The 54955-nt window shown below is 70.6% G+C and carries 54 protein-coding genes, 1 tRNA gene and 5 pseudogenes (2 of these 60 running past the window's edge); 25 read left to right on the forward strand and 35 right to left on the reverse strand.

Features of this window, described 5'->3' with window-relative positions:
- The 6 genes from ACIQAC_RS37990 to mscL form a co-directional block, all read left to right on the forward strand.
- Nucleotides 1–1221, forward strand: the 3' portion of a protein-coding gene (locus ACIQAC_RS37990) for a potassium/proton antiporter (protein ID WP_402199863.1). 357 nt of this gene lie to the left of the window's left edge; 1221 of the gene's 1578 nt are visible here — the last part of the coding sequence; its start codon lies beyond the left edge, outside the window; its stop codon occupies nucleotides 1219–1221.
- Nucleotides 1222–1514: 293 nt separating this feature from the next.
- Complete coding sequence (locus ACIQAC_RS37995) at nucleotides 1515–2807, forward strand: MFS transporter (protein ID WP_402199734.1); 1293 nt, start codon at nucleotides 1515–1517, stop codon at nucleotides 2805–2807.
- Nucleotides 2808–2874: 67 nt separating this feature from the next.
- Nucleotides 2875–3204, forward strand: coding sequence for an FmdB family zinc ribbon protein (locus ACIQAC_RS38000; RefSeq protein ID WP_402199737.1), 330 nt, complete (start codon nucleotides 2875–2877; stop codon nucleotides 3202–3204).
- A 193-nt stretch (nucleotides 3205–3397) separates the two neighbouring features.
- Complete coding sequence (locus ACIQAC_RS38005; RefSeq protein ID WP_402199740.1) at nucleotides 3398–4231, forward strand: S-methyl-5'-thioadenosine phosphorylase; 834 nt, start codon at nucleotides 3398–3400, stop codon at nucleotides 4229–4231.
- A 139-nt stretch (nucleotides 4232–4370) separates the two neighbouring features.
- Entirely contained in the window at nucleotides 4371–5015 is a 645-nt protein-coding gene (locus tag ACIQAC_RS38010; protein WP_402199742.1) for a hypothetical protein, read from the forward strand.
- A 138-nt stretch (nucleotides 5016–5153) separates the two neighbouring features.
- Nucleotides 5154–5630: a large conductance mechanosensitive channel protein MscL gene (gene mscL, locus ACIQAC_RS38015; protein WP_402199745.1), complete on the forward strand. Its 477-nt coding sequence runs from the start codon at nucleotides 5154–5156 to the stop codon at nucleotides 5628–5630.
- A gap of 70 nt (nucleotides 5631–5700) precedes the next feature.
- Here mscL and ACIQAC_RS38020 read toward each other — a convergent pair whose 3' ends face one another.
- Nucleotides 5701–5877 (reverse strand): hypothetical protein, encoded by a 177-nt coding sequence (locus tag ACIQAC_RS38020; RefSeq protein WP_402199748.1) that lies wholly within the window; start codon nucleotides 5875–5877, stop codon nucleotides 5701–5703.
- Between the two features lie 109 nt (nucleotides 5878–5986).
- On the opposite strand from ACIQAC_RS38020, the gene ACIQAC_RS38025 reads away from it, so the two are divergent.
- From ACIQAC_RS38025 to ACIQAC_RS38040, 4 genes are all read left to right on the forward strand, one after another.
- Entirely contained in the window at nucleotides 5987–7225 is a 1239-nt protein-coding gene (locus tag ACIQAC_RS38025; protein WP_402199750.1) for a low temperature requirement protein A, read from the forward strand.
- Nucleotides 7226–7281: 56 nt separating this feature from the next.
- Nucleotides 7282–8304: a P1 family peptidase gene (locus ACIQAC_RS38030; RefSeq protein ID WP_402199753.1), complete on the forward strand. Its 1023-nt coding sequence runs from the start codon at nucleotides 7282–7284 to the stop codon at nucleotides 8302–8304.
- Between the two features lie 215 nt (nucleotides 8305–8519).
- Nucleotides 8520–9734, forward strand: a complete 1215-nt coding sequence (locus ACIQAC_RS38035) for an Ig-like domain-containing protein (protein ID WP_402199756.1) — start codon at nucleotides 8520–8522, stop codon at nucleotides 9732–9734.
- Between the two features lie 217 nt (nucleotides 9735–9951).
- Nucleotides 9952–10701 carry a DUF6227 family protein gene (locus ACIQAC_RS38040; protein WP_402199759.1) on the forward strand — a complete coding sequence of 250 codons (750 nt, stop codon included), beginning with the start codon at nucleotides 9952–9954 and terminating at the stop codon, nucleotides 10699–10701.
- A gap of 30 nt (nucleotides 10702–10731) precedes the next feature.
- Here ACIQAC_RS38040 and ACIQAC_RS38045 read toward each other — a convergent pair whose 3' ends face one another.
- The 5 genes from ACIQAC_RS38045 to ACIQAC_RS38065 form a co-directional block, all read right to left on the reverse strand.
- Complete coding sequence (locus ACIQAC_RS38045; RefSeq protein WP_402199761.1) at nucleotides 10732–11007, reverse strand: hypothetical protein; 276 nt, start codon at nucleotides 11005–11007, stop codon at nucleotides 10732–10734.
- 110 nt (nucleotides 11008–11117) lie between these two features.
- The gene (locus tag ACIQAC_RS38050) at nucleotides 11118–13499 is read right to left on the reverse strand and encodes a fructose-specific PTS transporter subunit EIIC (RefSeq protein ID WP_402199764.1); all 2382 of its coding nucleotides are present in this window, start codon (nucleotides 13497–13499) and stop codon (nucleotides 11118–11120) included.
- Between the two features lie 76 nt (nucleotides 13500–13575).
- Entirely contained in the window at nucleotides 13576–14523 is a 948-nt protein-coding gene (gene pfkB, locus ACIQAC_RS38055) for a 1-phosphofructokinase (protein WP_402199766.1), read from the reverse strand.
- A complete protein-coding gene (locus tag ACIQAC_RS38060) occupies nucleotides 14520–15281 on the reverse strand; it encodes a DeoR/GlpR family DNA-binding transcription regulator (RefSeq protein WP_402199769.1) in 762 nt (253 codons plus the stop codon). The genes pfkB and ACIQAC_RS38060 overlap by 4 nt, the downstream gene beginning before the upstream one ends.
- 200 nt (nucleotides 15282–15481) lie before the next feature.
- A complete protein-coding gene (locus ACIQAC_RS38065; RefSeq protein ID WP_402199772.1) occupies nucleotides 15482–17056 on the reverse strand; it encodes an MFS transporter in 1575 nt (524 codons plus the stop codon).
- A gap of 62 nt (nucleotides 17057–17118) precedes the next feature.
- Between ACIQAC_RS38065 and ACIQAC_RS38070 the strand changes: the two genes are divergently transcribed.
- Nucleotides 17119–18096, forward strand: coding sequence for a helix-turn-helix transcriptional regulator (locus ACIQAC_RS38070; RefSeq protein WP_402199775.1), 978 nt, complete (start codon nucleotides 17119–17121; stop codon nucleotides 18094–18096).
- Nucleotides 18097–18440: 344 nt separating this feature from the next.
- On the opposite strand, the gene ACIQAC_RS38075 is transcribed toward ACIQAC_RS38070, so the two are convergent.
- Nucleotides 18441–19247, reverse strand: coding sequence for a TetR/AcrR family transcriptional regulator (locus ACIQAC_RS38075; RefSeq protein WP_402199778.1), 807 nt, complete (start codon nucleotides 19245–19247; stop codon nucleotides 18441–18443).
- Nucleotides 19248–19620: 373 nt separating this feature from the next.
- Nucleotides 19621–20619 carry an RNA polymerase sigma factor RpoD/SigA gene (locus tag ACIQAC_RS38080; protein WP_402199780.1) on the reverse strand — a complete coding sequence of 333 codons (999 nt, stop codon included), beginning with the start codon at nucleotides 20617–20619 and terminating at the stop codon, nucleotides 19621–19623.
- 181 nt (nucleotides 20620–20800) lie between these two features.
- On the opposite strand from ACIQAC_RS38080, the gene ACIQAC_RS38085 reads away from it, so the two are divergent.
- Entirely contained in the window at nucleotides 20801–21319 is a 519-nt protein-coding gene (locus ACIQAC_RS38085; RefSeq protein ID WP_402199783.1) for a GNAT family N-acetyltransferase, read from the forward strand.
- A 28-nt stretch (nucleotides 21320–21347) separates the two neighbouring features.
- Here the strand turns inward: ACIQAC_RS38085 and ACIQAC_RS38090 are convergent, their stop codons facing one another.
- Entirely contained in the window at nucleotides 21348–22139 is a 792-nt protein-coding gene (locus ACIQAC_RS38090) for a dioxygenase (protein WP_402199785.1), read from the reverse strand.
- A gap of 102 nt (nucleotides 22140–22241) precedes the next feature.
- Between ACIQAC_RS38090 and ACIQAC_RS38095 the strand changes: the two genes are divergently transcribed.
- Complete coding sequence (locus ACIQAC_RS38095; RefSeq protein ID WP_402199788.1) at nucleotides 22242–22757, forward strand: MarR family winged helix-turn-helix transcriptional regulator; 516 nt, start codon at nucleotides 22242–22244, stop codon at nucleotides 22755–22757.
- A 117-nt stretch (nucleotides 22758–22874) separates the two neighbouring features.
- On the opposite strand, the gene ACIQAC_RS38100 is transcribed toward ACIQAC_RS38095, so the two are convergent.
- Both ACIQAC_RS38100 and ACIQAC_RS38105 read right to left on the reverse strand, forming a co-directional pair.
- On the reverse strand, nucleotides 22875–24422 hold the full coding sequence (locus tag ACIQAC_RS38100) for an MFS transporter (RefSeq protein ID WP_402199790.1): 1548 nt from the start codon (nucleotides 24420–24422) through the stop codon (nucleotides 22875–22877).
- Between the two features lie 353 nt (nucleotides 24423–24775).
- Nucleotides 24776–25411: pseudogene (locus ACIQAC_RS38105) on the reverse strand (TetR/AcrR family transcriptional regulator); the annotation flags it as partial.
- A 338-nt stretch (nucleotides 25412–25749) separates the two neighbouring features.
- Here ACIQAC_RS38105 and ACIQAC_RS38110 point away from each other — a divergent pair.
- The 3 genes from ACIQAC_RS38110 to ACIQAC_RS38120 all read left to right on the forward strand — a co-directional run bounded on the left by ACIQAC_RS38110 (nucleotide 25750) and on the right by ACIQAC_RS38120 (nucleotide 28210).
- Nucleotides 25750–27045: a M6 family metalloprotease domain-containing protein gene (locus tag ACIQAC_RS38110; protein WP_402199793.1), complete on the forward strand. Its 1296-nt coding sequence runs from the start codon at nucleotides 25750–25752 to the stop codon at nucleotides 27043–27045.
- A gap of 122 nt (nucleotides 27046–27167) precedes the next feature.
- On the forward strand, nucleotides 27168–28037 hold the full coding sequence (locus tag ACIQAC_RS38115) for an intradiol ring-cleavage dioxygenase (RefSeq protein ID WP_402199794.1): 870 nt from the start codon (nucleotides 27168–27170) through the stop codon (nucleotides 28035–28037).
- Nucleotides 28038–28137: 100 nt separating this feature from the next.
- Nucleotides 28138–28210 (forward strand) — tRNA-Arg (locus ACIQAC_RS38120).
- Between the two features lie 122 nt (nucleotides 28211–28332).
- On the opposite strand, the gene ACIQAC_RS38125 is transcribed toward ACIQAC_RS38120, so the two are convergent.
- The 12 genes and pseudogenes from ACIQAC_RS38125 to ACIQAC_RS38180 all read right to left on the reverse strand — a co-directional run bounded on the left by ACIQAC_RS38125 (nucleotide 28333) and on the right by ACIQAC_RS38180 (nucleotide 35244).
- Nucleotides 28333–28641, reverse strand: coding sequence for a tyrosine-type recombinase/integrase (locus ACIQAC_RS38125; protein WP_402199865.1), 309 nt, complete (start codon nucleotides 28639–28641; stop codon nucleotides 28333–28335).
- A 476-nt stretch (nucleotides 28642–29117) separates the two neighbouring features.
- A pseudogene (locus ACIQAC_RS38130) lies at nucleotides 29118–29249 on the reverse strand (site-specific integrase); the annotation flags it as partial.
- On the reverse strand, nucleotides 29222–29434 hold the full coding sequence (locus ACIQAC_RS38135) for a hypothetical protein (RefSeq protein ID WP_402199797.1): 213 nt from the start codon (nucleotides 29432–29434) through the stop codon (nucleotides 29222–29224). The pseudogene ACIQAC_RS38130 and the gene ACIQAC_RS38135, both read right to left, overlap by 28 nt.
- Nucleotides 29434–29646: an excisionase family DNA-binding protein gene (locus tag ACIQAC_RS38140; protein WP_402199799.1), complete on the reverse strand. Its 213-nt coding sequence runs from the start codon at nucleotides 29644–29646 to the stop codon at nucleotides 29434–29436. The genes ACIQAC_RS38135 and ACIQAC_RS38140 overlap by 1 nt, the downstream gene beginning before the upstream one ends.
- Complete coding sequence (locus ACIQAC_RS38145; protein ID WP_402199802.1) at nucleotides 29639–30949, reverse strand: replication initiator; 1311 nt, start codon at nucleotides 30947–30949, stop codon at nucleotides 29639–29641. Before ACIQAC_RS38145 ends, ACIQAC_RS38140 begins: the two co-directional genes overlap by 8 nt.
- 177 nt (nucleotides 30950–31126) lie before the next feature.
- On the reverse strand, nucleotides 31127–31372 hold the full coding sequence (locus ACIQAC_RS38150) for a SpdD protein (protein ID WP_402199805.1): 246 nt from the start codon (nucleotides 31370–31372) through the stop codon (nucleotides 31127–31129).
- Nucleotides 31373–31396: 24 nt separating this feature from the next.
- Nucleotides 31397–31600: a hypothetical protein gene (locus ACIQAC_RS38155; RefSeq protein ID WP_402199807.1), complete on the reverse strand. Its 204-nt coding sequence runs from the start codon at nucleotides 31598–31600 to the stop codon at nucleotides 31397–31399.
- A 15-nt stretch (nucleotides 31601–31615) separates the two neighbouring features.
- Nucleotides 31616–31807, reverse strand: coding sequence for a mobile element transfer protein (locus tag ACIQAC_RS38160; RefSeq protein WP_143638785.1), 192 nt, complete (start codon nucleotides 31805–31807; stop codon nucleotides 31616–31618).
- A gap of 31 nt (nucleotides 31808–31838) precedes the next feature.
- A complete protein-coding gene (locus ACIQAC_RS38165) occupies nucleotides 31839–32465 on the reverse strand; it encodes a DUF2637 domain-containing protein (protein WP_402199810.1) in 627 nt (208 codons plus the stop codon).
- A gap of 94 nt (nucleotides 32466–32559) precedes the next feature.
- A pseudogene (locus tag ACIQAC_RS38170) lies at nucleotides 32560–33947 on the reverse strand (FtsK/SpoIIIE domain-containing protein).
- Nucleotides 33947–34302 (reverse strand): annotated as a pseudogene (locus ACIQAC_RS38175) (hypothetical protein). Before ACIQAC_RS38175 ends, ACIQAC_RS38170 begins: the two co-directional pseudogenes overlap by 1 nt.
- 156 nt (nucleotides 34303–34458) lie before the next feature.
- A complete protein-coding gene (locus tag ACIQAC_RS38180; protein WP_402199813.1) occupies nucleotides 34459–35244 on the reverse strand; it encodes a GntR family transcriptional regulator in 786 nt (261 codons plus the stop codon).
- A gap of 105 nt (nucleotides 35245–35349) precedes the next feature.
- Here ACIQAC_RS38180 and ACIQAC_RS38185 point away from each other — a divergent pair, with 105 nt between their 5' ends.
- From ACIQAC_RS38185 to ACIQAC_RS38205, 5 genes and pseudogenes are all read left to right on the forward strand, one after another.
- A complete protein-coding gene (locus ACIQAC_RS38185; protein WP_275317496.1) occupies nucleotides 35350–35757 on the forward strand; it encodes an NUDIX hydrolase in 408 nt (135 codons plus the stop codon).
- A gap of 46 nt (nucleotides 35758–35803) precedes the next feature.
- Nucleotides 35804–36204 (forward strand): annotated as a pseudogene (locus tag ACIQAC_RS38190) (ATP-binding protein).
- Entirely contained in the window at nucleotides 36183–37061 is an 879-nt protein-coding gene (locus tag ACIQAC_RS38195) for a hypothetical protein (protein WP_402199815.1), read from the forward strand. Before ACIQAC_RS38190 ends, ACIQAC_RS38195 begins: the two are co-directional and overlap by 22 nt.
- A 44-nt stretch (nucleotides 37062–37105) precedes the next feature.
- Entirely contained in the window at nucleotides 37106–38896 is a 1791-nt protein-coding gene (locus ACIQAC_RS38200) for a hypothetical protein (RefSeq protein WP_402199816.1), read from the forward strand.
- A gap of 1128 nt (nucleotides 38897–40024) precedes the next feature.
- Nucleotides 40025–40591: a Uma2 family endonuclease gene (locus tag ACIQAC_RS38205; RefSeq protein ID WP_402199818.1), complete on the forward strand. Its 567-nt coding sequence runs from the start codon at nucleotides 40025–40027 to the stop codon at nucleotides 40589–40591.
- A gap of 144 nt (nucleotides 40592–40735) precedes the next feature.
- Here ACIQAC_RS38205 and ACIQAC_RS38210 read toward each other — a convergent pair whose 3' ends face one another.
- From ACIQAC_RS38210 to ACIQAC_RS38220, 3 genes are read right to left on the reverse strand one after another with little or no spacing between them, the layout of a single operon-like run.
- On the reverse strand, nucleotides 40736–41371 hold the full coding sequence (locus ACIQAC_RS38210) for a response regulator (protein ID WP_402199867.1): 636 nt from the start codon (nucleotides 41369–41371) through the stop codon (nucleotides 40736–40738).
- Between the two features lie 50 nt (nucleotides 41372–41421).
- Entirely contained in the window at nucleotides 41422–42615 is a 1194-nt protein-coding gene (locus ACIQAC_RS38215) for a sensor histidine kinase (protein ID WP_402199819.1), read from the reverse strand.
- 27 nt (nucleotides 42616–42642) lie between these two features.
- Nucleotides 42643–43431 (reverse strand): hypothetical protein, encoded by a 789-nt coding sequence (locus ACIQAC_RS38220; RefSeq protein ID WP_402199822.1) that lies wholly within the window; start codon nucleotides 43429–43431, stop codon nucleotides 42643–42645.
- A gap of 243 nt (nucleotides 43432–43674) precedes the next feature.
- On the opposite strand from ACIQAC_RS38220, the gene ACIQAC_RS38225 reads away from it, so the two are divergent.
- Both ACIQAC_RS38225 and ACIQAC_RS38230 read left to right on the forward strand, forming a co-directional pair.
- Complete coding sequence (locus ACIQAC_RS38225; RefSeq protein WP_402199824.1) at nucleotides 43675–44544, forward strand: oxidoreductase; 870 nt, start codon at nucleotides 43675–43677, stop codon at nucleotides 44542–44544.
- Between the two features lie 121 nt (nucleotides 44545–44665).
- Nucleotides 44666–45160: a nitroreductase/quinone reductase family protein gene (locus ACIQAC_RS38230; protein ID WP_402199826.1), complete on the forward strand. Its 495-nt coding sequence runs from the start codon at nucleotides 44666–44668 to the stop codon at nucleotides 45158–45160.
- 70 nt (nucleotides 45161–45230) lie between these two features.
- On the opposite strand, the gene ACIQAC_RS38235 is transcribed toward ACIQAC_RS38230, so the two are convergent.
- From ACIQAC_RS38235 to pqqA, 6 genes are all read right to left on the reverse strand, one after another.
- Entirely contained in the window at nucleotides 45231–46340 is a 1110-nt protein-coding gene (locus tag ACIQAC_RS38235; RefSeq protein ID WP_402199827.1) for a PQQ-dependent sugar dehydrogenase, read from the reverse strand.
- A gap of 100 nt (nucleotides 46341–46440) precedes the next feature.
- Entirely contained in the window at nucleotides 46441–47538 is a 1098-nt protein-coding gene (gene pqqE, locus ACIQAC_RS38240; protein ID WP_402199829.1) for a pyrroloquinoline quinone biosynthesis protein PqqE, read from the reverse strand.
- Nucleotides 47535–47798, reverse strand: coding sequence for a pyrroloquinoline quinone biosynthesis peptide chaperone PqqD (gene pqqD / locus ACIQAC_RS38245; RefSeq protein WP_402199831.1), 264 nt, complete (start codon nucleotides 47796–47798; stop codon nucleotides 47535–47537). Before pqqD ends, pqqE begins: the two co-directional genes overlap by 4 nt.
- Nucleotides 47795–48523: a pyrroloquinoline-quinone synthase PqqC gene (gene pqqC, locus ACIQAC_RS38250; protein ID WP_402199833.1), complete on the reverse strand. Its 729-nt coding sequence runs from the start codon at nucleotides 48521–48523 to the stop codon at nucleotides 47795–47797. Before pqqC ends, pqqD begins: the two co-directional genes overlap by 4 nt.
- Nucleotides 48520–49410, reverse strand: a complete 891-nt coding sequence (gene pqqB / locus ACIQAC_RS38255) for a pyrroloquinoline quinone biosynthesis protein PqqB (RefSeq protein ID WP_402199834.1) — start codon at nucleotides 49408–49410, stop codon at nucleotides 48520–48522. Before pqqB ends, pqqC begins: the two co-directional genes overlap by 4 nt.
- 10 nt (nucleotides 49411–49420) lie before the next feature.
- Nucleotides 49421–49555: a pyrroloquinoline quinone precursor peptide PqqA gene (gene pqqA, locus ACIQAC_RS38260; RefSeq protein ID WP_402199837.1), complete on the reverse strand. Its 135-nt coding sequence runs from the start codon at nucleotides 49553–49555 to the stop codon at nucleotides 49421–49423.
- A 246-nt stretch (nucleotides 49556–49801) separates the two neighbouring features.
- Here pqqA and ACIQAC_RS38265 point away from each other — a divergent pair, with 246 nt between their 5' ends.
- On the forward strand, nucleotides 49802–50563 hold the full coding sequence (locus ACIQAC_RS38265; protein ID WP_402199839.1) for a PP2C family protein-serine/threonine phosphatase: 762 nt from the start codon (nucleotides 49802–49804) through the stop codon (nucleotides 50561–50563).
- A 116-nt stretch (nucleotides 50564–50679) separates the two neighbouring features.
- Here ACIQAC_RS38265 and ACIQAC_RS38270 read toward each other — a convergent pair whose 3' ends face one another.
- The 3 genes from ACIQAC_RS38270 to ACIQAC_RS38280 form a co-directional block, all read right to left on the reverse strand.
- Nucleotides 50680–51096 (reverse strand): DUF5955 family protein, encoded by a 417-nt coding sequence (locus ACIQAC_RS38270; RefSeq protein ID WP_402199841.1) that lies wholly within the window; start codon nucleotides 51094–51096, stop codon nucleotides 50680–50682.
- Between the two features lie 10 nt (nucleotides 51097–51106).
- Nucleotides 51107–53401, reverse strand: a complete 2295-nt coding sequence (locus tag ACIQAC_RS38275) for a hypothetical protein (RefSeq protein WP_402199844.1) — start codon at nucleotides 53399–53401, stop codon at nucleotides 51107–51109.
- An 81-nt stretch (nucleotides 53402–53482) separates the two neighbouring features.
- Nucleotides 53483–54682: an MFS transporter gene (locus tag ACIQAC_RS38280; protein ID WP_402199846.1), complete on the reverse strand. Its 1200-nt coding sequence runs from the start codon at nucleotides 54680–54682 to the stop codon at nucleotides 53483–53485.
- A 69-nt stretch (nucleotides 54683–54751) separates the two neighbouring features.
- Between ACIQAC_RS38280 and ACIQAC_RS38285 the strand changes: the two genes are divergently transcribed.
- A protein-coding gene (locus ACIQAC_RS38285) for a transcriptional regulator (RefSeq protein ID WP_402199848.1) crosses the window boundary here: on the forward strand, nucleotides 54752–54955 show its beginning. 798 nt of this gene lie beyond the right edge of the window; only the first 204 of its 1002 coding nucleotides appear in the window; it begins with the start codon at nucleotides 54752–54754; the stop codon falls past the right edge of the window.

Consider the following 54955-nt stretch of genomic DNA (forward strand, 5'->3'; position numbering starts at 1 on the left):
GCGGCGGCGCACTACCTGGTCGGACTGGACTGGCGGCAGGCACTCATCATCGGGGCGGTGGTGTCCTCCACGGACGCGGCCGCGGTCTTCTCCGTACTGCGGAAAATCCCCCTCCCCGCGCGCGTGACGGGCACGCTTGAGGCCGAGTCCGGCTTCAACGACGCCCCGGTCGTCATCCTGGTCGTCGCCTTCTCCACGGCAGGCCCGGTCGACGACTGGTACGTCCTGCTCGGTGTCATAGCGATGGAGCTGGCCATCGGCGCCGCCATCGGCATCGCGGTGGGCTGGCTCGGGGCGTGGGGCCTGCGGCACGTGGCGCTGCCCTCGTCCGGCCTCTACCCGATCGCCGTGATGGCCATCGCGGTGACGTCGTACGCCGCGGGCGCGCTCGCACACGGCAGCGGATTCCTCGCCGTCTATCTGGCCTCGATGGTCCTGGGCAACGCCCGGCTGCCGCACTGGCCGGCCACCCGCGGCTTCGCCGACGGACTCGGCTGGATCGCCCAGATCGGCATGTTCGTGCTGCTCGGGCTGCTCGTCACCCCGCACGAACTGGGCGACGACATCCTGCCCGCCCTCGTCATAGGGCTGGTGCTGACGATGGTGGCCCGCCCCCTGAGCATCGCGCTGTGCCTGACGCCGTTCCGGGTGCCCTGGACGGAACAGGTCCTCATGTCCTGGGCCGGACTGCGCGGCGCCGTGCCCATCATCCTGGCGACCATCCCCATGGTGAACGGCGTCGAGGGCAGCCGCCGCATCTTCAACATCGTGTTCGTCCTGGTCGTCGTCTACACCCTCGTCCAGGGGCCGACCCTGCCGTGGCTGGCCCGCACGCTGCGGATCGGCGGCGAGTCCGAGGCGGCCGACCTGGGTATCGAGTCCGCGCCACTGGAGCGGCTGCGCGGGCATCTGCTGTCGGTCGCGATCCCCGAGGGGTCACGGATGCACGGCGTCGAGGTGAGCGAGCTGCGGCTGCCGGGCGGCGCCGCCGTCACACTGGTGGTCCGCGAAGGAAAATCGTTCGTTCCGCTGCCCACGACCGTGCTGCGGCGCGGCGACGAGCTGCTGGTCGTCACCACGGACCCGGTCCGGGACGCCGCCGAGGCGCGGCTGCGCGCGGTGGGCCACGGCGGAAAGCTGGCCGGGTGGCTGGGCGAGAACGAGGTACGCAGGCGGTCACCGGGACGGGGCGGGGAGCGGCCCGCGGGGCGGGGCGGGTGAGCGGGGCGCGACGCGCGTTCCGCAAGGCGGTGAGGGCTCCGTTCAGGCCCCCGTCAATCGCAGGTCACCCCCTGCATGGTGCTCACTTTCACAAGGTCACCGCCGCTCATCGCCTGTACGATGAAGGCCGACCTGATCGAACCAACTCTGTCTGACGCAGAGCTGGCGCGACCGTATGGCGGCCGAGAAGCCCTTCTGACCTGGGCGCCGGTATCTACCGCAGTTCCGCGCAAGAGGACAGCTCTCGGCGCCCCCGCACGGGCGCGCTACCAGGCGGCAGAAAGGCACGGGCCGTGGTTTCCGCGGTCACCAACGAGCCGTCGAAGAACTCGCCGGAAATCCCCCGCCCGGGATACGGGCGCCTGCTGCGCACGCCGGGCGCGTGGACGTTCCTGCTGCCCGGCTTCGCGGCACGCCAGCCGTTCGCGATGCTGACGATCTCCATCGTGCTGCTGGTGCAGCACACCACCGGCTCCTACGGCGCGGCAGGCGCCGTCGCGGCCGTCACCGGCGTCTCCATGGCGCTGTTCGCGCCGTACAGCGGCCGTCTCGCGGACCGCCTCGGCCAGCGGGCCGTCCTGATCCCCGGCGTGCTGGTGCACACCTTGTCGGTGCTCACCCTCACCGGGCTCGCGCTGGCCGACGCCCCGCTGTGGGCGCTGTTCGCGGCGGCCGTGCCGACCGGCGCGTCGGTGCCGCAGATCGGGCCCATGGTGCGGGCCCGGTGGGCCACCAAGGTCCAGGGCACGCCCCTGATGACGACCGCGGCCGCCTTCGAGTCCGTCACCGACGAACTCACCTTCGTCGTCGGCCCGCTGCTGGCGACCGCGCTGTGCACGGCCGTCGACCCGGCCGCGGGACTGGTCGCCGAGGCGTCGCTGACGCTGGTCGGCGGAGTGCTGTTCGCCGCGCAGAAGGGCACCCAGCCGCGGGTGTCGAGCCGTGGGCACGCGCGCGTGGAGCACGTTTCCGCGCTGCGGGTCCCCGGGGTGCGGGTGCTGATCGTGGCGTTCCTCGGCATCGGCGCCGTCTTCGGCGGTATGCAGGTGTCGCTGACCGCGTTCGCCGAGTCGATCGGCGAACCCGGCCTGAACGGCGTCCTGTACGGCACCTTCGCCGCCGGCAACATGATCTCCGGCATCGCCTGCGGAGCGATCGCCTGGAAGTCCGCCCCGCAGCAGCGCCTCCTCGTCGGCTACGCCGCCCTCGCGCTGACCGCCTCCGGACTGTGGGCCGCACACTCGGTGCTCGTCCTGGCGGGCCTCGGCCTGCTGGTCGGCATGAGCATCGCGCCCGCGCTGATCAACGGCTACACCCTCGTCGACGGTCTGGTTCCGGCGGGGGCCCGCACCGAGGCGTTCACCTGGCTCACCGGCGCGGTCGCGCTCGGCCAGGCGGCGGCCGTCACGGTCGCCGGTCAACTGGAGGACCGCTTCTGGGACGGTGCCGGATTCCTGGTGCCGATGGGCGGGACCCTGCTGGCCCTCGGAACCGTCCTGGCCTTGCGTTCCCGGCTGTCGACGCCCTCGCGCGCCCGCACCGTCGCACGTGGCGTGGGTCACCGCACACCGGTCGCAGTGGACTGATCCCGAGGAATACGTCACTATGGACCGTCGTTAGCACTCATCGAGTAAGAGTGCCAGGAGGAAGACAGTGCCGACGTACCAGTACCAGTGCACCGAGTGCGGCGAGGGCCTCGAGGCGGTGCAGAAGTTCACCGACGACGCCCTGACCGAGTGCCCCAACTGCGGTGGCCGCCTCAAGAAGGTGTTCTCCGCGGTCGGCATCGTCTTCAAGGGTTCCGGCTTCTACCGCAACGACAGCCGCGGCTCCTCGTCGAGCAGCAGCACGTCGTCCTCGAAGCCCGCCGCGGCGTCCTCGGACTCCAAGTCGACGTCGACGTCCTCGTCCTCGGACTCGAAGTCGTCCAGCTCCAGCGGTTCCAGCGGCTCGGGCAGCTCCACCAAGAGCTCCGCGGCGTAAGGCCGCCGGGCCGGGTCCGCGCCGGTCCAGATCTGCTTGCAAGACCCCGCCGTCCTCCCGACGGCGGGGTCTTCGCCGTCTCCGGACGCCCGCGGGGGGCCCGCCGGGGGGCGCGCGGCGGTGGGACGCACCCGGGGGCACGCGCGGCGGCCGGGCCGGTTCCCGCTCACGCGTGGCGGCTAATGTGCTCGGCATGGCGAACGCAGAGATCGGTGTCATCGGCGGATCCGGCTTCTACTCGTTCCTGGACGACGTGACCGAGGTGCGGGTCGACACGCCGTACGGGGCCCCCAGCGACTCCCTCTTCCTCGGCGAACTCGCCGGCCGGCGGGTCGCCTTCCTGCCCCGGCACGGGCGCGGCCACCATCTGCCGCCGCACCGCATCAACTACCGGGCCAACCTCTGGGCCCTGCGGTCGGTCGGCGTACGGCAGGTCCTCGGCCCGTGCGCCGTCGGCGGCCTGCGCCCCGAGTTCGGGCCCGGCACGCTGCTGGTCCCCGACCAACTGGTGGACCGTACGAAGTCCCGGGCGGGCACCTACTTCGACGGGTCGGCGCTGCCCGACGGGAGTGTGCCGAACGTGGTGCACGTGTCCCTGGCCGACCCGTACTGCCCGAACGGCAGGGCGGCGGCGCTCAAGTCCGCACGCGGGCGCGACTGGGAGCCCGTGGACGGCGGCACGCTGGTCGTGATCGAGGGGCCGCGCTTCTCCACCCGTGCCGAATCGTTGTGGCACCAGGCACAGGGCTGGTCGGTGGTCGGTATGACCGGGCACCCGGAGGCCACGCTCGCCCGCGAGTTGGAGCTCTGCTACGCCACGCTCACCCTGGTCACCGACCTCGACGCGGGCGCCGAGACCGGCGAGGGCGTCTCGCACGAGGAGGTGCTGCGGGTCTTTGGTGCCAACGTCGACCGGCTGCGGGGCGTGCTGTTCGACGCCGTGGCAGCGCTGCCGGCGACCGAGGACCGCGACTGCCTGTGCGCGAACGCGCTGGGCGGGATGGACCCCGGGTTCGCGCTGCCGTAGGGCCGGCGCAGGCGCGGAACTTCACGTTCGGGTGAGGGAGTTGTCCACAACCGGGCGGTAACACACCGGCCGCGGCAGGAATCGGCGGGAGGCCTCATCGTGGGCTGACCAGCCGATTCCGTCGCAGGTGGTGATCGCCGTGTCCGTCCTCCCCCGTTCCTCGACCTCCGCTCCCCCACATCTCCTCCCCCATGTCTCTCCGCCCGCAGCTCCCGAGCCCGCGGCGCCGGGTCCGCCCGGCACCGACGCCCCGCCGACCTGCGAGGTGCCGCACTTCGACCCCGTGCGGGTGCGGGGCGCGGGGTATCAGGTGCGCCGGCTTCTGCGGCACCGGCAGCGGGCGCTGGCGGCGGGCCTCGCCGTGACCGCGGCGGCACTGGTGGCGGCGGGACCTCGTGGGCCGGCGGACACCGGGCACGGCGAGCGGGCCCGCGGGCATCCGGTGGCCGAGCGCGGGTCCGAACGCCGGGACGGGCAGACCGTGACGGCCCCGGTGCGGATCGCCGAGGCCGCCACGGTCACGCTGCTGCGGCCCGGTGACCGGGTCGACGTCATCGCCGCGCCGGAGACCACGACGGGCGGGGACGCCGAGGTGGTGGCACGGGGCGCGGTGGTGGCCGGGGTGCCCGGATCCGGGGCCGGGGCGTCGGACGGTGCCCTGGACAAAGCCGGGGATGAGACCGGTGTCGGCGGGGCACTTGTTGTGCTGTCGGTGCCACGGTCGGCGGCGGCGCGGCTGGTCGGTGCCGGCGCCACGGCGCGGCTGGCGGTGGCGCTGTGGTGAACCAGGGACTTCTGACAGTGCCCCAGCGCGTGTCAAGTCCCTCGTTCGAGCTAAGGAATTGGACAGGACGGCGTCGCCCTGACGTAGGTTGCGGAGCGGTCTGCTCCACAACGTGCGCGTGCGAAGGAAGGCTCCGAGGTGAGCGAGAAGAAGGAACCGGGTGTCTGGGACGGCTTCAAGGCCTTTCTGACACGCGGAAACGTCGTCGATCTGGCAGTAGCGGTGGTCATCGGCGCCGCCTTCACCAACATCGTCAACTCCGTGGTGAGGGGTGTGATCAACCCGCTCGTCGGCGCGATCGGCACGAAGAACCTCGACAGCTACAGCTCCTGTCTGAAGGGCCCGTGCGAGCAGGCGGCCGACGGCACCGTCTCCACCGGGGTGATGATCCTCTGGGGCTCGGTCCTGGCTTCGACGCTCAGCTTCGTGATCACGGCGGCGGTCGTCTACTTCCTGATGGTCCTGCCGATGTCGAAGTACCTCGCGCGGCAGGCGGCCCGCCAGAAGGCGAAGGAGGGCACCCAGGAGGTCATCGAGATCACCGAGCTGGAGGTGCTCAAGGAGATCCGCGACGCACTGGTCGCCCAGCGCGGCTCCGGGCACAACGAGCAGTAGCGCGAACGGCCGGCCGGGTCCTGCGGGCGGTACTCCGCGGGGCCCGCGCGGCACCGTGGCGGGACGCGGCTCAGATGTGGTGGGGCGGCTTCTCGTCGAGGAAGCGCTTGAGGTCGTCGGCGCTCTCCGCGCTCGGCCGGTCGCCCCAGCCGCGGTCCGTGTCGTCCGAGGACTGCGCGTCCAGCGGGTCGTCGAAGACCAGCGTGGGCTTGGGTGCGGTCGGCTCGGGGTCGGGGGCGGTACTCATGCCTCCAGCGTACGGCCCCGGGAGGACGGCCCGCCCCGATGCGCCCGGCACGGCTCCCGGGCGGCCTCCGCGCAGGATTTTCCGGCCGGTATCTGCTGTGCTGGATGTCATGACATCCAGTGCGACACCGCCGGCGGCCCCGTCCGGCCCGCCGGCGCCCCGCAGACCACTGCGCCCGCTCACCGCGCGGGGCCGTGAGGAGGCGCACCGCGCCTCGACCCCGCTAGAGCTCTTCTTCGACCTCTGTTTCGTCGTCGCCGTCGCCCAGGCCGGCGTCCAGCTGGTCCACGCGCTGGCCGAGGGACACGTGGGCGAGGGCATCCTCAACTACGCGATGGTGTTCTTCTCCATCTGGTGGGCCTGGATGAACTTCACCTGGTTCGCCTCGGCGTACGACAACGACGACGTGCTGTACCGGGTGGTGACCCTGGTCCAGATCGCGGGTGTGCTGGTGCTCGCCGCCGGTATCTCGCGCGCCTTCGACGAGCACGACTTCCTGCTCGTCTGGCTGGGCTACGTGATCATGCGGGTGGCGATGGCGACCCAGTGGCTGCGGGTGGCACGCAACTGCGAGGGCCCGGAGAGAACAACGGCCCTGCGGTACGCGTCCGGGGTGCTGTTCTGCCAGATCGGCTGGCTGGGGCTGGTGGTCCTGCCGGAGGGCGCCCGCGCGTGGGTGTTCCTGGTGATGGTGGTCGTCGAGCTGGGGGTGCCGGTCTTCGCGGAGCGGAAGTTCACCACCACCTGGCATCCGCACCACATCGCCGAGCGGTACGGCCTGTTCACCATCATCGTGCTCGGCGAGACGATCGCCGCGGCCACCGTCGCCGTGAAGTCGGGCGTCGACGAGCACGAGGCGCTCGGTGATCTGCTGCCGATCGCGGCGGGCGGCCTGCTCATCGTGTTCTCGGCCTGGTGGATCTACTTCGTCGTCCCGATCCACGGCCATCTGCGCGGCAACCGGCAGGCGTTCCTGTGGGGGTACGGCCACTACCTCGTCTTCGCCTCGGCGGCCGCGATCGGCGCGGGCCTGGAGGTGGCGGTCGAGCAGGCCGTCCACGAGGCGCACATCTCGACGCTGGCCGCGTCCGCGGCGGTGACGCTGCCGACGGCGCTGTATCTGCTCACGGTCTGGGGGCTGCACTCGCGCTACTTCAAGGTGGGCATCGCCCAGCAGCTGGTGCTGCCGACGGCGGCGCTGCTGGTGATCTGCTGCACGTTCCTCGGCCACTGGGCGGTGCTGGTGGCCGGCGTCGTGACCACGGTGGCGGTGGTGGCCGGCGAGACGCTGACCACCCGCCGGGTCTACCGGCAGCGGTCGCCGAGAACGACCACCACCCCGGCCTGACGCCCGCGCGGCGCGCGCCACCGCGGGGAGTGTGCGGGGCGGGCGAGACTTGGGGCATGACAGTTGACGCTCTGACGGATGTGGCGGGGGTGCGGGTCGGGCACGCGACCCGCACCGGGGACGGCCGGCTCACCGGCACGACGGTGGTGCTCGCGCCGGAGGGCGGGGCGGTGGCCGCCGTGGACGTGCGCGGCGGCGCCCCCGGCACCAAGGAGACCGACGCCCTCGATCCACGCAACGTGGTGCAGCGGGTCGAGGCGATCGTGCTGACGGGCGGCAGCGCGTACGGGCTCGACGCGGCGTCCGGTGTGATGGCCTGGCTGGAGGAACGGGGGCGCGGGGTGCGGGTCGGGGTGGACCCGTCGCACGTGGTGCCGGTGGTGCCCGCGGCGTGCCTCTTCGACCTGGGGCGCGGCGGCGACTTCCGGGCCCGGCCGGACGCGGCCACCGGACGCGCCGCCGTCGAGGCCGCGGCGGCGACCGGGCCGGGCGCGCCGGTACCCCAGGGGTGTGTGGGGGCCGGTACGGGGGCCGTGGCCGGCTCGTTGAAGGGCGGGATCGGCACGGCGAGCACGGTGACGGAGTCGGGGTTCACGGTGGCGGCGCTGGTGGCGGTCAACGCGGCGGGCTCGGTGCTGGATCCGGAGACGGGGGTGCTGTACGGGGAGCTGTTCCAGGGGCGGGTGAATTATCCGCGGGCGGAGATCCACGAGGCCGCGCGCCGGCGGATCGCCGAGACCGAGGCGCGGCACGCCCTGCCTCCGTTGAACACCACACTGGCCGTGGTCGCGACGGACGCCGTCCTCTCCAAGGCCCAGGCGCGGATGCTGGCGGGCACGTCCCACGACGGCATCGCACGGGCCGTGCGCCCGGTCCACCTGATGCACGACGGCGACACGGTCTTCGCGCTGGCGACGGGCACCCACCCGCTGGAGCCGGCCGACCCCGTGGTCCTGAACGAAGTCCTGGCGGCCGGCCCGGACATGGTGATGCGGGCGATCGTCGAGGCGGTACGGGCGGCGACGCCGGTGGACGGGCCGGGAGGAGCCTGGCCGTCGTACGGAGAGCTCTACGGGTGAGCGGCGCCCGACGAGTGAAGTGACACAGGCGGCGGCACCGTTGAAGTGACACCGGCGGCGCACCGTCCCGGCGGCCGGGCCCGCGTGGGCGATTGTCGCGGTTCTGTCACGCGACGGTACGGCTCGGCGACGGGCGGAACCCCACCCGGCCCCGGCCCCCTCTTTCCCCACGCAACGGAGCGGATCACACACTTCACACGAACCTGGAGCAGCCCGTGACAACGCCGGACATAGCAGCGCGGCGCGCACTCGTGGCCTGTGCCGCCCTCGTGGTCGGCGGCCTCGCCCTGACCGCCTGTGGTGGAAACGCCAACGCCAACGACGACAAGGGCGGTGCGGACAAGCCCGGGAACGCGGCGGCGAAGCTCGTCATCTCGGCGAAGGACGGTTCCACGGGCGCGTCGATCAACGCGACCGGCGTGAAGGTCACCAACGGCACGCTGACGTCCGTGAAGATGACGGACGCGGCCACGGGCGAGGCGGTGGCCGGCGCGACCACCGCCGACGGCCGCGGCTGGAAGCCGAAGGAGCAGCTGGAGCGCGGCACGAAGTACCGGATCTCGGCGACGGCGAAGGGGACCGACGGCCAGACCGCGACGGCCAACTCGATCTTCACGACGGTCAGTTCGGCGAACAGCTTCATCGGGACGTACACGCCGGACGACGGGTCGACGGTCGGGGTGGGGATGCCGGTGTCGTTCACGTTCGACAAGGCGATCGGCGACAAGAAGGCCGTGCAGTCGCACATCTCGGTGACGTCGAGCGACGGACAGCCGGTGGTGGGGCACTGGTTCGGCGAGCAGCGCCTGGACTTCCGGCCGCAGGAGTACTGGAAGGCCGGTTCCAAGGTCACGATGAAGATCGACCTGGACGGTGTGGAGGGCGCGAACGGTGTCTTCGGGGTCCAGAAGAAGACGGTGGAGTTCACGATCGGACGTTCGCAGGTCTCGACGGTGGACACGAACACCCAGACCATGACGGTCGTACGGGACGGCAAGGTCGTGAAGTCGCTGCCGATCTCCGCGGGCAGCGCGGACAACACGACGTACAACGGCCAGATGGTGATCTCGGAGAAGTTCGAGCAGACGCGGATGGACGGCTCGACGGTCGGCTTCGGCGGGGAGTACGACATCCCGGACGTGCCGCACGCGATGCGGCTGACGTCGTCCGGCACGTTCCTGCACGGCAACTACTGGTACGACAAGGGCAATCCGCCGTTCGGCGTCAAGGGCACGAGCCACGGCTGCGTGGGCCTGGCGGACGTGCGGGGCGCCCAGGGGGACACACCGGCCAAGTGGTTCTACGACAGCTCGATCGTCGGTGACGTGGTGATCGTGAAGAACTCGCCGGACACCACGGTGGCGCCGGACAACGGACTCAACGGCTGGAACATGTCCTGGAGCGAGTGGCAGGCGGGGAGCGCGGTCTGATCCACGGGGAGCACGGGCGGTCCGCCGCGAGCCCCCTTGATCTCTCCAAGGCCTTGGTGACCAGCTATTTTTGACGGATCTTCGGGTCGCGCGGGAACATCTCGCGCGACCCGCCCGTTTTCCCGGCGTACGTTTTCTCGGTTCCCGGACATGATGTCCGACCGAGGGGCTACGGTATGCACCCACAAGGTGACATGCAGCAACGCCGGGAGAAACCTTGAGCGTTCCGTACGAGACGGCAGCGTACGAACCACCAGAGTCGCCGGAGTCTCCGGAGGAGCACCTCGCGCGACTGCTCGGCCGCGCCCTGAACTCCTTCGAGCTGCCCGACGACACGATACGGCGGCTCGACTGCGCGCTGGCGCACGACAGTTCGCTGCACTCCGCGCACCACAGCGCGGGCATGCACCGCGAGACGTACCGCCACACCTGGCTGCTGGCCGACGGCTCGGCGCAGACGCTCTGGGAGCTGGTGCACAACACCGCACCGGCCGGCGGGCCCCAGCACGAGGTGTACGTCGACGAGGAGGAGCTGCGCGCGGCGACGTCCCGGCTCCCGCTGCCCCCGGACACCCCGGACTTCGAACTGCCGGTGCAGGTGCGGCTGGCGCCCGTCCCGGCCCGCCGGCACTCGTACGTGCCGGACGACTCCGCGGATCACGCGCGCCGGCTGCTGCGCCGCGCGGAGAACCCGGACCGGCCGAACAGGGAGATGGCCGCGCTGCTCGCGACGGCGTTCGCGCACCAGATCACCCAGGCCTTCGGGCGCCCGTGCCGGGCGGGCCGCGCGGGACTGGGCTACTCGCTCTACGAGCACGCGTTCTTACTGCGCGACGGCAGGGAGGTCTCCCTCTGGGAGGTCGAGCACACGGTCACGCCCGACGGGCGGCACATGTGCGAGGTCTACCCGAGCGAGAACGCGGCGCGGGAGGCCATGGAGCGAAGGGCCGCGCAGGTCTCGTCCTGAACGGGCCGCAAAACCAACGGGGTTGACCGCTCAGCGGCCGTCGGCCAGGTTCCGTACCAGGCCCGCGAAGGCGTCCTGTTCGGCCGGGGTCAGTTCGACGGACTCCAGCTGCGGCGCGGACTGGCGCTGGCGCGGGAGGGCGAGCAGCGCACGGCGGTCCGCGTGCCCCGGGTGCCGCGCGCTGTGACCGGCACGGCCGGTGCGCCCGAAGCGCAGGACGCGTGCCACTCCGAACAGCCAGCCGACCGCGGCCGTGCCGAGGAGGACCAGGACCGTCCACTGGAGGGTCGAAAGGTGCTCAGGCATGCGCCCCAGTAGACACCACGGCCCGGGACTCTGCGCCCGGACCGTGATCTATCTCGCAGTTATCGCGAACAACTCACAGCGTCCTCAAAGGGACGGAACCACTCCCGGTGTTATGCCGCCACCGGCTGCTTCGCCTCCGCCGCGGCGGCCGCCTCGCCGCCCGCCGTCTCCGGGGCGCCGGTGCCCGGTGCCGGCTTGCGCATGCTCTTCAGTACGACGACCAGGGCCGCCGTGACGCCCACGCCCGCCGCGATGGCGACCAGGTAGAGGAACGGGTTGCCGATCAGCGGGACGACGAAGATACCGCCGTGCGGTGCGCGCAGGGTGGCGCCGAAGGTCATCGACAGGGCGCCGGTGACCGCGCCGCCCGCCATCGAGGCCGGGATCACGCGCAGCGGGTCGGCCGCCGCGAACGGGATCGCGCCCTCGGAGATGAAGGAGGCGCCGAGCACCCAGGCGGCCTTGCCGTTCTCGCGCTCGGTCCGGGTGAAGAGCCTGCCGCGCACGGTCGTCGCCAGGGCCATCGCGAGCGGCGGCACCATACCGGCCGCCATCACGGCCGCCATGATCTTCATCGCGGAGTCGCTGGGGCTCGCGACGGCGATCCCGGCGGTGGCGAAGGTGTACGCGACCTTGTTGACGGGGCCGCCGAGGTCGAAGCACATCATCAGCCCGAGGAGGCCGCCGAGCAGGACGGCGTTGGCGCCGGAGAGGCCGTTCAGCCAGTCCGTCATGGCCTCCTGGGCCTCGGCGATGGGCTTGCCGATCACCACGAACATCAGGAACCCGACGATCGCCGCGGAGATCAGCGGGATCACCACGACCGGCATGATGCCGCGCAGCGCGGCGGGAATCCGCACCTTCTGGACGGCGATCACCACACCGCCGGCGATCAGACCCGCGGCCAGACCGCCGAGGAAGCCGGCGTTGATGGTGAGGGAGATCGCGCCGCCGACGAAGCCCGGCACCAGACCCGGCCGGTCCGCCATGCCGTACGCGATGTATCCGGCGAGGACCGGGACGAGGAAGCCGAAGGCGACGCCGCCGATCTGGAAGAGCAGGGCGCCCCAGCTGTCCGCCTGGGTCCACACGAAGTGGTCCATCACGGACGGCGCCTTGTTGATCTCGTAGCCGCCGATCGCGAAGCCGAGGGCGATCAGCAGACCGCCGGCGGCGACGAACGGGACCATGTAACTGACGCCGGACATCAGCCACTTGCGCAGCCTGGTGCCGTAGCCCTCGCCGGAGTCCCCGGCGCGCTCGACGGGTGTGCCGGCGGGCGCGGGCGCCCCCGTGACCTCGCCGCGCGCAGCCTTCTCGCGTACCTCGGTGATGAGTTCGGCGGGCCGGTTGATGCCCGCCTTCACCCCGACGTCGACGGTCGGCTTCCCCGCGAAGCGGTCCTTCTCCCTCACGGGCACGTCATGGGCGAGGATCACGGCGTCCGCCGCCGCGACGACCGCCGGGTCGAGCCGGGTGAAGCCGGCCGAGCCCTGCGGCTCGACGACGAGTTCGACACCCGCCTCCCGCCCCGCGTTCTCCAATGCCTCGGCCGCCATGTAGGTGTGCGCGATACCGGTGGGACAGGAGGTGACAGCGACGATACGAAACGGACGCTCATCGCCGGCAGAGGAGGCCCCCGGCACCGGGCCGCCCACACCCTCGGCGCCCGCGCCCTCGCCGTCCGCGCGCCCGGCGCCCGCGCGCCCGGCGCCCGAATTCCCGACGCCCGCGCTCTCCGCGCCCGCGCCCGTCGCCGGGCCCGTGCTGCCCGCCGGGCCCGTGCTGCCCGCTGTGGCGCCGGAGGAGGCCGCCACCGGCGCCACAGCGGAGTCGTCCCCCGCGCCCTCGGGCCCGCCCGCCTCCGCACGCCCGATCACGTCCACGCCCGGGCCCTGGGGCACCTCCCCGCCCGGGCCCCGGGGCACCTCCGCGCCCCCGTCCTGGGGCGTATCCCCGCTCCCACCCCGGGTGACGTCCGTGTCCCCGCCCCGGAGCACCTCCCCTCCCCCGACCCCAGCCACATCCCGGCCCCCGGCCCCGGTCTCGTCCGCGTCCCCGCGGATCAGCGCCGCCGCCGACTCCGCGTCCCCCGCCGCCCGGAGCGCGTCCGTGAACGCGGTGTTCATGAGGTGCCTGGCGAGGGACGACAGGATCGTCAGGTGGGCGTCGTCCGCGCCGGCCGGTGCGGCGATGAGGAAGACCAGGTCGGCGGGGCCGTCCGGGGCGCCGAAGTCGATTCCGGCGGCGCTGCGCCCGAAGGCCAGCGTCGGCTCGGTGACGTGTGCGCTGCGGCAGTGCGGGATGCCGATGCCGCCGTCGAGGCCGGTCGGCATCTGGGCCTCGCGGGCGGCCACGTCGGCGAGGAAGCCCTCCAGGTCGGTCACCCGGCCCAGGGCGGCCATCCGCTCGGCGAGGGCGCGCGCCGCCGCGTCCTTCGTGTCGGCGGACAGGTCGAGATCGACCAGGTCCGCGGTGATCATGTCGCTCATCGCGGGCTCCTTCGCACGCGTATCGCCCGGGGGGACGGGTGGGTGGGGGTGGGGTGGGTGACACGGGCCCGGCGCCTCATGACACCGGCTCCGTCAGTGCGCGGCCGGCCGGGATGTCCTGCGTGACCGTCACCGCGGTCGGGTCCAGGTCCGCCGGCGTCGGCATCACGCTGCCGGGAAGCTGAACGGCGGCGGCGCCGTGCGCGGTGGCGGAGGCGAGGGCCTCCGGGCCACGCCCGCCGGCGATCAGGAACCCGGCGAGGGAGGAGTCACCGGCGCCGACGTTCGAACGCACCGCGTGGACGCGCGCGGTGGCGAACCACGCGCCCGCGTCGTCCACGAGCAGCTGCCCGTCCGCGCCCAGGCTCGCCAGCACGGCGACCGCGCCCATCGCGCGCAGTTCCTCGGCCGCCTTGACCGCGTCGCCGACCGTCGAAAGGGGGCGTCCGACGGCCGCCGCGAGCTCCTCGGCGTTGGGCTTGACCACGTCGGGCCGGGCCCGCAGCGCCTCAAGCAGCGCGGGCCCCGACGTGTCGAGCGCGATCCGCGCTCCCCCGGCGTGCGCCCGCGTGACGACATCGGCGTACCAGGACGGCGCGAGTCCGCGCGGCAGGCTGCCGCAGCACACGATCCAGTCGGCGCCCGCGGACCGCTCCCGCACGGTGTCCAGGAGCAACTCCTGTTCCGCGGCGGACAGTTCGGGTCCCGGCGCGTTGATCTTCGTCAGTACGCCGTCCGACTCCGCGAGCGCGATGTTGGAACGGGTGGCCCCGGCCACCGGGACCGGCGCGACCTCGATGCCCTGCGCGTCGAGCAGGTCCGCGACGAGCGCGCCGGGCGCTCCGCCCAGGGGCAGTACCGCGACCGTGCGCCGGCCGGCGGCGGCCACGGCCCGCGAGACGTTCACTCCCTTGCCGCCGGGGTCCATACGCTCACCGGTGGCGCGGATGACCTCGCCGCGCTCCAGGGCGGGGACCTCGTAGGTCCGGTCGAGGGAGGGGTTCGGGGTGACGGTGAGGATCATGCGCGTACTACTTCCGTGCCGCCGCGCTCGATGGCGGCCGCGTCCTCGGGGCTCAGCCCGCTGTCGGTGATCAGGAGGTCCACGTCGCCCAGGCCCCCGAAGCGGGCGAAGTGCTCCTGCCCGTGCTTGGCGGAGTCGGCGAGCAGCACCACACGCCGGGAGGCGCCGACCGCGGCGCGCTTGACCGCGGCCTCGGCGAGGTCCGGGGTGGTCAGACCGTGCTCGACGGAGAAGCCGTTGGCGGCCACGAAGAGCACGTCGGCGCGGATCTCGGCGTAGGCGCGCAGGGCCCAGGCGTCCACGGCGGCGCGGGTGCGGTGCCGGACGCGGCCCCCTACGAGGTGGAGCTGCATGCCGGGGTGGTCCGCGAGGCGGGCCGCGGTCGGGAGGCTGTGGGTGACGACGGTGAGGGAGGTCTCCAGGGGGACGGCCGCGGCCAGCCGGGCCACCGTCGTACCGGCGTCGAGGATCACCGTGCCCTCGGCGGGGAGTTCGGCGAGGGCCGCCCTGGCGATGCGGTCCTTCTCGTCGGCGGCGGTGGACTCGCGCTCGGTGAGGTCCGGCTCGAAGTCGAGCCGCCCGGCCGGGATCGCCCCGCCGTGCACCCGGCGGACCAGGCCGGCCCGGTCGAGGGCCTTCAGGTCCCGGCGGATCGTCTCCGCGGTGACCTGGAACTCCTCGGCGAGCGACACGACGTCCACCCGGCCGCCGTCACGGGCGAGCCGGAGGATCTCCTGCTGCCGCTCCGGTGCGTACATGTCCGTTCGCCTCCGACTGTGCCCGAACGTGTGGTTTCAGGGGGAGGCTACGCGCGGATTTCCGGAAAGTAAACAGGTTCGGGCTTCAACCAGACATGAACGGACTTCGCAGTCCACCTTCTCGGACGTACGCCGAAGGGCCCGGCACCATCCTCGGCGCCAGGCCCTTCATCGGAGACGTCCTGCGGGAAGTCACTCGGTCAGGAGACGAGCTCCCGCTCCGGCTCGACCGCACCCCGGTCCACCGGAGCCCCGGTCTCCCCCGCGGCCCCCTCCAGGTGCTGGACCGGGCGGCCCGGCAGCGCGAACATCACCAGGAAGATCACCGCCATCAGTCCGGCGACCCACCCGATCGCGTTCTGGAAGCCGTCCACGTACGCCGCGCCCGTCGCGGCGGCGCCGGCCGCACCCTCCGCCCCCGGAGGCACCCGGTCGTCGATCACCCCGAAGAAGACGACGGAGACCAGGCCGAGACCGAGCGCGTTGCCCATCTGGGCCACGGTGTTGATCAGCCCGGACGCCGAACCGGCGTGCTCACGCGGCACACCCGAGAGCACCGCGTCGGTCAGCGGGGCGACGATCAGACCCATCCCGGCGCCCATCACGACCAGCGGCAGCGCCATCTGCCAGGGCGCGATGGCCAGGCCGTACCGCTCGGACTCCCACAGGTACAGCAGCACACCGACCGCCATGGTCGCGGCGCCCGCCTGGAGCACCTTGCGGCCGAAGCGCGGGACCAGCAGCTGCACGGACAGCCCGGCCGCGACCGACACGGCGATCGAGAACGGCACCCCGGTCAGCCCGGCCTTCAGCGGCGTCCAGCCGAGGCCGGTCTGCATGTACAGCGTCCAGACCAGGAAGAACACACCCATCACCACACCGAACAGGGTCTGTACGGCGATGCCGGCCGCGAAGCTCTTCACCCGGAACAGCGACAGCTCGACCAGCGGGGACCCGTCACGCGCCGACTTGAGCCGCTCGTACGCCACCAGCGCGCCGAACACCACGAGCGCGCCCGCCATCGACACGTATCCCCACACCGGCCAGTCCAGCTCGCGGCCACGGGTCAGCGGGTAGAGCAGCATCAGCAGACCGGCGGTGACCAGAGCGACGCCCACGAGGTCCAGGCGCAGGGCGCGCGGGGCCTTGGACTCGGTGATGAAGCGGCTGCCGAGGATCAGGCCCGCGATACCGACCGGGAGGTTGATCAGGAAGATCGGGCGCCATTCGAGGCCGAACAGGTTCCACTCGGTGAGCAGCGCGCCCAGCAGCGGACCGGACACCGCGCCGAGTCCGACGACCGCGCCGAACAGGCCGAAGACCTTGCCGCGTTCGTGCGCCGGGAAGGTGGCGTGCACGATCGCCAGCACCTGCGGCACCATCAGCGCCGCCATACCGCCCTGGAGGATGCGCGAGGCGACCAGCATCTCCGGGTTGGCGGCGAACCCGCACAGCGCCGAGGCGAGCGTGAAGCCGCCTATACCGACAAGGAAGATCCGCTTGCGGCCGTGGATGTCGCCGAGCCGCCCGCCGGTGATCAGGCCGGCGGCGAAGGCGAGCGCGTAGCCCGCGGTGATCCACTGGATCTGGCTGAAGCTGGCACCGGCGTCCTGCTGGATGGACGGGATGGCGATGTTGACGATCGTGACGTCGACGAGGTCCATGAAGGCCGCGGTCATCACGATGGCCAGCGCGAACCACCGGCGCCGGTCACCGGTGCCGGCACCCGCACCCGCACCCTGCTGCGCACTGAGAGTCGTCTCGGAAGAGGTCATGGTTTGAAGCTACGGCCCCATTAGGTCAGATCGTGTCCTAGTGGTACGGCATCCTCGAACTCATGACGACGGACACCCCGGCACGGCTGCTGACCCTCCTCTCCCTCCTCCAGACGCCCCGCGAATGGCCCGGCGGCGAGCTCGCCGACCGGCTCGGGGTCTCCCGGCGCACGGTCCGCAGAGACGTGGACCGGCTGCGCGAACTCGGCTATCCGGTACAGGCCAGCATGGGCTCGGACGGGGGGTACCGGCTGGTCGCGGGCAAGGCGATGCCCCCGCTGGTGCTCGACGACGAGGAGGCGGTCGCGATCGCGGTCGGGCTGCGCGCCGGTGCCGGGCACGCGCTGGAGGGGGTCGACGAGGCGTCCGTACGGGCCCTCGCGAAGCTGGAGCAGGTGCTGCCGGGGCGGCTGCGGCACCGGGTCGCCACGCTTCAGTCCGCGACGACTCCGCTGACCAGCGGGGACGGGCCGAGCATCGCGCCCGAGACCCTGACCACGATGGCGTCCACGGTCGCCGGGCACGAGCGGCTGCGGTTCGCCTACCGCTCCGGCGACGGCGCCGAGTCCCGGCGGCTGACCGAGCCGTATCGCCTCGTCTCGACGGGACGCCGCTGGTACCTCGTCGCGTACGACCTCGACCGCGAGGACTGGCGCACGTTCCGTGTCGACCGGGTCAGCGAACCCTTCGCCACCGGGGCGCGGTTCTCCCCGCGGGAGCTGCCTACGGGGAGTGCGGCGGAGTATCTGCGGCGGTCGATCCGACGTCATCGGGAGACGTACGAGTTCGCGGTGACGTTCGCCGCGTCTGCGCCGGTTGTGGCGGCGCGGCTTCCTGAGTGGGTGGGGGTGCCGGAGCCGGTCGGGCCGGACAGTTGCCGTCTGCGGGGGACGACCGCGGATCCGGTGGAGTGGTTGGCGGTGCGGCTGGTGATGCATGGCTTTGAATTCACGGTTCAGGAACCGGCGGAACTTGTGGGGTGTGTGCGGGAGTTGGGGGGGCGGTTGTTGCGGGCGGGGGGCGGGGAGGGGGGCGCGTGAGCGGCGACGGGGCCTGTTCTTCGGCCGCGGGCCGGTGGTGGGCGGTCGCGCAGTTCCCCGCGCCCCTTGAGGTTCGTCCTCGGCCGCGGGCCGGTGGGGGCTCGTCGCGCAGTTCCCCGCGCCCCCAAAAGCCGTCGTCGGCCGCGGGCCGGTAGGGGGTCGTCGCGCAGTTCCCCGCGCCCCTGAGGTTCGTCTTCGGCCGCGGGCCGGTGGGGGCTCGTCGCGCAGTTCCCCGCGCCCCCAAGAGCCGTCGTCGGCCGCGGGCCGGTGGGGGCTCGTCGCGCAGTTCCCCGCGCCCCTAAAGGGCGTCGTCGGCCTGAAGGGATTCTTCGGGGTGGGGTGGGTCAGAGTGGCTGCCAGTGGAAGTTGCCTACTGCTGCGAGGTTGCGTATTGCCGTCTCGGCGGGGCCGTCCGGGCCCGCGGCCGGGGCGTCGCCGGCCGCCCAGGACTCGACGGCCACGCGTACGGCCGCGCTGGCGACGGCGGCGGCGAACCGCAGTCGTGGGGACACCACGGGTTCCGGGCCGTCACCCGCGCCGGGTCCATCACTACGAGTGTCTCCGGCAACGTTGTCGCCGCCTCGGGCCCCCGCGTCCGGTCCCGCTCCGGCGTTCCTGTCCGGTCCGGCGTTTCCGTCCGGGCCCGGCGTCATGCGGGCCAGTAGTACCACCGCCAGGGATGCCTCTCCCGAGCGGCAGACCTCTGCCCAGACTCTGCTCAGGGACGGGCTGGTCCCGGCCAGGCGGACCAGGGTGCGGACCCAGTCCCAGGACGCCGCCGAGATCCCGCCGCCGGGGGTGAGGGTGTGGCGGACCGCGTGGTCGAGGGCCTCGGGGATCGACATGTGCGGCGGGGCGACCCGGACGGCCTCGGCCCAGCGCTGGGCGCCGGCGGCGTACAGCGGGGCGATGGCCTCTTCCTTGGTCGCGAAGTACCGGTAGAACGTGCGCGGCGCGATCCCGGCGGCCTGTGCGATGTCCTCGGCCCGGGTGGCCTTCAGCCCGCGGCTCACAAAGAGCCCGGCGGCCGCGCGGGCGATCTCCATCCGGGTCGCCGCCTTGCGCCGCTCGGTGAGGGAGAGGGCGGGCCCCGGGGCGGAACCGGAATCCGGACCGGAGGGGCGATTATGCGCTGGAGTGGTGCTGCTCACGTCGGCAGGCTATGCCCATGTGGCAGAATCTGCCATCCGGCGGGCCACCCCGGGGTTCAGGTTCGGGGTGCCCCGCCTCTCCACGTGTGCCCGGGTCCGGGCAGAAGTGGAACCGGGCCCTGGCGCCAGGGGGGGAGGCGCCAGAGCCCGGCTCTGGGAGAGTCCCGGCGCAAGGGGGGAGTAGCGACGGGACGTGGCTCTGTGGGGGTTGATCGGGGTTGATCTCCGATCCGGGTGCCCTTCGGATCGGGCGTCGAAACGTCCTTCGACGCCGTCTCCGTAAGGTCTCACCTACTGAACTCCTGGGCCCTGAAGGTTTGTTCCCGAAGTCGGGACTGTTGAAGCGGCGTTACGAAGCCATGTTCGCGCGGGCTCACGCCGCCGCGTCGAACCCGGTGTCGCGGGCCAGCTTCTTCAGCTCCAGCAGGGCGTGCTTCTCGATCTGCCGGATCCGCTCACGCGTCAGACCGTGCTCCTTGCCGACCTCGGTCAGCGTGCGCTCCCGGCCGTCCTCGATGCCGTACCGCATCTTGATGATGGAGGCCGTGCGCTGGTCGAGGCGGCCGATCAGGTCGTCCAGCTCCTCGCTGCGCAGCAGCGTCAGCACCGACTGCTCCGGGGAGACCGCGGAGGTGTCCTCCAGGAGGTCACCGAACTGGGTGTCGCCGTCGTCGTCCACCGACATGTTCAGCGACACCGGGTCGCGGGCCCAGTCGAGCACGTCGGTGACGCGCTCCGGCGTCGAGTCGAGCTCGGCGGAGATCTCGTGCGGCTCCGGGTCGCGGCCGTGCTCGCGGTTGAACTCGCGCTGCACGCGCCGGATACGGCCCAGCTCCTCCACGAGGTGGACGGGCAGCCGGATGGTGCGGGACTGGTCGGCGATGGACCGCGTGATGGCCTGCCGGATCCACCAGGTGGCGTACGTCGAGAACTTGAAGCCCTTGCGGTAGTCGAACTTCTCGACCGCGCGGACCAGGCCCGCGTTGCCCTCCTGGATCAGGTCGAGCAGGGGCAGACCACTGCGGGGGTAACGGCGGGCGACCGCGACGACCAGGCGGAGGTTGGACCGGATGAAGACGTCCTTGGCGCGCTCACCGGCCGCGACCAGGGACTCCAGCTCGTCACGGCTGGCGTTGGTCTTCGTCTCCTCGAACCCTTCCAGTACCTGGCGGGCGAACACACCCGCCTCGATCGTCTGCGACAGCTCGACCTCCTTGGCGGCGTCGAGCAGCGGGGTCCGCGCGATCTCGTCGAGATACATGCCGACCAGGTCGCGGTCGGCGATCTCGCCGCCAGAGGCGCGAACGCTGCTGGGCCGGTCGACGGTCTCGCCGGCGGCGGACTTACGACGGGCGACGGCACGGGTTGCCATGCGTGCTCCCTTGCGATGGTGTGGTCAGCGGACGTTTCCGGGGATGCTCGGCTCTCTCGGCACTCTCTCCGGGTGCCCTGCATCCGATGGAAACAACGACTGGAATCCGGACAGAATTCCCAACCCGCACCCCGATTTTTCTGATCATGCAGTACCCTGTGCCGCCGCAGGGGGAGGCCGGATGTCGTGGGAACGTACAGAGGTGCAGGTCAGGCCGGGAGCCGAGGCTGACCTCGTAGCCCTCACCGAGCTCTACAACCACTATGTACGTGAGACGTCCATCACGTTCGACACAGAGATCTTCACTCCGGAAGAGCGCCGTCCTTGGTTGCTCTCCCACCCAGAAGACGGACCGCACCGCCTGATGGTTGCCACGGAGCCGACCTCACGGCGAATCCTGGGTTACGTCACATCCAGCTCTTACCGGGCGAAGCCCGCCTACACCACGTCGGTGGAGGTCACGGTCTACGTCGCCCCGGACGCCGGCGGCCGCGGCATCGGCACGCTCCTGTACAAGGCCCTCTTCGCCGCCCTCGCGGGCGAGGACGTCCATCGCGCGTACGCGGGCATCGCCCAGCCCAACGAAGCGTCCACGCGGCTGCACGAACGCTTCGGTTTCCGGCATGTCGGCACGTACCACGAGGTGGGCCGCAAGTTCGGCCGCTACTGGGACGTGGCCTGGTACGAGAAGGAACTCTGACGGGCGTCGCCGCGCCCCTCGGAGCGGGTCAGCCGAACTGCACGGACCGCTTCGCCATCCCCATCCAGAAGCCGTCGATCACCGACCGCTGCGCGTCGAGCTCGCCCGACACCTCCGCCGCGCCCATGGTCACGAACAGCGGGGCGAAGTGCTCGGTGCGCGGATGGGCGTAGCGCCCGGCCGGTGCCTTGTCGAGGAAGTCGAGCAGGGCGTCCCAGTCGCGGGTCTCCAGCGCGCGGTGGCCCCAGTCGTCGAACTCCGAGGACCAGGTGGGCACGCCGGGCCCGGTGTGCCGCAGGGCGGCGAGGTTGTGGGTGAAGAAGCCGGAGCCGACGATCAGCACCCCCTCGTCGCGCAGCGGCGCGAGCCGGCGGCCGATCTCCATGAGGCGGACCGGGTCGAGGGTCGGCATGGAGATCTGGAGGACCGGGATGTCGGCGGCCGGGAACATCTCGACGAGCGGCACGTAGGCGCCGTGGTCGAGTCCGCGGGCGGGGATGTCCTGCACCGGCGTGCCGGGGGCGCGCAGCAGTTTCCGTACGGAGTCGGCGAGTCCGGGGGCGCCCGGGGCCTCGTAGCGGACCTGGTAGTAGTGCTCGGGGAAGCCCCAGAAGTCGTAGACGAGCGGGACCGTCTCGACGGCGCCGAGGGCGAGCGGGGCCTCCTCCCAGTGGGCGGAGACCATGAGGATCGCGCGGGGGCGCGGGAGGCCGGCGGACCAGGCGGCGAGTTCGCCGGGCCAGACCGGGTCGTCGGCGAGCGGCGGGGCGCCGTGGCTGAGGTAGAGGGCTGGCATGCGCTCGGGTGCGACGGCGGTCATGGCGGCGACTCCCTTGAGATCTTGAACTCTAAAGCACTTCCCCAGGGGCACTCTACGGCGACTTTGTTCAACATTCAAGAACGACGGTCGTACAGTGGATCCATGAACACGGCCCCGGCATCCACCCCCGCCGCAGCACCCCAGTGGCTCACCGCGGACGAGCAGCGCGTCTGGCGGGCGTATCGGCACGCCACCACGCTCCTGGAGGACCATCTCGACCGTCAGCTCCAGCGCGACGCCGGCATGCCGCACATCTACTACGGCCTGCTGGTCCAGCTCGCCGACGCGCCCGAGCGGCGGCTGCGGATGACCGAGCTGGCCAGACACGCGAAGATCACCCGCTCTCGCCTCTCGCACGCCGTCGCCCGGCTGGAGAAGCACGGCTGGGTGCGCCGCGAGGACTGCCCCTCCGACAAGCGTGGCCAGCTGGCCGTCCTCACGGACGGCGGGTACGAGGTGCTGCGCCGCACCGCGCCCGGCCATGTCGGCGCCGTACGCCAGGCGCTGTTCGCGCGGCTCACCCCGGAACAGCAGAAGTCCCTCGGCGAGATCATGGAGATCGTCGCCGAGGGACTTCAGCCGAACGAAGCGGGTGCGGACCTGCCCTGGCTCCGCTGAGCCGCTCACTCAGCGGGAGCCCGGGCAGGTCCTGTGTGCCGTACGGGAGGGGCGTCCCCTCCCCCTCCGCACGACGGGCCCGAGGGGGGTACGACCCCTGACCGGTGGGTCAGCGGGTCAGTGGGCGACCACCGGCACCGGCAGCTCGTCCTCCGCGCCCTCGCCGTCGCCGGAGGCCACCGGGGTGGAACCCGGACGGCCCGCGTTGACGAAGGTGAACGCGATGAGCGAGGCGGCGAGCAGGATGCCGACCGCGAACCAGATGGCGCTGGTGTAGCCCTCGACCATGCCGCGCAGCTGGACCAGCTGCTGCTCGGACCGGGTGCCGGCGCCGGCGATGTTGTCGGCGACGTACGAGGTCGTCGCGGACGCGGCGATCGTGTTCAGCAGGGCCGTGCCGATCGCGCCGCCCACCTGCTGCGAGGTGTTGACCATCGCGGAGGCGACACCGGAGTCACGCGGCGCCACACCCTGCGTGGCCAGGGACATGGCAGGCATGAACGCCGTACCCATGCCGAGACCGAGCAGCAGCATCGCGGGCAGCAGCAGCGCCGAGTAGGAGGAGTCGATCTCCAGCTGGGTCAGCAGCAGCATGCCGACGGCCGCGAGCAGGAAGCCGGGGCCCATCAGCAGGCGCGGTGCGACCCGGGTCATCAGACGCGTACCGATCTGGGTGGAGCCCACGATCATGCCCGCGATCATCGGCAGGAAGGCGAAGCCGGTCTTGACCGGCGAGTACCCCTGCACGATCTGGAGGTAGTACGTGAGGAACAGGAACAGACCGAACATGCCGATGATGGCCAGGCCCAGCGAGAGGTAGATCCCGCCGCGGTTGCGCTCGGTGATGACGCGCAGCGGCAGCAGCGGCGCCTTGACCCGGGACTCGACGATCACGAAGGTCGCCAGCAGCACCGCCGACGCGACGAACATGCCGATCGTGACGGAGTCGCTCCAGCCCTCGGACTCGGCGCGGGTGAAGCCGTAGACCAGCGCGACCAGGCCGAGCGTGGAGAGCAGGACGCCGGGGATGTCGAGCGGGTTGCGGTTGCGGCCGCCCTCGGGCTCACGGATGACGAGGTAGGCACCGGCGGCGGCGACGATCGCGAACGGGATGTTCACGAAGAACGTCCAGCGCCAGTCCAGGTACTCGGTGAGGAATCCGCCGAGGATCAGGCCCACGGCGCCACCGCCACCGGCGATCGCACCGTAGATGCCGAACGCCTTGGCGCGCTCCTTGGCGTCGGTGAACATCACGGCCAGCAGCGAGAGCGCGGCGGGCGCGAGCAGTGCGCCGAAGACACCCTGGAGGGCGCGGGCGCCGAACATCATGGCCTCGTTGGTCGCGGCACCGCCGAGCGCGGAAGCCGCGGCGAAGCCGCCCAGACCTATGACGAAGGCGCGCTTGCGGCCCCAGAGGTCGGAGATACGGCCGCCGAAGAGCAGCAGACCACCGAAGGCGAGGGCGTAGGCCGTGACGACCCACTGCCGGTTGCCGTCGGAGATGCCCAGGTCCTGCTGGGCGGAGGGCAGCGCGATGTTCACGATGGTGGCGTCGAGGACGACCATCAGCTGGGCGAGCGCGATGAAGATGAGGGCCTTCCAGCGGCCCGGATCGGGGACCGGCGCCGCGGGGGTGCCGGAAGCCTTGACGGCTGCATCAGACATGGGTGTACCCACTTCGGGACTTCGTGACGGATTGTTCGGGACGAAAGTAAATAAGTATGAGTTGTGGCTGAAATATCGGGCCCGGCCGGCGAATCGAGGCGGCAGAGCGGGGTGGGTGGTGTGAAGAAGGCCGTCGTGGACCGCGGATCGTCTTCGTCGACGTCCGGACCTTCGACGTCCGGTGAACGGTGACTGCCGGGCGGTCGCTACGCGCCGGGCCTCCGGTGGCTGGTGTGGTGACTGTGGCCGGCGGCCGAACTCATCGCCGGGTCGGGACTCGTCGCCGAGTCGGGACTCATGACCGGCTCGGGACTCATGACCGGGTCGGGACTCATGACCGGGTCATGGCCGGCGCGCAGATCCTCCATGGTGACGGCGGCTCCCTGGAGGGCGGAGCGGGCCGGGGCCCGCATGCCGTCCAGGAACACCTGAAGATGACGGTGGACGAACCGGTCGACGTACAGGCACGCCGTGCCGGCCGGGGGCCTGCTGAGCTGGGCCACGGCGACCATCAGGTCTCCGACGCCCACGTCCTGACGCAGCTGTCCGGCAGCCTTGGCGCGGTCCATGACCTCGCCGACCAGCTGCTCGAACCCCCTTCGCGCCGCCTCCAGATCCGGATGGTTCTGGTCGAAGGTGGTGGAGACCATCGGGCACAGCGCGCTGATCCGCTCGTCGGCGGCCGCGTGTGCGATGAGCTCCAGCGCCTTGAAGGCGTCGCCGGTCTCCGTCAGCGCGAGCTCGGCTGCCCGCGCCGTACGGTCCAGCACCGAGCAGACGACCTCGCGGACCAGTGAGTCGCGGTCCGGGAAGTTCCGGTACACCGTGGCGTTGCCGACGCCGGCGCGGCGGGCGATCTCGTCGAGCGGCACGTCCGGCCCGAACTCGACGAACATCTCCCGGGCGGCGGTGACGATCCGCTCCCGGTTGCGCAGGGCGTCGGCACGGGGCCGGGGTGCCTTGCGTCGCACGGGCGTTGCGGTCTCCACGGTGTCCTCCTTCGCGTTTCCCTCTTTGCGTTTCCTTGACGAAACGGGGAGTGGTTCCCCGGATCGTCGTACGACTGATTAAACGGGGAGGGCGTCCCCAGTTATTTCCCGACCTCCGAAAGAGTTCTTGTGACGTGGGTCACAAGCCGTGGGGCCCGGCTACTGGCGGGAAACCCACGATCGGTCTCCTCCAGCGCGCGCCCGCGCCCACCTCGACCCAGGGTGATCGAAAGGGTGCAGCCGGTCTCCGGCTGCCGGGAGCGCGGCGGCCGGAGAAGCGGTGGCTGCCGGGAGCGTGCAGCCGGAACACGGGGGCTGCCTGGAGCGAAAGGCCCTGCATGCAGCCGCAGCCGCAGCCGTCCCGCCGGCGGATACGCCCGCGTCGGGTGGCCGCCCTGGTCTCCGTGACCGCCCTGACCTTCGCGGTGAGCACCGCGGCCGGCACCGGCCGGCACACCGTCTCCTCCTCCGCCGCCGGAGCGGGCCCCGTCGCCCTGTCCCGCTCCTCGGCGCTCGGCCCGTGCATGATCAGCGGCGGCTCGGACGTCCAGATGTCCGAGGGCGTCCCCACACCGGCCGGCTACTCCCGCTCCACCGGCACCGTCCGCGCCCTGAACGTGATGGTCGACTTCGCCGACGCGCCCGGTCAGGGCAACGCGCTCGACCGCTACCGCGAGTTCTTCCCGCAGACCCAGGAATGGTTCCGCACCAGTTCCTACGGTCGTCTGGACTACCGTTCCGAGACCCCGCTCCCGCGCTGGCTGCGGATGCCGAAGACCTTCGAGGCGTACGGCATAGAGCGCGGCGCCCCCTTCGACCCCGGCTACCGCCGGCTGGTCCAGGACCTGGTGGGGGTGGCCGACCCCAAGGTCGACTTCAGCGAGTACGACCTGCTGAACGTGCTGATCACGCCGAACGCCGGCCCTTCGGCGCTGGACACCGTGCTGTCGGTGACGTTCGCCGGGAACCCGGACGCCCCGACGGCCGACGGCGTCCCCGTCTCCAACGCGTCCTTCGTCTACTCCCGCCAGGACGACGGCTCCGGCTCCTACGACAAGACCGGCTACCGCGTACTGCCGCACGAGAACGGCCATGTCTTCGGCCTGCCCGACCTCTACACCCAGGAGGGCGGGGGCGCGGTCGGCCACTGGGACATCATGAGCGAGGACTGGGGCTCCAACAACGACCTGCTCGGGTGGCACAAGTGGAAGCTGGGCTGGCTCGACGCGAAGCAGGTCACGTGTGTGAGCCGGCCCGGCACGACCGAGCACACCCTCACCCCGCTGGCCCGCGCGGGCGGCGCCAAACTGGTCGTCGTCCCGCTGGACCGCCGTACCGGTTACGCCGTCGAGCTGCGCACCCGCGCCGGCAACGACGAGGCGGTGTGCCGGGCCGGCGTCCTCATCTACCGCGTCGACGCGGACGTGGACACCGGCCAGGGCCCGGTCCGGGTCTACGACTCCCGCCGGGACAGCGGCGGTTGCACCCGCGCCCCCAACGTCCACGCGGAACTCTCCGACGCCCCCTTCACCCCGGGCGAGACCTTCAGGGACCCGAAGAACGGCGTCCGTATCACGGTGGCTTCGGCGGATCTGGACGGGCGGTACGTGGTGCGGGTGAGCCGCACGGACTGACGTAGGACCCGTATGTGGGGCAGGGGAGAAGGGGAGGGAGCGACTACCCCAAGATGCAGACCTTCCGGCACCGGCGCCGGATTCCCCGTGATCGCGCGGCCACGGCTCCTAGCCTGCGGGACATGGCAGATCACAAACCCCCCATGAGCCGCCGCCGGATACTCGTCGCGGGCGGCGCGGGCGTGACGGCGATCGGACTGAGCGGCGCGTACGTGGCCTCGGCCGAGCCGGGCGCCGAACCGACGCCCCCCACTTCCTCCTCCCCCTCCCCCTCCCCCTCCCCGGACGCCCTCGCCCTGACGAAGGAGACGACGGAGGGCCCGTACTACCTCGACTACGACAAGCACCGCGTCGACATCACCGAGGGCAGGCGCGGCACACCCCTGGAACTGCGCATCCAGGTCGTGAACGCCGAGGACGGGAAGCCGGTCCCGGACGCGTCGGTCGACATCTGGCAGTGCGACGCGCTCGGCATCTACTCCGGGTACGAGGAGACCTCGGAGGCGATGAACGAGGGGGAGATCGAGTTCGAGGGCCCGATCCCGAAGCTGCCGCCGGACAGCAGGACCACGTATCTGCGCGGCTTCCAGATGACCGACCGCGACGGCGGGGTCCGCTTCCGCACCGTCGTCCCCGGCTGGTACACCGGCCGGGCCGTGCACATCCACACCAAGGTGCACACCCGGGGCGTCTTCCTGGACCAGGCGTACGCCGAGGGCCAGACCGTCCACACCGGCCAGGTCTTCTTCCCCGAGGAACTGATCCGGGCCGTCGCCCAGGTCCGCCCGTACACCGGGAACGACCTCCCGCGCACCACCAACGACGCCGACGGCTTCTTCACCGGCGGCACCGCGGCCGACGGCATGCTCACGGTCGAGTGGGACCGCCGCAACGCGGCGAAGACGGTCCGCGCGTCGATCAGGATGGCCGTGGACCTGGAGGCGGTGAACCCGGGCCGCCCGGGGAACGCGCCACCGCCGCCGCGCACCTGACCCCCGGCGTCGTCGCACCACGGCGACCCATGCCGCCGCGACGCCCAACCGACAACCGCTAGACTGTCGCCGGTGCACCACTCCGGTGGTCACCGTGCGGGCCTTCGTAGCTCAGGGGATAGAGCACCGCTCTCCTAAAGCGGGTGTCGCAGGTTCGAATCCTGCCGGGGGCACAGCAGTAAGGGCCAGCTCAGGAGGGGTTTCCTCCCAAGCTGGCCCTTTGCCGTTTCAGGTGCCGTGCCACTACGTCCGTTTGGAGTCCTCTTCCGAGGCTCCCGTCACCCCTCCCCCGTCCTTACGGATCATGGCGCCCAGTCGATCGGCGATGGCTCTGTCCCGGTCGCTGGTCATGTGCTGATAGAGCAGCGCGGCGCGCGAGCTGCTGTGGCCCATGCGCGTCATCAGTTCCCGCGTGCTGGCCCCGGCCGTGGAGGCCAGCGTGTTTGCCCGTGTGCCGTAGGTCGTGAAAGTGCAGCTCGGCCGAGACACCCGCCGCCTTCTTGGCCTTGACCCAGTCGTCCCGGAAGTTGCTCCGGCGGAGCTGCCCACCCTGAAGGCCGACGAACAGGTGACCGTCCTGCCCCGCGGCGGCGTAGCGCTCCACGTGCCGCCGGATCTCATCCAGCAGCTCGGCGGGGAACGAGACCGTACGGACCCCCGCCGCGGACTTGGGTGCTTTGTCGAAGAGCCGCCCGTTTTGCAGCTCGGCGCACGCCGGACGACGACCACACGGCCGGCCAAGTCGATGTCCTTACGCCGGAGTGCGGCCAGTTCACCGAAGCGGAGAGTCGTGAACGCCGCCAGGAGGACGAGGAGCCGGTAGCGCGGGGCGATGGAGTCGGCCACGCCGAAGACCTCCGCCACGGACAACACGGGCCGCTCCGGCACGTCGTAGCTGTCCGCGCCTTTGATGCGGCACGGGTTGCGTCGGATCATCTCGTCGTCAACGGCCGTGTTCATTAGGGCCCGCAGGAGTTGGTACGCCTTGACGACCGTCGGCTCGCCCACGCCGGCAGCGAGCAGCTTGCCGCGCCAGCTCCGTACCCGGGCGGTCGTGACGTCGGCAATGGAGCCCGCGCCGAAGGTCGGGACGATGTGCAGCCGCATCACCGACTCGTTCCGCTCCCGGGTACGGTCGGCCAGCTTCCGATCCCGCAGCCACGCCGTGGCGTAGTCGGCGAAGTTCACCGCCCGGCATCCGGGTCCGCCCACTGCCCGCGCGTGATGTCCGCCTCGATGTGCGTGAGTGCGACTTGGGCGTCCGTCTTGGTCTCGTACGTCTTCTCAGCCGGGCGGAGAAGGCCCGTCTCCGGGTCTCGGTAGCGGACCTGCCACCGGCCGGACGCGAGCTGTCGGACAGCCCCGAAGCTTCTGCGCTTCCCCTTCTTGTTAGGCATCAGGCAGCCCTCCGCAGCATGCCGCCACGCTGCCGGATCGGCTGCACCCTGTGCGCGTCGATGAAGGCGCTCACCGCGCTCTCGGGGATACGCACGTGGCGGCCGACTTTGACGAACGTGATGCGTCGCTCCGCGATGAGGCGCCGCGGAAAGCGCTCCGTGGTGCCGAGGAGTTCGGCGACCTGCGCCACGGTGAGGTAGCGGTCAGCCACGGGTGGGTTCTCCTTCCGTTCCTGGAGCGGGGGCGAGGGTCTCGGCTAGCCAGGCTTCGGCGTCGGTGAGGCCGGTTCCGGCGTAGACCCAGTGGGCGAGGACGAGGGTCGTGGTCTCGTCGGTCTGGCTCTCGGCGTCTGCCATGGCCGCCATGGCTTGTGCGCGGCGCCATTCGGCGCGGGCGGTGCGGAGTGCGCCGAGGGTGGTGGAGTAGCGGCGGGACTTGGTGGAGAAGTGGCCGCGGAAGCCGAGCATGTGGGCCCAGGCTCGGAGCCGAAGTTCTTCGAGTTCCTTGCGGGCGCCGAGGGTCCAGGCGGTACGCACCAGCCGTCGAGCGTGGTCGCTGATGTCGAGCTGAGCCAGTTCGGCGAGGAACTTCAGCGGGCGGTCGAGAGCTCCCGTGGCGGTCTCGGCGCCCTTGGTGGCGTACTTGGCGATGTACGCGGCGACGGCCCGTTCGGTCAGTTCCTGGCCGCTGTCGAAGTCGGCGCCGCGGATGGTGCGTACGTCGAGCTGACGGCCGAAGGCGAAGACGTGCGTACGACCGTCGACAACCGGACCGTCGACGCGGGCAGCGGTCGCGGCGGCCCGTATGGCATCGGTCAGCAGCTCGGCAGTGGCCCAGGCCGGAGGCGGGGTGTCGCCGCCTCCAGGGCCGTCGATGCGGATGACGGCGTGGAAGTGGACGGCTCCGCGCTTCTTGTACTCGGCGACCTTGGCGAAGGACACCCGCGCGTGCTCGCGGAACTCCCGCTGTGAGAGTCCGGCCCGCTTGGCGACCTCCCGGCGCAGGTAGGTCGAGAAGCGTCGCCACAGCGGACCGGCGTGTGCGTTCCAGAGCACGGCCGCTTCGTAGTCGTAGGTGTCCGGGTCGAGTGGGGTGCCGAGTACGTCGTCGTCCTGGGCGTGGAGGACCCCGCACCGGCAGCGGCGGACCGAACCGGCCGGGCCGGTGGGGCGGTTGTGGACGGGGCCGAAGCCCGGGGCGGTGAAGGTGGCGAAGACGCGGGGGTGCGCGGCGACCTGTTCGGGGACGCCCTTGCCGCCGCGCAGGCCAGAGGTGATCAGGTGGAAGGTGTCGCGTCGGTAGACCTCGGAGCAGGCAGCGCAGCGGGTGGTGCGGCGGTTGTTGCAGCGGACCAGGAGGTGACCGGCCGGGAGGCCGGCGGAGTCGAGGCGGTGGAGGAGGGTGCCTATCTCGCCGGTACGGATGTTCACGTCGTACTCGGCGCGGTGGCCGTCGAGGCGGATCGGCTGGGTGCAGCCGCCGAGACCGGAGAGCTGACGCAGGAGGCCGGGCATGGTGCCGAGTGCGGCCAGCTCGCCGAGTGCGGCCAGCGGGGGCGGGGTGGCGCGGGTGATGATGGCTTTCTCCTTCTGGCTTCGGTCAGGAGGGACAGGGCCCCGGGGCGGCGGATGCTTGGCGGTGTCGGTCCGCCCCGGGGGCGTGGTGTCGTTGGCTGGTGTGGTTGGCCGGTGTCAGCGGCGGCGCTGGTCGCGGAGCATCGAGCGCAGGACCACGGCGGCGACGGCCACGGAGATGGCCGTGACGGCGATGGCCGCCAGGAGCGCGGTCAGCACAACTCCGCCGACGAGCACGGCCACGACCGCTCCGGCGCTGACGGATATCTGCGGAGCCGGACGCCGTACGGGAGCCAGATCGGTCGGCGCGTGCGTGTGCGCGGGCGGCGGTGTGGGGCCGTCGGGGTACTTGGGCAGGAACACGGCAAGTTCTCCTTACCTACTCGTCTAGTCATGTGAGCCGTTGATGACGTCCACGCCGGAGCGCGTGCCGGACTCGATGGAGGGGGCCATTAAGGTGTCGGAGAGCCAGAAGCCGAACAGGGCGATCAGGACGATCAGGACGACGATCCACGTACGGACGCCGAGGAACTTGACCGCTCCCCAGGCGAAGAAGCCGAGGACGGCGACGAGCGGCAGGCTGACGGTCACGGGTTCGGGGTCCTTTCAGCGGACGGGGCAGCGGTGGGTGCGGGCGGCCAGCTCGGCGGCGGCGCGGCTGTCGTAGTCGGCGGAGAAGCCGCAGCGCGGGGCGGTGCACGCGGCGGTGTGCTTCTCACGGCCCCGACCGTCGTAGGCGGTGCCGACCTGGACGGGGCCGATGCGGGTGACGGAGCGGAAGCGGCGATTGGCGGTCACACGGATCTCCTTTCAGGGCTGGTCAGACTGCTCAGACCTGGGCGGCGATGGCTTCGGCCATGGGCACGGGGACGCCGAGGCGAGCGCGGAGGGTCGGGGTGTCGATGGCCGTTCCGGTACGGGTGTGGTGCTCGGCGGCGACCTTGCGTGCGTGCTCGACTAGAGCGGCCGGGACGGACGCGGCTGGCGGAACGGGTGCCGGATCTACGGCCGGTAGTGCGGGCGGTTCAGGAGCGGGTTCGTCGTCCACCTGGTCTGTGTCCTCGGTGGCGCTGCCCACGTTCTCGGCCGCTTTCGGCGCGGAGTGCGCGAGGAGCGTTCCGCCGAGGAAGGCGACCGCGGGCCAGCCCGCGACGAGGATGCGCAGCCAGGCCGGCACGTCGTCGAGGTCGAGCAGTCCGGCGGTGGCGATGTTCGCCCCGAGGGACGCGGTCAGGGCGATGACGAACCAGCACCATCCGGACGCCTTTGCCTCGCCGGTCCGCAGTCGGCGCCAGGCGGCGACGAGCAGCAGGTCGACCGAGACGGGATACGCCCACGCCTTCCACCCGTCCTTACCGGCCGCAAGGGCGATGTCGTGCAGGTGGGCGAAGGACAGCGCGGCGGCGATGACCGCTTGGACGAGCACCGCGTCGACACGGGCCAACAGGGCGCGCATGCTGAGGCTCCTTCCTGTTCGAGGCATGGCAGGGGTAGGGACATGGCGCGAGACGGTCACACCGACCGGGGCGGAGCGAGGAACGGCTAGCGGCTCAGTCGGTCACGGGCCGCGGCTGCACGACCGAGGCCGGGGCCGAATCCGGGGACTTGACCGGCCGTACGGGCACGGCGGGCCGGAGGGCTTGAGCGCGGGGAGGTCGGGGACCAGATCAGCCGACTCGTTGCAGATGTCGGCGGCATCGCCGAGGGAGAGATACGGCGTGCGGATGCGGGACCAGCCGCCGAAGGTGTCACCGGCGACGGCGAGGCCGGGCCGTTCGGGACCGATGGCGCAGGCGGCGGAGACCGCTTCGGGGGCGATGTCGCCGAGCGCCATTTTGGCGGAGGCCTCGTCGTTGACGCGGTGGCAGACGCGGCCGGTGAGCTGGGCCCGCAGTATCGTCGCGCCCTTGCCGAGTTCGGCGCCGAAGCGTTGCCCGCAGACCTCCAGGTAGATCCCGGCGGCACGGCCGAGCTGGGCGAGGCGGATGAGCTGGGTGACCATCTCGTCCCGCCGTTCCTCGTCCTTGCGTGTGGCAACAAGGAAGAGTTCGGCCACCTCGTCGACGAATAGCACGACGGGCACGGGTCGTTCGTCCTCGGGCAGGCCCCAGATGTCGGAGGTAATCTCCTCGTCCGGCGTGCCCGACGCGATGCCCTGCCGGGCCTTGATCAGGTCGTAACGGTCCTCCATTTCCCTGATGAGTACGGGCAGCAGTTCGGCGGCCTGTTCGGGGTCGGTGGCCAGTGCCGAGAGCCGGGCGGCGAAGGGTGCCAGCTCCACACCACGCTTGCAGTCGATTCCGACCAGGGCGACGGGCTGCCGGGCGAGTCCGGCGACGAGGTGGCGCAGGTACATGGACTTGCCCGACAGCGTGGCGCCGAGGGTGAGTTGGTGGGGAACGGTCCGGTAGTCGCGTACGAAGGGCGTGGCGTCCTCCCGCATCGCGACCGGTATTTTCAGTAACCCGGCCGGGGACTTACGAGGCATACGGACCTTGCGCAGCACGTCGAAGCCGACGAGCCGAAGTTCGACGACACCGGGCTTGACCGTGGTCACATACACGGCGTGGACGCCCCAGGCGTGCCGGAGCCGTTCGGCCGAGGCGGCGACGTCAGCGGGTTCCTGCCCAGGCGCCAGCCGCAGACGAATCCTCAGCCCCGTCGACGTAGGCCGAATGATCCCGCGACGCGGCGGAGCGGGCCGGACCTCCCGCCGACTCGTGGCCTTGACCGCGAGGACCCGCAGCCGGGACGGAGCGACGGTCAGGCCGCAAGCTTCAATGACCGAGCTGTACGAGCTGAGCAGCCGGGCCGTGGAGAGCGGCAGTCCGACAGTGGACCAGTAGATGCCGGGGTGCTGGGCCCGGGCGTAGGCGGCCCCACCGCCGAGTGCGGCGACGGGACCACCCGCCTCCAGGAGCGTTGTCAAGTCGGTCATCAGGCCGTGGCTCCCATGGCGGCCGGGAAAGGGCCGGAGTGACGGCGGCGGCGCGGTAGGCGATGCCGTGACGCTGCTGTCCGTTGAATACGCTCTCCCACGGCCGCGCCACCAGGCCGGGCAGCGAGATCGGAGCACCGAGCGCCAGCCCCTCGGAAACGCCGCTCTCCGGAATGGTGACCTTGATTAGGGACGACTCCCCTTCCTCGATGTAGACGACGCCGATCGTCATCAGTGCCTCGCCGCTGTTGACGTCCTTGGCGATCTCGCCGGTCTGGCGGTCGCGGACCTTGGGCTCGGGCGCCTCGGTCAGCAGGATCGTCGCGGCCGAGGTCTCCACACGGATGGCGCGCAAGGTTTCTTCATATCTACTCGTCTAGATGAGTAACACTCTGCGAACCCGTCGACTCCGGGAACGCGAACCACTCTGACACGCAACTTGCCCACTCGTCTATACGAGTATGCCTGTTGGTGTGTACGAGTCCGGGGAAGCGGCCTCGCGCACCGCCGCTTACGTCGCCGGAAGCTGGTACGACAGCACGTAGGCGTCCGCTGCCATGACGGTGTCGCAGACCTCCACGGACCGCTTCTCGGTGTCGTATGCGGTACGGATCAAGTGGATCACCGGCACACCGGACGCGAGGTGCAGCGTCTTGACCTCGGACGGCGAGGGCATCCTGGCCCGGATCTCCTCTTCGAAGTGGTCGAGGTGGTGCCCCAGCTCCTCAAGGCGGGCGTAGATGCCGCCGGGGCCGGGGTTCGGCTCAGCAATCTGCGTACCGCGGGCAATGTCGAGGGGAAGGTAGGAGGTGGCGAACTCGACAGGACGGCCGTCGAGCAGATATCGGCGCCGTCGAGCAAGCACGCGCCGCACCGACCCGAGGCGGGCGGAGATGTCTTGCGTGGCCTTCTCTTCCTTGACCTCCAGACTGTCCACTTTCGGGTGACTGCCGGCGGCATCCGCTTCCACGGTGAACGCGGACTTCCCCTGCTCGCGGTGGCGCCGGGCGAACCGGTCGGAGGCCAGGCGCCGCACGGGCGGCCGGGGCCGGACGAACACGCCCTTCCCGTGCTCGGCGTGCACCAGGCCCTCGCCCTGAAGGACGGAGAAGGAGTTGCGGACGGTCATGCGGGATACGCCGTAGTGCTCCACCAGCTCCGCTTCCGAAGGCAGCTTCTCTCCTTCCTTGAATCGCCCACGGTCGATGGCCTCGCGCAGCTGATCGGCGATCTGCCGGAACACCGCACGATCGCTCGTGGGATCCAGGCCACCGAGCAGGGACGGGAGAGAGGTCACGAGTACTCCTTTAGGTATCTAGACGAGTGGGCGAGTGTTGTTGCTACGGTTAAGCCTAGCCATCCGAGAGGGCCGAAGAACGTGACCGCTGACCGTCCGCACTCCGTGAGCGTTGCCGGAGTCATCGTCGACGACCAGGGCCGCGCCCTTTTGATCCAGCGGCGCGACAACGGCCAGTGGGAGCCCCCGGGCGGCATCGTCGAGCGGGAGGAAACCCTCCCCGAGGCGCTTCAGCGCGAAGTCCTCGAAGAGACCGGCATCAAGATCGCGCTTCCGGCGACCCTCACCGGCGTCTACAAGAACATGACGGGCCTGATCGTCTCCCTGGTCTTCCGCTGCCAGGCCGCCGACGGCACCCCCAGCACCGGGGACGAGACCCGCGCACTGCGATGGGCCACCCGTGAAGAAGTCACCACCCTTGCCGACGAGGCATACGCGATTCGCGTCCTGGACGCGCTCGACGCGATGTCCCCGCCGGCCGTCCGCGCACACGACGGCGTCAAACTCGTCTAGCCCGAACCCGCTGCACATGGCGGCCTACCAGCACGAAGGAACTTGTATGCACGAGTATACGAGCACCGCCCGGGTCTGGGGACTCACTTGCCCAGGTTTCCGGAAGAGGTCAGCAGGGCCCGCCGCTGGACGAGAGACATCGTGCGCGGCTCACCCCTGGCCGACGACGCCGAACTGATCGTGAGCGAACTGAGCGCGAACGCGATCCTGCACACCGCCAGCGGCACAGATGACGGGGGCACCGGCCGGGCCCCGAAGGTCGAGCACCAGGACCAGGACGCCGAACACGGCCGAGGACTGGGCATGGTCAACGCACTAGCCCACCGGGTTGTGGTCCACAACAGCGACGGAATCCCCTCCTGCAAGAACGACTCTTCGGTAGGCTCACCGCTAGGGCTTGATAACTACTGCTACCAGGAGCTTGCATGGCCTTCAGCGCCTCAGTGAGACGCCTACTTATCTCCTCTCCCGGTGACGTACCGCGCACGGACCTGCTGGTCATCCAGCAGTCAATCAACCGGTGGAATGGCGTTTATGGCGAGCAGTTCGGGTCAATCGTCATGCCAATCTCCTGGGGAACTCATGCTGCAGCAGAGTTTGGTCAGCCACCTCAGAAAATCTTGAACCGGCAACTCGTCGACAAGTGCGACGCATGTATTGCGATCTTCGCCAATCGATTGGGAACTCCGACGGACCTCCACGAGTCGGGAACTGCAGAAGAGATCTCCCGGCTCAGCGAGAGCGGAAAACACGTGGGTATCCTCAGATGTCGCCGTCCCGTAGATGCCAGCACAATTGATTTTGCTCAAGCGACACGACTGAACGAATACATTGCAGGAATCGAATCATCAGCTCTGATTCTTGACTATGCGAATGACGCCGACTTAGCTCGCCATGTAGAAACGATTCTGGTGGCGACTGTCTCGCGAGAAGAAGCCAGGAACGACTTCCAATTGCAGTACGACCAAAGAGAAGAAGAACCGATTGCAGAGGTATGGCCGCGCGTCGACTCTGCCGATCGCGCGGGGCGACGGAATTGGTATCTCGTCCTGCATAACACGGGACATGGGCCAGCCCGAGATGTGCGTGTCGAGATTGAAGCGGATTCTCCAAGTGGCTATCCATGGGAGATCGCCACTGAAAGAGAAGGTGACGGTCCAGATCTTGCGGTTCTCGCGCCACGTAGTGAAGTTCGCTTTCAAATTTCCGCTAGTCTCGCAAGCGCCACGCAAGTTAAATGTACGGTTTCATGGGCCGATTTCCGGGGAGATCAGAAGAACGTAGCCAGCCTTCGGCTGGCCTAACGGTATCGATACAATCCTTAGGCGAATAATTCAACCTTGAGGTGATGTCAGTGCTAGAACAAGACTGGCTCCGCGTAGATGTCGATTTCCTAGAGCGAGCCTCTTCCAATTATTCCGAACAGGAAATTCTGACATACTTCGATGGACGTCCCCCCACATGGGGTGACATCGTCAGTGGAGGTCTTCCACAGCGTGGTGTGTCCAAAGCTCTGGCGACGGAACTTATGGATTACTCGCCAGGATCACCCGTGGGGCGGCTGCGGCTCATTCATGGGGCAAGCGGCGAGGGAAAGACAACAGTTGCCATGCAATGTGCAGCTGATATTGCCCGATCTTCACCCGATTCCTTGGTGCTGTGGAGATCTCCAGGCGCAGGCCTCGATGTGCGACTTGTGCAATCACTACCTGCTGGTAGGCATTACATCCTCTTTAGTGACGATGCAGAAGAAATCGTCAGCGATCTATTCCAAGTCATCAGCAAAGTCAAACGCCCTGACATTTCCTACGTCGCAGTTGCTCGAACGATCGATTGGGCCAATAACCAAGGTGATGCATATCCGTGGATGATAAATGTCGGTTACAGAAAAACCTATCTAAGAGGGTTGGATGAAGCTGACGCCGAGCTAGTAGTTGCCGCTTGGGGCCAACATGGCGAAAAGGGGCTTGGCCGCCTTGCCGATTGGGAAAATGGTGACGCGCGGGTGGCGGAACTCATCAGGGCCACTCGCGAAGAGGCAACCGTAGAGGACGGCGCCCTCCTTGGTGGAATGATTCGTGTGCGCTATGGGGATTACTTCACGGATCGAGTGAGACATTTGATGAGATCTCTCGCCGCTCAGAGAACCACTTCAGGTCCTACCTTGTCTAGCGCCTTCCTTTATATCGCGGCTGCACATTTGGCGCGTCTTCAACTCACGCCAAGTATTCTCGCAGAGACACTTAGCGTGCCGACTTCCCGCATCATGAGTGAAATCGTAATTCCTCTCCGCGATGAGGCTGCAGTTACGATGGGGGGAGGCGGTGTACTAACCCGCCATAGGCTGATTGCTGAAGCTTGTCTTACTGTCGTGGAACAGCTTGACGTAAATCTTGCAGAAACATACAGCAGGTTGGTACAATCCGCCATGCGCGTCGGGCGACATCACTTTATTCGGGACTACGAAAAATATCCTAACCTATGTCGCTTCTTTGAGAAATCTCGGCCGGATGTCGCTGTTGCAGTGGCTAGGACGGCCGTAACCGAGGAGCAGAATTCTCTGGGCTACATCCACAATCTGGCGCATATTCTTCGCGAGACAGATCAGGCCGATGAAGCGGCTTTCATTTCAGAGAACGCTTCCAAGAGGCTCCCTTCGATGCGAGATCGGAACCTTTCAAATAAGGAAAGAGTATTCTATAGAGAATGGTCAACCGCGGAGGGCACACTAGGAAATTCGGCAATTTCCATCTGGCTCTCGTCGATTTCACTAGCGGATTTGCAGGGAAATAAATCTCCCGGATCTCGCCACATTGAAATCGCGCTTGCAGCCGTAGGCGGAACCATGGCATCAATGAATCAGAGAGAATCGACGGAAGAGTTCGCTACGGGCGTCCGAGCTGCGGAGACGTTGGGTCATCTTCTTGACCTCAGCGAAACTGCAAAATCATACTTCTTGCGCCAGCGGCGACTGGCAGACGCTTGGGGAATTTCTAAAATGAGCCTCGACGACTGCAAAAATGCGCTTGAGAAGGGGATGGCAAAGGCGTGGGCTATTCGAGAGCGAAATTTGCCACATCTGACTGCGGCACCCAAGCTGCGGTTTACGGGCATGTATAACGATCTAGGTATTGCATGATTTCTGCATCCTGTGCAGGATCACGCCCTGTCTACTGTTGCCGGATACTGTTTCGTGTGCCACTTCGATGCATGACCCGCCAGACGACCATGAAATCCGTGTGCGCTGCTCCATCCCCGACCGAGCGCCGACACCGGGAACCACGACGAAAGCACTCCAAGCCTGAGAGGCCGCAGCCGAGCCGTTTGCCAGGTTGTTAGGGCCCCACCCTTGTCACGTCCGCCCGTCGCGAAGTGTTCTGGTCGACGACACGCCAGTAGCGTGGTTAGGGCAGGTGGGGGTGCAGCGAGGCATACGCGTGCGTGGACGGTCGGCGCGCCCACCGTTGTGGCTGACTGTCATCGGCTGAGGCTCGTGCCACTGCCGTGCCAGATGCAGGGGTCAGCCGCGGTCAATGAGGGTGTCGTGGAAGCCAGTTGCGGGGTGCTACACCAGGTATCGAAGCCCCAGGTCAGCGCCCCCACTCCCCGCCTCTCTCCTAAAGCGGGTGTCGCAGGTTCGAATCCTGCCGGGGGCACAACGCATTACGCCGCTGACCTGGGGTTTCTCCTTCAGGGAGGCGTCCTATTCGGCCCCGGACTCCTCGTCCGGGGCCGTTTGCGTGAGCGGACGGGGAGTTGATCTCCCGAGCGTCTCCCAACGGATCAACACCGTTCGGCACGGATTCCGTGTCGGGCTCCTCCGCGTCGGCGGGCTCGAGTTCCGCTTCAAAAGCGGTGTTCTGGGAGGTGGCATGGCTTCGCGGTACGAGCCGGGCCGCGGTCTCGTTGATCGCCAGGTCCGCCGCTTCAGGGAGCGGGCACTGCGGAGCGAAGTTTGCGACGACTGTCCGGACCTGGCCCGGCCAGGTCTCCCGGGTGCGTCCGCGGCCCAGGGTTTCCGCGACGGTTCACGTCGCCGGGTGGTGCGGCGCTCACCGGTGTGGCCACCAGGTCAGTGGCGCCGCTGGTCTGCTCCGATCTCCTGATGAGAAGTCCACCGCGCCGGTTCCTGACTGTCGAGGGCTCGCTGGTCGGATGGCGGCCGACGGGGAAGGGCGTGAGCGAGATCAGCATGCCGACGGACGGCGGACAGTACGCTGAATCCAGCGGGATCGGGCCCGCAGCAACAGTGTCCGGGAGGTGCTTCATGACGGCCGAGATGGTGGCCCCGGCGTGGATGCATGAGCAGATCACGGCGGAGGAGTACGAGTCCTGGTCCGAGGAGCAGTGCGCCGGGATCGAGATCGTGGACGGGATGGTCGTCGTGAGTCCGAGTGCGTCCAAGCGGCACAACCGGCTCGCCCGGATTCTGGCGAACGCCCTGGATGCCGCCGCGGGCCCGGAGTGGAACGCCGACACGGACTTCGACGTCCGGCTTCAGGACGTTCCGCTCACCAATCGCCGCCCTGACGTCGTTGTGTACCGCGCAGACACGATCGACATCACCCCCACCCGCCCTGAGCACGTGCTGCTGGTCGCGGAGGTGGTGTCGCCAGGTTCGGAGACCACCGACCGGATCGTGAAGGTCGACCAGTACGCCAAGGCGGGCATCGCCTTCTACTGGCGGACCGAGCAGGCCGCGACAGGCGTTCCTCTCGTCTACACCTACGTGCTCGACCCCGCGACGAAGACCTACCGGGACGGAGACGTGTTCACCGGCGTCATCAAGGTAGCGGCCCCATTCCCGGTGGAGATCGACCTCGGACAGATCTGACCACTCGCTGCTCGGCAGCGCCAGGCCCCCCGGCAAGAATTCGATCTCACTCCTCAAGCGGGTGTCGCAGGTTCGAATCCTGCCGGGGGCACAGAGAAATACCGGGTGGTGGTCCCTGTCGTTCTTGTGGGCGGCAGGGGCCGCTCACGTTGTGCGGTGGGTGCCCACCAAGCCCGTTTCGTAGGCGACTATCACCAGCTGGGCCCGGTCGCGGGCGGTCAGTTTGGTGAGTAGGCGGCCTATGTGGGTTTTCACCGTGGCCTGGCTCAGGTGGAGATGTGTTGCGATCTCCGTGTTGGACAGTCCCCGGGCGATCAGGCCGAGTACCTCCAACTCGCGGTCGGTGACGCCGTCCAGGGAGCGGCTGGGTGGGCGCGCGGGCTCCGGGCGGCGGGCGAACTCGGCGATCAGACGGCGGGTCACCGAGGGGGCGAGGAGTGCGTCGCCCGCGGCGACGACGCCGACGGCCGTGAGGACCTCGGTCGGCGGGGTGTCCTTGAGCAGGAAGCCCGCGGCGCCGGCGCGCAGGGCGGCGTAGACGTACTCGTCCAGGTCGAACGTGGTGAGGATGAGGACACGGACGCCGGACAGTGCCGGGTCCGCGCAGATCCGGCGGGTCGCCTCGATGCCGTCGAGGTCCGGCATACGGATGTCCATCAGTACGACGTCCGGCTTCTCGCGGCGGGCGAGTTCGACGGCCTCGGTTCCGTTCGCGGCCTCGCCCACGGCTGTCATGCCGGGTGTGTGGTCGACGAGGACCCGGAAGCTGCCGCGCACCATCGCCTGGTCGTCGGCGATCAGTACCCGGACCGGGGGGACGTCGGTCGTGTTCACTGGTTCCCTTCGGCGGGCAGACGGACGGACACGGCGAAGCCGCCCTCCCTCCGGGGGCCCGCCTCGAAGCTGCCGCCGTACATCATCACCCGTTCGCGCATGCCCAGGAGGCCGTGTCCGCCCGGTAGTTCGCGGACGGGATGTGTACGTGCGGACCGTGGGCCCTCGTCCACGACCTCGATGCGGATCTCCTGATCGTCCGCCTCTACCGTGACCCGGCAGTTCGTCGGGGCCGCGTGCCGGACCGCGTTGGTGAGGGACTCCTGGACGATGCGGTAGACGGTCAGCTGGGTTCCCTCCGCCAGGGCATCCACGGCGCGCACCCTCAGGTCGACGTCCACTCCCGCCCGTGTCGCCTCCTCCGCGAGCGCGTCGAGGCGGTCCAGGCCCGGCGCGGGCCCCAGGGGCGCGCCCTCCATACTCAGCACGCCCTCCGTACGCAGCGCGCCCTCCGTACGCAGCACGCCCAGCGTGCGCCGCATGTCGGCGAGCGCGGACCGGCTCGTCTCCTCGATGACCTTGAGCGCGGCCCGCGCCTCCCCCGGATCGGCCTCCGCCACATGCCCGGCGACGCCCGCCTTGACGGCGATCAGGCTGAGGTTGTGCGAGACGATGTCGTGCAACTCCCGGGCGATCCGCAGGCGTTCCTCGGTCAGCGCCTGCTCCGACCGGCGCCGCTGTTCGCGGGCCACGCCGGCCCGGCGGCGGCGCACGGTGAATCCGGCGCCCCAGGCCCCGCCGATCACCAGGAGCACAAGAGCGGCCACTCCGACGGCACCCCGCCCGTCGTCGGCGGGAGTGACCACCGCCTCGCCGAGATACACGGCACCGCCCGCCCCCGCCAGCGTCACCGCGAGGGCGGGCACGGACCGGCGGACGGGTTCGGCCAGTGCGACGAGGTAGGCGGCGAGCCCGGCGGCGGCGTACGGCTCACGTGGGATGTCCAGCAGCGATGCCGTCGCCAGCGCGGCCAGCACGGTCGCCAGGACCGCGAGCGGCCAACGGCGGCGTACGGCGATCGGCAGGCCGACCGCGGCGGCGATCAGACAGCCGAGCCAGAGCGGGCCGGTGTAGACGGGCTGGCCGTCGTCGGCGGCGGTCAGCCGGGCGAAGCCGAGGTACACGGCGGTCAGTGCCAGGGCCACGGCGAGGTCGAGGGCGTGGAGATGGCGCTGCCGCCTGGGCTTCATGGTCCGACCGTACCTGTACGCGTACATTCAACCGGCCTGTCCGAGCAGCACCATCAGCCCCAGCGTCACCAGGGTCAGCGGCACCCAGCGCAGCACCGCCGCCCGGCCGGGACGGGGTCCTTCGCGCAGCAGCGCCAGGCCCAGGGGGACCAGGGCCGCGCAGAGCCCCGCCAGGGCCACCAGCGACAGGGGCGTGGTCCCCTTGAGCACGCCGAGGGGCAGCGCCGCCATGAGGCCGAGGGCGGCAGCGCGGACCGGGCCGAGCACCCGGGTGCGCCAGGCCCCCAGGGCGAGGACGATCCATCCGGCGAGGATGGCGAGGTTCAGCGTGGCGAAGACATGGAAGGCGCCGTAGCCGGCGGTGACCGCGTCGGTGGCGGGCCCGGCCCCCTCGGAACGCACCAGCTGGAAGGCCAGATGGTCCACCCCGGCGTGGAAGGCGCGGGCGAACAGGCCGAAGACGACCAGCACTCCGCCCCACAGTCCCCAGCCGGCGCTGCGCGCACCGATCCGTGCGGCCACCACGGCCACGGCGGGCCAGAGCAGCAGACCACCCGCGGCGAAGAGGCCGTACGCGGTGGACATCAGGACGGGATGCCGTTCGTACGCGGCGAGTTGGTCGGGGTAGAAGAAGGGGAAGCGGGCCCGCAGCAACGCGCCGGCCAGCATCAGGAGCGGGCCGAGCACCATGGCGGTGCCGCCCACCCAGCGTCCGGGAAAGCCGGTGTTCTCCCACCGTTCCACGGGCAGCGCGCCACGCAGCCGGGCGCCGATCGTCGCGGCCGGGACGGCCGTGGAGGTCACTGTGTTCGTCATGCCGACGACAATGCCGTCGCCGCCTCCGCGGCACGTCGGACCAGGAGTTGAACCGCGAGGTCAGACCTGGGTATGACCTCGCGGTGTGGAGAATCGGGGCCCATAAGACGCCCTCGATGGAGGTTCGGCCCGTCTGTCGCCGCCCTGACTGTTGCCCTCGTGATCGTGGACGCACTGTTGGACACATGGGGTGGGCGTCCGGGTGGCGTCCTCTCCGGCCGTGTTCTCAGTGAGGAGGTCGCCATGGGCGACGTACTACCAGGTGGCAGTCTGCGGTTGTCCGAGAGCCTGAGTGTGACCCGGGTCGGTTACGGGGCGCTTCAGCTGGCCGGGCCCATGGCCTACGGGCCGCCGCGCGACCGGGACGAGGCGCTGGCCGTGCTGCGGGCCGTGGCGGAGGCGGGGATCACGCATCTCGACACCAGTGACTACTACGGGCCGTACGTCGTGAACGAGCTGGTCCGCGAGGCGCTGCACCCGTATCCCGACGGTCTGCGCATCGCGACCAAGGTCGGGGCCCGGCGGACGGCGGAGCGTGGGTGGCCCGCCGCGGTGTCGCGGCCGGAGCTGGTGCAGGCGGTCCACGACAACCTCGACCATCTGGGGCTGGACGTACTGGATCTGGTGAACCTGCGGATGACCGACACCCTGGAGGCGGCCGACATCGTCGAGCCGTTCACGGTGCTGGCCGAGCTGCGCGAGCAGGGGCTGATCCGCAACCTCGGTGTCAGCAACGTCAGCGCGGAGCAGGTCGAGGCCGCGCGGCGGATCGCGCCGGTGGTCGCCGTGCAGAACCACTACAACGTCGCCTTCCGCCAGGACGACGCCCTGGTGGACCGGTGCGCCGAGCAGGGCATCGCGTTTGTGCCGTTCTGGCCGCTGGGCGGGTTCCGGCCGCTCCAGGCCGCGGAGCTGGAGAAGGTGGCGGCCGGACTCGACGCCACTCCGCGCCAGATCGCCCTGGCGTGGCTGCTGCACCGCTCCCCCACGATGCTGCTGATCCCCGGCACCTCCACCCGCGCCCACCTCGCGGAGAACATCGCCGCCGCCTCGATCGGCCTGTCCGCGGAGACGCTGCACACCCTGGACGCCATCGCGGGGCACGACCGCTGAAGTACGGGCCCGTTCTCCTCCCGGCCTCTTTCCGGCACCGACCGCTGCCGCTAGGGTCCGCCGGACAGGGCCCGGCGTCGGGCGCGTGACCGGTGCCGGTCAGGAATGTGGGGGGTTCACCATGTCCGCCGAGCAACGGGCCGGATCGCCGCGTCTGCCGCCCCGCTGGTTCATCCGTCTCGCCTGGGTGACGCACCGGAGCATCTACCGGGTGTTCCGGGGCCGGGTCGGGCTGTGGCGGCCGCGGCCCGGCAAATGGGGCACGCTGCGACTGACGACCATCGGGCGCCGTACCGGACAGCAGCGTATGAGCATCGTCGGGTACTTCGAGGACGGGCCGAATCTGGTCACGCTCGCCATGAACGGGTGGGGGGCCGCGGAGCCCGCATGGTGGCTGAACCTCCAGGCCCACCCCGAGGTGACCGTCCAACTCGTCGACGGGCCACGGCAGGTGTACGGCCGTGCCGCCACCGGCGAGGAACGCGAGCGGCTCTGGGCCCGCTGGCGCGAGATCGACAACAACTTCGACGCCCTGGCGGCTCGGCGGCCGTCCGAGACGGCGGTGGTGGTGCTGGAGCCCCGGGCCGGCACGCCCAGTCCCTCGCGGGACAACTGATCGGACCCCGGTCACCCCGGCACAACGGCGCGCCGATCCTCCCGGGTCGGCGCGCCGCTTCGTATCCCCGTCAGCCCAGGGTCACCCGCAGGACGCGGTCCGCCCCGTCCGGCTGGCCCCCGTTCGCGTCCGCGTTCGTGGTCGTGAGCCAGAGCTGTTCCTGGCCAGGGGTCTTCGTCAGCGTGCGGAGCCTGCCGTACGTGCCGACGTAGTACGGGGTGGCCGTGCCCACGTTCTCCGTGTCGCCGGTGATCGGGATGTGCCAGAGGCGCTGGCCGCGCAGGGCGGCCATGTAGACGACGTTGTCGGCGATGGCGATCCCGCTCGGGGAGGCCTCGCCGGTCGTCCAGGTCTTCTTCGGGTTGGTCATGCCGGCGACGGAGCAGGTGCCCTCGCAGGTGGGCCAGCCGTAGTTGGCGCCGGACTTGATGAGGTTCAGCTCGTCGAAGCGGGTGTCGCCGAACTCCGCCTCCCACAGCCGGCCGTTGCGGTCCCACGCGATGCCCTGCGGGTTGCGGTGGCCGAGGCTGTAGACGAGGTTGCCGAACGGGTTGCCGGGGGCCGGCTGGCCCGCCTTGGTCATCCGCAGGATCTTGCCGTTGAGGGAGTTGCGGTTCTGCGCGTTCGCGGTGTTCTGGGCGTCGCCGGTGGTGGCGTAGAGGTAGCCGTCGGGGCCGAAGGCGAGCCTGCCGCCGTTGTGGTAGCGGGCCTTGGCGATGCCCTGGAGGATCACCGTGTAGTTGGTGAGTGTGGTGCCGTTGTACGTCATCCGCGCGATCCGGTTGCCCTCGGCGGCGGTGTGCATGAAGTACACGTGCCGGGTCGTGGCCCAGTCGGGGTCGACGGCGACGCCCATCAGGCCGCCCTCACCGCCGGTGGTCACGGTGTTGGGCACGGTGCCGACCTGTGTCTTCTGGCCGGTCGGGGTGACCTTCCAGACGCGGAAGTCGTCCCGCTCGGTCACCAGGGCGTGCGAGTTGTCCGGCACCCAGGCGACGCCCCAGGGGACGGTCAGCCCGGTGGTGAGGTTGCTGACGCCCGTCGGCACGCCCGCCGGGGCGGCCTCACGCGCCTCGGCCGTACCCAGTCCGGTGAGCCCGGCCAGCAGTACGGCCGCCGTCAGCGCCGCCGGTGTCCTGACCGCCCTGCGGGCACGGGGTCGCTCGTGAGTCGTTCGCATCGGTCCTCCAGGTGGGGGGTGGGGAATGCTGTGGAACGTCATGGGGTGGTACGGGATTTCAGGGAGGTGGTGCGGGATTTCAGGGAGGTGGTCCAGGACTTCAGGGAGGTGGTGCGGGCCGGAAGGAGCGAGGCGTCGGCCCCGCCGTGACCCCTCGCGGCGCGTCCACCAGGGCCCGTACGACCCCGTGGTCCGGGGCCAGCGAGCACACCGGGTCCGTACGGGCCGCGTCGCCCGTGAGGGCGTAGGCCTGGCAGCGGCAGCCGCCGAGGTCGGTGTCGCGCAGGTCGCAGGAGCGGCAGGGGTCGGGCATCCAGCCGGTGCCGCGGTAGCGGTTGAACGCGGGTGAGTGGTACCAGGCCCACTCCAGGGAACGGTCCTTGACGTTCGGGGGGTCCAGGGCGGGCAGGACCGCCGCGGCCGGGCACGGCAGGACCGTGCCGTCGGGGGCCACGGTGAGGGAGACCGCGCCCCAACCGCCCATACAGGGCTTGGCCGTTCCGTCGACGTAGTCCGGGACCACCCACACCACGTCCAGGTCCGCGGTCGCCGAGCGGCGCGCCTCGACCACCGCCCGCGCCGCCTCCAGCTGCTCCCGCTCCGGCAGCAGCTGGTCCCGGTTCGTCAGCGCCCAGCCGTAGAACTGGGTGTTCGCCAGCTCGATCCGTTCGGCTCCCCAGTCCTGGGCGAGATCGAGCAGCGCGCCGACCGAGTCCAGGTTGTCGCGGTGCAGTACGACGTTCAGGCCCAGCGGCAGCCCCGCCTCGCGGACCAGCGTCGCCGCCCTGCGCTTGGCGGCGAAGGAACGGTGTCCGGCGATCCGGTCGGACGCCTCGGGTTCCGCGTGCTGGACGGACAACTGCACGCTCCGCAGGCCGTGTTCGACCAGTGAGGAGAGGCGTTGCCCGGTCAGGCCCACTCCGCTCGTGACCAGCTGGGTGTGGATGCCGGCGCCGTCCGCCGCCGCGACGATCTGCGGGAGGTCGCGCCGCAGGAGGGGTTCACCGCCCGAGAGATGGGTCTGTACGACGCCCAGGTCCGCGGCCTGCCGCAGCACGTCCGTCCACTCGCCGGTGCTCAACTCGGCGGATCTGCGGACCAGTTCGACGGGGTTGGAGCAGTAGGCGCAGTGCAGCGGGCAGCCGTGGGTGAGTTCCGCGAGGAGCGCCCAGGGCGGGGCGACGGGGGCGGTGGTCATCGGACCCAGCCCTCCTTGCGTACCCGGCCCAGGAATTCCGGGACCTCCGTCCCGACCGGCGCTCCGGGGAACGCCTCGGACAGTTCCGCGACGATCGCCGTGAGGGTGTGTTCGCCGTCGCAGAGCCGTAGGACGGCGGCCGCGCTGCCGTGCAGCACCACCACCCGCTCCGGCATCAGCAGCAGGTCGGTGTCACGGACCCGGTCGTGCCGGAGCATGACGGAACGGCTCAGCTCCGGACGCCAGTCCGCGTCGCTCACGACCGCTCCCCCGCGCCGTCCACCGCGTCCAGCAGCGACCACAGCACGTCACACTTGAACACCAGTGCCGCCACGGCCCGTTCCTGCTGCTCCCGGCTCCGCGCCCAGCGCAGGACCAGCTCCAGCGCCTCCGCGCTGTCCCGGCTGCCCTGTCCCACGCGGGTGCGGAAGTACACCAGCCCCTCCCGCTCGATCCACGGGTAGTGCTGCTCGAAGGCGGCGATACGGGTCCGCATGATGCCGGGCGCCGACAGCTCCGTGAGGGACGCGGCGACGGCCTCCAGCGGGGTGCCGAGGCGGCACAGATTGACGTAGCCGTCGACCGCGAGGCGTACGCCGGGCAGGACCTCGGTGGCCGAGGCGAGCCGGGTCCGGTCGATCCCGGCGGCCTCGCCGAGCCGCAGCCAGCGTTCGATGCCGCCCTCGCCCTCCCGTACGCCGTCGTGGTCGACGATTCTCCGCAGCCACATGCGCCGCAGGGCCGGGTCGTCGAACTTGGCGAGGATCAGGGCGTCCTTGACGGGGATGTGCCGCTGGTAGTGGAACCGGTTGATGATCCAGCGGCGCAGTTCGGCGGGGGTCAGGTCGCCGTGGTGCATACGGACGTTGAAGGGGTGCCGGTCGTGGTAGCGGGTGGTGGCGACGGCGCGCAGCCGTTCCTCGAACTCGGGACCGCTCCAGGGTTCCTGGTCGGTGGGGGTGTCCCGTAAGGGTGTTGTCGTCACAGCTCGATGACCATTCCGTCGGCGGCGACCGCGAGACCCCGGTCGGCCAGCTGTTTGTGCCGGTCGTCGTCCGGGTCGGTCAGGGGGTTGGTGTTGTTGAGATGGGTGTACAGGCAGCGGGCGGCCAGGCCGGTGAGGCGGCGCGCGGTGCCGGTGGGCCCGTTGATCGGGAGATGGCCCATGCCGGTCGCGGTCTTCGCGGAGATACCGGTGCGCACGGGTTCGTCCTCGTCCCAGAAGGTGCCGTCGACGATCACGCAGTCGGCGGCCTCGGCGGCCTCCTGGAGCGCGGGCGGCCAGGCGGCGAGGGCGGGGGCGTAGAGCAGGGATGTGCCGGTGGCCGGTTCGGTGAGGACGAGGGCGACCACCCAGTGCGGGTCGTCGGCGCCGGTGCCGGCCGCGTAGCGGGGGCGTTTGGCGGCGACGGGGACGGCGGTGACCCGGAGTTCCGGGCCGAGGGCGAGGTGGTCCGCGCCCAGTTCCCGCCAGGTCAGGTCGGTGTACGGGCCGAGGACCGCGCCGAGGCGTGGCCCGGCCAGCAGCGCCTCGCGGACCGGCGCGGTGGCGACGAGTTCCACCGCGTCCGCCTCGCGCAGCCGCGCCACGCCGAGGGTGTGGTCGAGTTCGGCGTCGGTGAGGACCACGCCCGCGAGCGGGCTCTGCCGGGCGCCGGGGCCCGGGTGCAGTGCGGGGGTGTCCTCGATCTGGTCGCCGATGTCGGGGGTGGCGTTGACGATGTACCAGCGGCCGGCGTCCACCCTGACGGCGAGGGACGCGTGACGGCGGCGCCGCTCCGGGTGGGCGCGTGCCCCGGCACAGCCGGGACACGCGCAGTTCCACTGGGGCAGTCCGCCGCCCGCCGCGGTGCCGAGCACGCGCAGCAGCACGGCGCCGTGACTAGCGCGTGGCCAGGCGGTACGCCGTCACTTCGAGCGCGGTCTCGACGATCTCGTACTCCGGGGACCGCCAGCCGGTCTCCGCCGTGACGGCGGGGGTCTGGTGGCGTTCCTGGATCTCCTGTGTCTCCTGCATGTCTGTTTCCTGCTTCCTGCGTGGGGGGTTCAGGACGAGCAGTGCCTTGCTTGTGTACCTTCGTCGGACCGGACACGGACCGGGCACGCCGTTCACGGACGTGCCCTGCGTTCAGCCCTTCGCTCCAGGATCGCGGCCTGACCGTACGCGGTCAATCATGCGAAGCGAATCATTCCGGGCGCACACTGGAAGCGGAGGGACAAGCGGGCGGAAGTCGCCCGCGCTGAGGAAAGGCGGAACCGCTCCATGGCGCAGGTCGTCGCGGTGAGTGCGCTGAGCCATCCCGGGCTGCTGCGCGACCGGAACGAGGACAGTCTTGTCGTCGGCCCCTGGACGCTGTGCGCCACGGTGACCGAGAGCCCGCAGACACTGTTCTTCCCGCTCGCCACACCCCTGGTCGTCGCCGTCGCGGACGGGCTCGGCGGGCATCCCGGCGGCGAGGTGGCCAGCGCCCTGGTCGCCCGGCTGCTCGCGACCGGCGGTCCCGCGCTGCACAACGAGGAGGCCGTGCGCGAGACCCTGAACAGCTGCAACCGCGCGGTGTACGAGGCGGCGGGCGGCGACCGCGGGGGCGATCTGGAGGCCATGGGGACGACCGTCGCCGGCCTGGTGGTCCTCCGCGACGAGCTGCTGGTGTTCAACGTGGGCGACAGCCAGGTCTTCGCCTTCGACGAGGAGGACGGGCTGCGCCAGGTGAGCGTCGACGACAGCCCGCCGCCGGAGCCGGGCCGGCGCACCACGTCCGTGGTCACCCAGTGCCTGGGCGGCAGCACCGGCTTCCGGCCCGTCGACCCGCATGTCACGGCCGTACCCCTGGTGCCCGGCGAGCGCTATCTCCTGTGCACGGACGGGCTGACCGACCCGGTGCCGCCGGACGTGCTCGACGCGGTGATGCGCGAACACGACGACGGCCGGGCCGCGTTCGAGCTGTGGCGCACCGCGATCGAGGCGGGCGGCCCGGACAACATCACGGTGGCGGTGGTCCGCGTCAAGGAGGAGCAGGAGTGACGGTTCCGGCCTAGGGCGGGTTTCGAAAGTCCCGTCGTCCGCCCGGAGGGCGGGCCGAGCGGCGTCCGGTGCGTGCTCTCGGCGTCGCTCGGCAGGCGGGACTTTCGAAACACGCCCTAGGCGCCCAGCGCCCCGCGTACGGTCTGTGTCAGCTCCCCCACCGCCACCGCCAGCGGGGTCACCGGCTGGACGAACTCCGTCAGCCGGTCCAGGGCCCGGCGCAGGACGGTCGGCTGCGGTTCCTCCTCGTCCAGTTCCTCGCGCAGACGGCGCAGTTCGCGGGTCGTGGCCTCGGGGTCGGCGAGGGCGTCGCGGTGCTCCTCCAGCAACTGCTCGACGCGGGCGAGGAGTTCGGCCGTTCTGGCGGCCTGTTCGGTGCTCGGCGGCTGGAAGGCGACCGAGCCGGAGAAGGCCTGGGCGCGGTGGCCGATCGCCTGGTTGCCGACGTAGTGGGTGCCGCCCTTGATCACGAGGCCGTTGTTGACGGGCGGGTCGTGGCGGGGGTCGCCGGGGCGGGGGTCGTCGTTGCCCATGGGACGCTCCTTACTTCGTGGGGGCGGCCGGTGCGGGCTTGCCGCCCACGTGCTGGTTGGCGCTCGCCCCGGACCCGATCGCCTGGTTGCCGATGATGCTCATGCCGCCCTGCTGGATGAGGCCCTGGTTGAGGATGGTCTGCTGCTGGGTGCGGAAGTCGGTGATGTCGTAGCCGCGCGCGTCGAGGAACTCACGGATCGCGGCGAGGGTGTGGCGTTCGACCGCGGCGGTGATCCGCGCCGCGTCCACGACCTGGAAGTAGTTGTGGTAGTTGGGGCTCATCGCGATCTCCCGGATGCTCAGCCGGGCGCCGTAGTCGTAGACCGGGTCCTGTTCCATCGCGGTGAGTTCGTCGACCATCCGCCGGGTGTGCCGGGTCTCGAAGCGGGCGTGGCGCAGCGCGTCGAGGGGGGCGCGGAAGAACGTCCGGGCGGTGCGGGCGACGGCCGTCACCAGCACCCCGCGCTGTCCCTGGGCGCTCAGCGGGCCGCGCAGCCGGTCCACGACGTGGTAGGCGGCGGCGACCGGGCCGAGCACATGGTTGTCGCAGTGCAGGTGCAGGGTGCGGCCCGCGGTGGAGAAGTGCAGGAACACACTGGGTACGACGTCCCCGCCCCACAGCGGCACATGGACCGCCAGACAGTGCCGGACGGTCCCCGTCGGCCCGAGCATGATCTCCTCGACGGCCTCCGGCGACAGCCGTGCGGCCGGCGAGATCTGGGTGTCCAGGACGAACCGGCCGTCGTCGCCGACACTCGTCCCGCTCACGAAGATCCGGTCCTCGACGGTGAGCGACCTGAGCGCCTCGGCCGTCTCCGGCCCTTCTTCGGTGGCGCCGCCCGCACCGTCGGCGGCACCGCCCGCACCGACCGCACGCAGCTGTTCACGTACGTGGGCGATGAGTTCGACCACGGTGAAGGGCCGCGGCTCGTCGGCCGTACCGGCGTCGACGGGCTCCTCGGCGGGCAGCAGCGGCACGGCGACCGACCAGTTGGAGGCGGTCGCGGCGTATCCGAGGAACGGGCTGTAGCCGCTGTAGACGGTGACGTTCCCGTCCCTCGCGTCCTTCAGGGCGGCCAGCCGGGCCGCGATCCACGGCCGCGCCGGTACGGCCGGCAGGGGCTGCCGGTAGAACCGCTCGCCCGTCATGGTCGACCGCAGCCGCCGGTCGGTCGCGAGATCGTGCCGGGCGACGGTGACGTAGGCGTACGCCGTCGCGCCGAGCGAGACCAGCACCGCCGGGACTCCGGCGAGATAACCGCCCAGCAGCCAGCCGACGAAGCCGGGCACGGGCAGCGCGGAGATCGCGTAGCCGAGCGGGAAGGCGCACAGGACGACCACCGCGGCCCGCACCACGGCGGTCACCATGACCCGGCTCGCGGGCAGATGGCTGCCGCGGGTGGCCAGGCTGGGCCGTGTGCTGCCCGCGGCCGAGACGACCCCCAGCGCGAAGGCGGGGAACAGGACCCACAGCGGCGCCACGACGGCCACCGCCGCGAACGCCGCGGTCACCCGCAGGTCGCGCAGATAGCGGGCCTCCTTGGCGGCCAGGCAGTGCTGGGCCACCGCCACCAGGTCGACGTCCGGCGAGGGCGCCACCGCGCCCGCCTCGTCGGCCAGCACCTCCTCCACCACCCGCTCGGCGAACGCCTCGTCCACATGGGCGGCGGTGCACAGGTACCGGGTGACGTCACCCCGTACGCGCCCGACCGGCATGTGCAGCGGACCCGTGGTCATGGCGCGGTTTCCCTTCCTCGCACGGAACGCCCCCGCGACCGGCGGCGCGACGCGGAACCGGCGCGGCCCCACCGTCAGCAGGGCGAGCAGCCCACCCGTCGCCAGCCCGAAGACCAGCGCAGGACCCATCAGGTAGCCGCGCAGACCGTCGGCGCTCAGCACGATGTCGTCGTCGACGAAGGTCCGGAACAGCTGCCACTGCACCAGGGCCGTGACCTCCGACGCCAGCAGCCCGGCGGCCGGCGCGCGCAGCCAACCGGAGGTGCCGCGCGCGGTGAGCCGGGACGCGAAGAAGACGAAGGACACGATCAGTACGAGCGTGCTGACGTCGGTGACGACCAGCCAGGACACCTCGCGGTACTCGTCGGGCGAGAACCCCCACCCGGGGACGAACGCCGCCTCGACCAGCCACCGCACGGACTTGTTGTCGTACTCCTCGACATAGAGGTCCAGGAAGCGGTCCTGTACCCAGGGGCTGCCCACAAGAAGGATGAGGACGCACAGCACCACGATGCTCTTCCGCGTCCCACGCCCGGGTAACGCCACCCGCTCCCCCTCGCCGCTCACGTCTCCAGTGGCCGCACTCCAGGACTGTGCCCGATCGCCGCGACGGTGAATCCGTGAACTCCGGCCACTTGTGCCCGATTTCTACACCGACTCGCCCCGGCCCACCGGTGCGGGCCGCTCGCGCGGGAGCCGGCGTCCGGCCGACACCAGGGCCGCGGTGACCGCCAGGGAGGCCGCCGCCATCGTGGCCATCGCCGTTGCCGGTGAGGTGAGTTGGGCGACCGTGCCCGCCAGGGCCGCGCCCACGCCCTGCATGGTGAGCATGCCGGCGGAGTGCAGACCGAGCGCGTGGCCCGCGAGTCCTTCGGGGGTGAGCGCCATCAGGTGTTCCTGCTGGACGAGGCTCGCGCCGAAGCCCACCGAGGCGACGGCCGCGAGGGCGGCGGCGAGCGGCAGCGACGGCCGGAGGAGGAAGAGGGTGTACGGGGCGGCCAGCAGGAACAGCAGCGGGTGGCCGAGCCTCGCCCTGCGCTCCGGGCGCAGCAGGCGGCCGACCAGCACGTCCCCGGCCAGCATGCCGAGTGCCGCGCAGGCGAAGAGCGTGCCCGCGGAACCGGAGTCGTAGGAGACGAAGAGGGATTCGCAGCCGACGACCAGGCCGTTGGGTATCCACAGCGCCAGATAGACCTGGCAGCGCGGACGGGAGGACCACAGCAGGGCGTTGGTGCGCCGGGTCGCGGCGGCCGAGGGGCGGCCGGCGGCGCGGGGCGGGCGGGCCGTCAGACCCGCGCGGATCACCAGCGCCGAGAGGGCGTACAGGAGGGCCGCGAGGACAAGCGTCGTGCGCGGGTCGAGCAGCGCCACCAGGGCGCCGCCCAGGGCGAATCCGGCGATCTGCACCAGCCCGTTCATCATGTTGAAGACCGAACGGCCCAGCAGATAGCCCTCCTTGGCGAGGATCTCGTTCAGCAGGCCCCAGCGCACCCCGCCGCCCAGCGAGGCGATCAGGCCCTGCACGAGGATCACCGCGAACACCGCCCACAGCGGCAGGCCGGGCAGGGCCAGGACCGCCGTACCGGCCGCGAAGGCCAGCGAGACGCCCGTCAGTGTGGCGCGCGGCGGCAGCCGGTCCGCGCCCGACAGCAGGAAGGTCGCGCCCAGCACCTGCGCCAGCGAAGGGCCGAACATGCTGATGGCCGACAGCAGCGGGGACTCCGTCGCCCGGTACACCAGCGTGGCGAGCGCGAGCCCGCCGACGGTCTGCGCGGCGACCTGCGCGCAGGAGCCGAAGAACAGCGGACGGAACTCGGGGGTGCGGAAAAGGTCCTGGTAGCTGTGCATGCCGGGGAGTCTGGGGCGGCGGAGGGCCTGGGCGGTAAGGTTTCGCGTCCGCGCGAAAGGAGGGCGCCCATGGGCTGGTGGCAGATGAACGCCGACACCCTCGCCGGCAGCCGTTTCCTGCTGTCGCCGCTCGCCGAGACCTTCGCGTCCCTGAAGCTGCTGCACGCGGGCAGCGGCGGCCACCCCGGCGAGCAGTCCTGGCTCCGCGCCCACCTGCCCGCCTACCGCGCCCGCCTGGCCGCCGACCCGGTGACCGCCCTGCTGGTCCGCGCC

It is taken from the genome of Streptomyces sp. NPDC088387 (assembly GCF_044753385.1).
In the GTDB taxonomy this organism is placed as follows: Bacteria; Actinomycetota; Actinomycetes; order Streptomycetales; family Streptomycetaceae; genus Streptomyces.

What these genes read in the sequence shown, in the direction of transcription:
- ACIQAC_RS38005 (WP_402199740.1), top strand. Translation starts at nt 3,398, where the DNA reads ATGGCGAACGCAGAGATCGGTGTCATCGGCGGATCCGGCTTCTACTCG.
- ACIQAC_RS38020 (WP_402199748.1), bottom strand. Translation starts at nt 5,877, where the DNA reads ATGAGTACCGCCCCCGACCCCGAGCCGACCGCACCCAAGCCCACGCTG.
- ACIQAC_RS38025 (WP_402199750.1), top strand. Translation starts at nt 5,987, where the DNA reads ATGACATCCAGTGCGACACCGCCGGCGGCCCCGTCCGGCCCGCCGGCG.
- ACIQAC_RS38030 (WP_402199753.1), top strand. Translation starts at nt 7,282, where the DNA reads ATGACAGTTGACGCTCTGACGGATGTGGCGGGGGTGCGGGTCGGGCAC.
- ACIQAC_RS38045 (WP_402199761.1), bottom strand. Translation starts at nt 11,007, where the DNA reads ATGCCTGAGCACCTTTCGACCCTCCAGTGGACGGTCCTGGTCCTCCTC.
- ACIQAC_RS38050 (WP_402199764.1), bottom strand. Translation starts at nt 13,499, where the DNA reads ATGAGCGACATGATCACCGCGGACCTGGTCGATCTCGACCTGTCCGCC.
- pfkB (WP_402199766.1), bottom strand. Translation starts at nt 14,523, where the DNA reads ATGATCCTCACCGTCACCCCGAACCCCTCCCTCGACCGGACCTACGAG.
- ACIQAC_RS38060 (WP_402199769.1), bottom strand. Translation starts at nt 15,281, where the DNA reads ATGTACGCACCGGAGCGGCAGCAGGAGATCCTCCGGCTCGCCCGTGAC.
- ACIQAC_RS38065 (WP_402199772.1), bottom strand. Translation starts at nt 17,056, where the DNA reads ATGACCTCTTCCGAGACGACTCTCAGTGCGCAGCAGGGTGCGGGTGCG.
- ACIQAC_RS38070 (WP_402199775.1), top strand. Translation starts at nt 17,119, where the DNA reads ATGACGACGGACACCCCGGCACGGCTGCTGACCCTCCTCTCCCTCCTC.
- ACIQAC_RS38080 (WP_402199780.1), bottom strand. Translation starts at nt 20,619, where the DNA reads ATGGCAACCCGTGCCGTCGCCCGTCGTAAGTCCGCCGCCGGCGAGACC.
- ACIQAC_RS38085 (WP_402199783.1), top strand. Translation starts at nt 20,801, where the DNA reads ATGTCGTGGGAACGTACAGAGGTGCAGGTCAGGCCGGGAGCCGAGGCT.
- ACIQAC_RS38090 (WP_402199785.1), bottom strand. Translation starts at nt 22,139, where the DNA reads ATGACCGCCGTCGCACCCGAGCGCATGCCAGCCCTCTACCTCAGCCAC.
- ACIQAC_RS38095 (WP_402199788.1), top strand. Translation starts at nt 22,242, where the DNA reads ATGAACACGGCCCCGGCATCCACCCCCGCCGCAGCACCCCAGTGGCTC.
- ACIQAC_RS38100 (WP_402199790.1), bottom strand. Translation starts at nt 24,422, where the DNA reads ATGTCTGATGCAGCCGTCAAGGCTTCCGGCACCCCCGCGGCGCCGGTC.
- ACIQAC_RS38110 (WP_402199793.1), top strand. Translation starts at nt 25,750, where the DNA reads ATGCAGCCGCAGCCGCAGCCGTCCCGCCGGCGGATACGCCCGCGTCGG.
- ACIQAC_RS38115 (WP_402199794.1), top strand. Translation starts at nt 27,168, where the DNA reads ATGGCAGATCACAAACCCCCCATGAGCCGCCGCCGGATACTCGTCGCG.
- ACIQAC_RS38135 (WP_402199797.1), bottom strand. Translation starts at nt 29,434, where the DNA reads ATGCCTAACAAGAAGGGGAAGCGCAGAAGCTTCGGGGCTGTCCGACAG.
- ACIQAC_RS38145 (WP_402199802.1), bottom strand. Translation starts at nt 30,949, where the DNA reads ATGCCCGGCCTCCTGCGTCAGCTCTCCGGTCTCGGCGGCTGCACCCAG.
- ACIQAC_RS38165 (WP_402199810.1), bottom strand. Translation starts at nt 32,465, where the DNA reads ATGCGCGCCCTGTTGGCCCGTGTCGACGCGGTGCTCGTCCAAGCGGTC.
- ACIQAC_RS38195 (WP_402199815.1), top strand. Translation starts at nt 36,183, where the DNA reads ATGGCCTTCAGCGCCTCAGTGAGACGCCTACTTATCTCCTCTCCCGGT.
- ACIQAC_RS38200 (WP_402199816.1), top strand. Translation starts at nt 37,106, where the DNA reads ATGTCAGTGCTAGAACAAGACTGGCTCCGCGTAGATGTCGATTTCCTA.
- ACIQAC_RS38205 (WP_402199818.1), top strand. Translation starts at nt 40,025, where the DNA reads ATGACGGCCGAGATGGTGGCCCCGGCGTGGATGCATGAGCAGATCACG.
- ACIQAC_RS38210 (WP_402199867.1), bottom strand. Translation starts at nt 41,371, where the DNA reads ATGGTGCGCGGCAGCTTCCGGGTCCTCGTCGACCACACACCCGGCATG.
- ACIQAC_RS38215 (WP_402199819.1), bottom strand. Translation starts at nt 42,615, where the DNA reads ATGAAGCCCAGGCGGCAGCGCCATCTCCACGCCCTCGACCTCGCCGTG.
- ACIQAC_RS38220 (WP_402199822.1), bottom strand. Translation starts at nt 43,431, where the DNA reads ATGACGAACACAGTGACCTCCACGGCCGTCCCGGCCGCGACGATCGGC.
- ACIQAC_RS38225 (WP_402199824.1), top strand. Translation starts at nt 43,675, where the DNA reads ATGGGCGACGTACTACCAGGTGGCAGTCTGCGGTTGTCCGAGAGCCTG.
- ACIQAC_RS38230 (WP_402199826.1), top strand. Translation starts at nt 44,666, where the DNA reads ATGTCCGCCGAGCAACGGGCCGGATCGCCGCGTCTGCCGCCCCGCTGG.
- ACIQAC_RS38235 (WP_402199827.1), bottom strand. Translation starts at nt 46,340, where the DNA reads ATGCGAACGACTCACGAGCGACCCCGTGCCCGCAGGGCGGTCAGGACA.
- pqqE (WP_402199829.1), bottom strand. Translation starts at nt 47,538, where the DNA reads ATGACCACCGCCCCCGTCGCCCCGCCCTGGGCGCTCCTCGCGGAACTC.
- pqqA (WP_402199837.1), bottom strand. Translation starts at nt 49,555, where the DNA reads ATGCAGGAGACACAGGAGATCCAGGAACGCCACCAGACCCCCGCCGTC.
- ACIQAC_RS38265 (WP_402199839.1), top strand. Translation starts at nt 49,802, where the DNA reads ATGGCGCAGGTCGTCGCGGTGAGTGCGCTGAGCCATCCCGGGCTGCTG.
- ACIQAC_RS38270 (WP_402199841.1), bottom strand. Translation starts at nt 51,096, where the DNA reads ATGGGCAACGACGACCCCCGCCCCGGCGACCCCCGCCACGACCCGCCC.
- ACIQAC_RS38280 (WP_402199846.1), bottom strand. Translation starts at nt 54,682, where the DNA reads ATGCACAGCTACCAGGACCTTTTCCGCACCCCCGAGTTCCGTCCGCTG.